At 67.2% G+C, this 56,311-nt stretch carries 50 protein-coding genes and 2 tRNA genes (2 of these 52 cut by a window edge); 32 read left to right on the top strand and 20 right to left on the bottom strand.

The features are described 5' to 3' along the window. On the bottom strand, window positions 1-2,036 hold the 5' portion of the coding sequence (locus LK542_RS07700) for an ATP-binding protein (protein WP_227811430.1). 25 nt of this gene lie to the left of the window's left edge; the window shows 2,036 of its 2,061 coding nt (coding positions 1-2,036); the start codon lies at window positions 2,034-2,036; its stop codon lies beyond the left edge, outside the window. A 207-nt stretch (window positions 2,037-2,243) separates the two neighbouring features. Here LK542_RS07700 and LK542_RS24880 point away from each other — a divergent pair, with 207 nt between their 5' ends. The 3 genes from LK542_RS24880 to LK542_RS07685 all read left to right on the top strand — a co-directional run bounded on the left by LK542_RS24880 (window position 2,244) and on the right by LK542_RS07685 (window position 4,674). Further along, window positions 2,244-2,543: a DNA-binding transcriptional regulator gene (locus tag LK542_RS24880; RefSeq protein ID WP_227811616.1), complete on the top strand. Its 300-nt coding sequence runs from the start codon at window positions 2,244-2,246 to the stop codon at window positions 2,541-2,543. A 197-nt stretch (window positions 2,544-2,740) separates the two neighbouring features. Then, window positions 2,741-3,610, top strand: coding sequence for a protease HtpX (gene htpX / locus LK542_RS07690; RefSeq protein WP_227803087.1), 870 nt, complete (start codon window positions 2,741-2,743; stop codon window positions 3,608-3,610). A gap of 38 nt (window positions 3,611-3,648) precedes the next feature. After that, on the top strand, window positions 3,649-4,674 hold the full coding sequence (locus LK542_RS07685) for an AI-2E family transporter (RefSeq protein WP_227811429.1): 1,026 nt from the start codon (window positions 3,649-3,651) through the stop codon (window positions 4,672-4,674). 60 nt (window positions 4,675-4,734) lie between these two features. Here the strand turns inward: LK542_RS07685 and LK542_RS07680 are convergent. Further along, window positions 4,735-4,809, bottom strand: a tRNA-Val gene (locus tag LK542_RS07680). A gap of 77 nt (window positions 4,810-4,886) precedes the next feature. Between LK542_RS07680 and LK542_RS07675 the strand changes: the two genes are divergently transcribed. Further along, window positions 4,887-5,495: a methyltransferase domain-containing protein gene (locus LK542_RS07675; RefSeq protein ID WP_227811428.1), complete on the top strand. Its 609-nt coding sequence runs from the start codon at window positions 4,887-4,889 to the stop codon at window positions 5,493-5,495. Between the two features lie 43 nt (window positions 5,496-5,538). Here LK542_RS07675 and LK542_RS07670 read toward each other — a convergent pair. From LK542_RS07670 to LK542_RS07655, 4 genes are all read right to left on the bottom strand, one after another. Further along, a tRNA-Val gene (locus LK542_RS07670) sits at window positions 5,539-5,613 on the bottom strand. A gap of 26 nt (window positions 5,614-5,639) precedes the next feature. Next, window positions 5,640-6,359 (bottom strand): DNA polymerase III subunit epsilon, encoded by a 720-nt coding sequence (gene dnaQ / locus LK542_RS07665; protein WP_227811427.1) that lies wholly within the window; start codon window positions 6,357-6,359, stop codon window positions 5,640-5,642. A gap of 88 nt (window positions 6,360-6,447) precedes the next feature. Then, a complete protein-coding gene (rnhA, locus tag LK542_RS07660; RefSeq protein ID WP_227811426.1) occupies window positions 6,448-6,906 on the bottom strand; it encodes a ribonuclease HI in 459 nt (152 codons plus the stop codon). Next, window positions 6,903-7,676, bottom strand: a complete 774-nt coding sequence (locus tag LK542_RS07655) for a class I SAM-dependent methyltransferase (protein ID WP_227803092.1) — start codon at window positions 7,674-7,676, stop codon at window positions 6,903-6,905. Before LK542_RS07655 ends, rnhA begins: the two co-directional genes overlap by 4 nt. 28 nt (window positions 7,677-7,704) lie before the next feature. On the opposite strand from LK542_RS07655, the gene gloB reads away from it, so the two are divergent. Continuing rightward, window positions 7,705-8,505, top strand: a complete 801-nt coding sequence (gene gloB, locus LK542_RS07650) for a hydroxyacylglutathione hydrolase (RefSeq protein WP_227811609.1) — start codon at window positions 7,705-7,707, stop codon at window positions 8,503-8,505. 40 nt (window positions 8,506-8,545) lie between these two features. Here the strand turns inward: gloB and aceB are convergent, their stop codons facing one another. Further along, window positions 8,546-10,138 carry a malate synthase A gene (aceB, locus tag LK542_RS07645; protein WP_227811425.1) on the bottom strand — a complete coding sequence of 531 codons (1,593 nt, stop codon included), beginning with the start codon at window positions 10,136-10,138 and terminating at the stop codon, window positions 8,546-8,548. A 155-nt stretch (window positions 10,139-10,293) separates the two neighbouring features. Here aceB and LK542_RS07640 point away from each other — a divergent pair, with 155 nt between their 5' ends. Continuing rightward, complete coding sequence (locus LK542_RS07640) at window positions 10,294-11,196, top strand: LysR family transcriptional regulator (RefSeq protein ID WP_227803094.1); 903 nt, start codon at window positions 10,294-10,296, stop codon at window positions 11,194-11,196. A 72-nt stretch (window positions 11,197-11,268) separates the two neighbouring features. Here LK542_RS07640 and LK542_RS07635 read toward each other — a convergent pair whose 3' ends face one another. From LK542_RS07635 to LK542_RS07620, 4 genes are all read right to left on the bottom strand, one after another. Further along, a complete protein-coding gene (locus LK542_RS07635) occupies window positions 11,269-11,472 on the bottom strand; it encodes a cold-shock protein (RefSeq protein WP_227803095.1) in 204 nt (67 codons plus the stop codon). Between the two features lie 333 nt (window positions 11,473-11,805). Next, window positions 11,806-12,171, bottom strand: a complete 366-nt coding sequence (locus LK542_RS07630) for an Hpt domain-containing protein (RefSeq protein WP_227811424.1) — start codon at window positions 12,169-12,171, stop codon at window positions 11,806-11,808. Between the two features lie 19 nt (window positions 12,172-12,190). Next, complete coding sequence (gene upp, locus LK542_RS07625) at window positions 12,191-12,841, bottom strand: uracil phosphoribosyltransferase (protein WP_227803097.1); 651 nt, start codon at window positions 12,839-12,841, stop codon at window positions 12,191-12,193. A gap of 127 nt (window positions 12,842-12,968) precedes the next feature. Further along, complete coding sequence (locus LK542_RS07620) at window positions 12,969-14,621, bottom strand: isovaleryl-CoA dehydrogenase (protein ID WP_227811423.1); 1,653 nt, start codon at window positions 14,619-14,621, stop codon at window positions 12,969-12,971. A gap of 320 nt (window positions 14,622-14,941) precedes the next feature. Here LK542_RS07620 and LK542_RS07615 point away from each other — a divergent pair, with 320 nt between their 5' ends. Next, complete coding sequence (locus tag LK542_RS07615; RefSeq protein WP_227803099.1) at window positions 14,942-16,675, top strand: bifunctional diguanylate cyclase/phosphodiesterase; 1,734 nt, start codon at window positions 14,942-14,944, stop codon at window positions 16,673-16,675. Continuing rightward, window positions 16,675-18,165, top strand: coding sequence for an HDOD domain-containing protein (locus tag LK542_RS07610; protein ID WP_373889585.1), 1,491 nt, complete (start codon window positions 16,675-16,677; stop codon window positions 18,163-18,165). The genes LK542_RS07615 and LK542_RS07610 overlap by 1 nt, the downstream gene beginning before the upstream one ends. A 217-nt stretch (window positions 18,166-18,382) precedes the next feature. On the opposite strand, the gene aroC is transcribed toward LK542_RS07610, so the two are convergent. Then, on the bottom strand, window positions 18,383-19,477 hold the full coding sequence (gene aroC / locus LK542_RS07605) for a chorismate synthase (RefSeq protein WP_227811422.1): 1,095 nt from the start codon (window positions 19,475-19,477) through the stop codon (window positions 18,383-18,385). 205 nt (window positions 19,478-19,682) lie between these two features. Between aroC and LK542_RS07600 the strand changes: the two genes are divergently transcribed. Then, the gene (locus LK542_RS07600; protein WP_227811421.1) at window positions 19,683-21,950 is read left to right on the top strand and encodes an EAL domain-containing protein; all 2,268 of its coding nucleotides are present in this window, start codon (window positions 19,683-19,685) and stop codon (window positions 21,948-21,950) included. 67 nt (window positions 21,951-22,017) lie between these two features. Here the strand turns inward: LK542_RS07600 and LK542_RS07595 are convergent, their stop codons facing one another. Next, window positions 22,018-22,470 (bottom strand): CBS domain-containing protein, encoded by a 453-nt coding sequence (locus tag LK542_RS07595; RefSeq protein WP_227803103.1) that lies wholly within the window; start codon window positions 22,468-22,470, stop codon window positions 22,018-22,020. A 182-nt stretch (window positions 22,471-22,652) separates the two neighbouring features. Here LK542_RS07595 and LK542_RS07590 point away from each other — a divergent pair, with 182 nt between their 5' ends. The 3 genes from LK542_RS07590 to LK542_RS07580 are packed head-to-tail and all read left to right on the top strand — an operon-like array spanning window position 22,653 to window position 25,100. Further along, window positions 22,653-23,963, top strand: a complete 1,311-nt coding sequence (locus LK542_RS07590; protein ID WP_227811420.1) for an O-acetylhomoserine aminocarboxypropyltransferase — start codon at window positions 22,653-22,655, stop codon at window positions 23,961-23,963. A gap of 1 nt (window position 23,964) precedes the next feature. After that, window positions 23,965-24,798, top strand: coding sequence for an alpha/beta fold hydrolase (locus LK542_RS07585; RefSeq protein ID WP_227811419.1), 834 nt, complete (start codon window positions 23,965-23,967; stop codon window positions 24,796-24,798). Next, window positions 24,795-25,100, top strand: a complete 306-nt coding sequence (locus LK542_RS07580) for a DUF962 domain-containing protein (RefSeq protein WP_227811418.1) — start codon at window positions 24,795-24,797, stop codon at window positions 25,098-25,100. The genes LK542_RS07585 and LK542_RS07580 overlap by 4 nt, the downstream gene beginning before the upstream one ends. A 7-nt stretch (window positions 25,101-25,107) precedes the next feature. Here LK542_RS07580 and LK542_RS07575 read toward each other — a convergent pair whose 3' ends face one another. Then, window positions 25,108-26,457 (bottom strand): YihY family inner membrane protein, encoded by a 1,350-nt coding sequence (locus LK542_RS07575; protein WP_374040125.1) that lies wholly within the window; start codon window positions 26,455-26,457, stop codon window positions 25,108-25,110. A 64-nt stretch (window positions 26,458-26,521) separates the two neighbouring features. On the opposite strand from LK542_RS07575, the gene wrbA reads away from it, so the two are divergent. The 10 genes from wrbA to LK542_RS07525 all read left to right on the top strand — a co-directional run bounded on the left by wrbA (window position 26,522) and on the right by LK542_RS07525 (window position 40,397). Further along, complete coding sequence (gene wrbA / locus LK542_RS07570) at window positions 26,522-27,130, top strand: NAD(P)H:quinone oxidoreductase (protein WP_227803107.1); 609 nt, start codon at window positions 26,522-26,524, stop codon at window positions 27,128-27,130. Further along, window positions 27,130-27,528: a DUF2069 domain-containing protein gene (locus LK542_RS07565; RefSeq protein WP_227803108.1), complete on the top strand. Its 399-nt coding sequence runs from the start codon at window positions 27,130-27,132 to the stop codon at window positions 27,526-27,528. Before wrbA ends, LK542_RS07565 begins: the two co-directional genes overlap by 1 nt. Next, the gene (locus LK542_RS07560; RefSeq protein WP_227811417.1) at window positions 27,521-28,945 is read left to right on the top strand and encodes an FAD-binding oxidoreductase; all 1,425 of its coding nucleotides are present in this window, start codon (window positions 27,521-27,523) and stop codon (window positions 28,943-28,945) included. The genes LK542_RS07565 and LK542_RS07560 overlap by 8 nt, the downstream gene beginning before the upstream one ends. 13 nt (window positions 28,946-28,958) lie before the next feature. Next, window positions 28,959-29,402, top strand: a complete 444-nt coding sequence (locus tag LK542_RS07555; RefSeq protein WP_227811416.1) for a DUF4124 domain-containing protein — start codon at window positions 28,959-28,961, stop codon at window positions 29,400-29,402. Beyond that, the gene (locus LK542_RS07550; RefSeq protein ID WP_227811415.1) at window positions 29,390-31,951 is read left to right on the top strand and encodes an FtsX-like permease family protein; all 2,562 of its coding nucleotides are present in this window, start codon (window positions 29,390-29,392) and stop codon (window positions 31,949-31,951) included. Before LK542_RS07555 ends, LK542_RS07550 begins: the two co-directional genes overlap by 13 nt. Beyond that, window positions 31,951-33,021 carry a carotenoid 1,2-hydratase gene (locus LK542_RS07545; RefSeq protein ID WP_227811414.1) on the top strand — a complete coding sequence of 357 codons (1,071 nt, stop codon included), beginning with the start codon at window positions 31,951-31,953 and terminating at the stop codon, window positions 33,019-33,021. The genes LK542_RS07550 and LK542_RS07545 overlap by 1 nt, the downstream gene beginning before the upstream one ends. Before the next feature lie 26 nt (window positions 33,022-33,047). Then, on the top strand, window positions 33,048-34,883 hold the full coding sequence (locus tag LK542_RS07540) for an ABC transporter transmembrane domain-containing protein (protein ID WP_227803113.1): 1,836 nt from the start codon (window positions 33,048-33,050) through the stop codon (window positions 34,881-34,883). A 148-nt stretch (window positions 34,884-35,031) separates the two neighbouring features. Further along, window positions 35,032-37,053 (top strand): Cache 3/Cache 2 fusion domain-containing protein, encoded by a 2,022-nt coding sequence (locus tag LK542_RS07535; RefSeq protein WP_227811413.1) that lies wholly within the window; start codon window positions 35,032-35,034, stop codon window positions 37,051-37,053. A 162-nt stretch (window positions 37,054-37,215) separates the two neighbouring features. After that, on the top strand, window positions 37,216-39,246 hold the full coding sequence (locus tag LK542_RS07530; RefSeq protein WP_227811412.1) for a Cache 3/Cache 2 fusion domain-containing protein: 2,031 nt from the start codon (window positions 37,216-37,218) through the stop codon (window positions 39,244-39,246). 62 nt (window positions 39,247-39,308) lie between these two features. After that, window positions 39,309-40,397, top strand: coding sequence for a low specificity L-threonine aldolase (locus LK542_RS07525; RefSeq protein ID WP_227811411.1), 1,089 nt, complete (start codon window positions 39,309-39,311; stop codon window positions 40,395-40,397). Here LK542_RS07525 and LK542_RS07520 read toward each other — a convergent pair. Then, window positions 40,394-40,735, bottom strand: a complete 342-nt coding sequence (locus LK542_RS07520) for a hypothetical protein (protein ID WP_227811410.1) — start codon at window positions 40,733-40,735, stop codon at window positions 40,394-40,396. The genes LK542_RS07525 and LK542_RS07520 overlap by 4 nt on opposite strands. Window positions 40,736-40,811: 76 nt before the next feature. Here LK542_RS07520 and LK542_RS07515 point away from each other — a divergent pair, with 76 nt between their 5' ends. The 7 genes from LK542_RS07515 (at window position 40,812) to LK542_RS07485 (ending at window position 48,610) form a co-directional block, all read left to right on the top strand. Beyond that, complete coding sequence (locus LK542_RS07515) at window positions 40,812-42,749, top strand: hypothetical protein (RefSeq protein ID WP_227811409.1); 1,938 nt, start codon at window positions 40,812-40,814, stop codon at window positions 42,747-42,749. Window positions 42,750-42,829: 80 nt separating this feature from the next. Beyond that, window positions 42,830-43,489 (top strand): glutathione S-transferase family protein, encoded by a 660-nt coding sequence (locus LK542_RS07510; protein WP_227811408.1) that lies wholly within the window; start codon window positions 42,830-42,832, stop codon window positions 43,487-43,489. 89 nt (window positions 43,490-43,578) lie between these two features. Next, on the top strand, window positions 43,579-44,022 hold the full coding sequence (locus tag LK542_RS07505) for an SRPBCC family protein (protein ID WP_227803120.1): 444 nt from the start codon (window positions 43,579-43,581) through the stop codon (window positions 44,020-44,022). Window positions 44,023-44,104: 82 nt separating this feature from the next. After that, a complete protein-coding gene (gene thyA / locus LK542_RS07500) occupies window positions 44,105-44,899 on the top strand; it encodes a thymidylate synthase (RefSeq protein WP_227811407.1) in 795 nt (264 codons plus the stop codon). Between the two features lie 133 nt (window positions 44,900-45,032). After that, window positions 45,033-45,536 (top strand): dihydrofolate reductase, encoded by a 504-nt coding sequence (locus LK542_RS07495; RefSeq protein ID WP_227811406.1) that lies wholly within the window; start codon window positions 45,033-45,035, stop codon window positions 45,534-45,536. Between the two features lie 2 nt (window positions 45,537-45,538). After that, window positions 45,539-46,177 (top strand): DUF4337 domain-containing protein, encoded by a 639-nt coding sequence (locus LK542_RS07490; protein WP_227803123.1) that lies wholly within the window; start codon window positions 45,539-45,541, stop codon window positions 46,175-46,177. Between the two features lie 174 nt (window positions 46,178-46,351). After that, entirely contained in the window at window positions 46,352-48,610 is a 2,259-nt protein-coding gene (locus LK542_RS07485) for an arginine/lysine/ornithine decarboxylase (protein ID WP_227803124.1), read from the top strand. A gap of 53 nt (window positions 48,611-48,663) precedes the next feature. Here LK542_RS07485 and LK542_RS07480 read toward each other — a convergent pair whose 3' ends face one another. Genes LK542_RS07480 through LK542_RS07470 form a run of 3 tightly spaced genes read right to left on the bottom strand, consistent with a single transcriptional unit; the run spans window position 48,664 to window position 50,802 of the window. Beyond that, entirely contained in the window at window positions 48,664-49,326 is a 663-nt protein-coding gene (locus LK542_RS07480; RefSeq protein ID WP_227811405.1) for a cation transporter, read from the bottom strand. Window positions 49,327-49,382: 56 nt separating this feature from the next. Beyond that, window positions 49,383-49,949, bottom strand: coding sequence for a dCTP deaminase (dcd, locus tag LK542_RS07475; protein ID WP_036247129.1), 567 nt, complete (start codon window positions 49,947-49,949; stop codon window positions 49,383-49,385). Between the two features lie 37 nt (window positions 49,950-49,986). After that, window positions 49,987-50,802, bottom strand: coding sequence for an alpha/beta fold hydrolase (locus LK542_RS07470; RefSeq protein ID WP_227811404.1), 816 nt, complete (start codon window positions 50,800-50,802; stop codon window positions 49,987-49,989). Window positions 50,803-50,995: 193 nt separating this feature from the next. On the opposite strand from LK542_RS07470, the gene LK542_RS07465 reads away from it, so the two are divergent. Further along, entirely contained in the window at window positions 50,996-53,191 is a 2,196-nt protein-coding gene (locus tag LK542_RS07465; RefSeq protein WP_227811403.1) for a DUF4214 domain-containing protein, read from the top strand. Between the two features lie 3 nt (window positions 53,192-53,194). Here the strand turns inward: LK542_RS07465 and LK542_RS07460 are convergent, their stop codons facing one another. After that, window positions 53,195-54,055, bottom strand: a complete 861-nt coding sequence (locus LK542_RS07460; protein ID WP_227811402.1) for an intradiol ring-cleavage dioxygenase — start codon at window positions 54,053-54,055, stop codon at window positions 53,195-53,197. A gap of 135 nt (window positions 54,056-54,190) precedes the next feature. Between LK542_RS07460 and LK542_RS07455 the strand changes: the two genes are divergently transcribed. Further along, the gene (locus LK542_RS07455; protein ID WP_227803128.1) at window positions 54,191-54,877 is read left to right on the top strand and encodes a response regulator transcription factor; all 687 of its coding nucleotides are present in this window, start codon (window positions 54,191-54,193) and stop codon (window positions 54,875-54,877) included. Window position 54,878: 1 nt separating this feature from the next. Next, window positions 54,879-56,234, top strand: a complete 1,356-nt coding sequence (locus LK542_RS07450) for an ATP-binding protein (RefSeq protein WP_227811401.1) — start codon at window positions 54,879-54,881, stop codon at window positions 56,232-56,234. A gap of 3 nt (window positions 56,235-56,237) precedes the next feature. Here the strand turns inward: LK542_RS07450 and LK542_RS07445 are convergent, their stop codons facing one another. Then, on the bottom strand, window positions 56,238-56,311 hold the end of the coding sequence (locus LK542_RS07445; RefSeq protein ID WP_227811400.1) for a DNA internalization-related competence protein ComEC/Rec2. The gene runs 2,284 nt beyond the window's last position; the window shows 74 of its 2,358 coding nt (coding positions 2,285-2,358); its start codon lies beyond the right edge, outside the window; the stop codon is at window positions 56,238-56,240.

Below are 56,311 nucleotides of genomic sequence, written 5' to 3'. Positions count from 1 at the left end.
ACTCCGATGTCTCCTTCCGCCCCCAGGATCGCTGCCAGCTGTTCCGGTGCAGCGGGCTTGAGCAGGTGATGGTCGAAGCCCGCCTCGCGCGAACGCGCGCGGTCTTCCTGCGCACCCCAGCCGGTCAGCGCCACCAGGCGCAGGTCCTTCAGTCCGGGCAATGCGCGCAGGGCGCGTGCGGTCTGGTAGCCATCCATGCCGGGCATGCCGATGTCGAGGAAGGCCAGGTCGGGCGCGAACGCCGGCGCCGCCTGCAGCGCCTGGGCGCCGTCGTAGACCGTGCGCACCGTATGCCCACCCGCCTGCAGCAGCGCAGCGAGCGAGTCGGCGGCATCGGTGTTGTCATCCGCGACCAGGATGCGCATGCTGGCCCCGGTGCGTGCGCCAGTGCCGTCGTGGGCCGCCGGTTCACCCTCGGCCCCTACCTGCGCCGCCGGCAGGCGCACGGTGAAGCTGCTGCCCTGGCCTGGTCCCCGGCTTTCGGCGGCGACGGTCCCGCCATGCAGCATCACCAGGTGGCGCACCAGCGAGAGCCCGATCCCGAGCCCGCCCTTGGAGCGGTCCAGGCTGCGCGCGACCTGGGTGAACATGTCGAAGATCGAGCCGAGCGCGTCCTGGGCGATGCCGATGCCGGTGTCCGATACCCGCAGCACCACGCCGCCCTCCTCCATGCCGCCCTCGATCCGCACCCGCCCGCCCGGCGGCGTGTACTTGGCGGCGTTCGACAGCAGGTTGCTCAGCACCTGGCTCAGGCGCACGTGGTCGGCGTCCAGCCACAGCGGCTGTTCCGGCACCGCCAGGTCCAGCGTGTGGCGCGCCGCCTCCAGCAGGGGCATGCTGGTCTCGACGGCGCTGGCGACCACCGCCTGCAGCGTGACGCGCTCGACCTTCAGCACCACCTTGCCGGTCGAGACGCGGGCGATGTCGAGCAGGTCGTTGATCAGGTGGACCATGTGTCCCACCTGGCGCTCCATCATGGCGCGCACCCGCGCCATCGCTTCCGGCTTGCCCTCGCTGACGCGCAGCACCTCCAGTCCGTTGCGGATCGGCGCCAGCGGATTGCGCAGTTCGTGCGCCAGCGTGGCCAGGAATTCCGACTTGTGGCGGTCGGCCTCGCGCAGGGCTTCGGTCGAGCGCACCCGCTCGATGTGGGCCCAGCAGCGCTCGACCACGGCGTCGACCAGCGCGATCTCGTCCGCCGTCCAGCGCCGCGGCGCGCGCTGGTGCACCGCCATCATCGCCACCAGCCTGCCCTGCTTGACCAGCGGGCAGCAGATGATGGCCTTGATGCCGATCCGGTTGAACATGTCGGCGCCGTCGTCGGGCGCGAGTTCCGCGTCGACGTCGTTGACCACCAGATCGAGGCCGACCCGCAGCCGGGACGTGGCGCGCGAGCCGAACAGGTCGAGCGAGTAGACGCCGACGGTGCTGAAGGCGCCCGGCTCGGTCCAGTCGTGGCGGATGGTGAAGCGGTCGTTGTCGGGCTCCAGGTCGGCGTAGGCGACGCGGGTCACGCCGAGGTGTTCGCCCAGCAGCCGCGTGGCGCCTTCCATGATGGCCTTGGGATCGGCGGCGATCCGGGTCGCCTCTCCGATGTCGTCCAGCAGACGCAGGCGCTCTTCGACCCGGCGCCGCTCAGTGCCGTCGGCGCCGGTGGCGGACAGGCACTCGACCCGGCCATCGTCGCCGAAGAGTGGCGCGATGACGACGTCGGCATGGCGCCGGCTCCCGTCCGCGCTGAAGTACGGCAGGCCGCAGCGAAACACCGTCCCGGAGGCTGCCTGGGCCACACCGGCGCGCACCTGCTGCACCAGCGCCGGGTCGCCGCGCCACCAGCCGCCTTCCCACAGCGGCCTTCCCACCACTTCTTCACGCAGGTAAGCCCAGGGCGCGAGCGCCTGGCGGTTGACCTCGACCACTGTGCCGCCTGGGGTCAGCAGGGCTGCGTACTCGGTGCTTTGCTCGAAAAAGGCGCGCAACATGGCGCCCTGGCGGACCTGGTCGCGCGCTTGGGTGGACGGGTCGGGTGGATTCATGCGGATCGGGCTTCCTGTCGCGGCGAGGTCATGGGCCGATACCTTACCACTTCAGACACCCCGCCGTGTCAAAACGCGTATTTGCAAAAAATGGACGCTCGTGATTTTTCGTGAGCCTTGGAGCATATCTTTCCGGATACGATCAAGGCTGGTGCGGTCGACTGACTGCAAATGAGAAGTGACATGGGCGAACGGAAGGAACAAGCAATGGCTGGCAAAATGATGGGTGAAGAATTCGGCATCGATATGGTCGTGACGGACGCGGTAGGCAGCGAGCTGGCCGCGGCCGCGCCATCCCTGAACGCCCCGTGGCCTGCCGCGCCGCATGAACTGCGCCGCCTGCGCATCCGCAAACGCGAAAGCCAGGAGAAATTCTGGAGCCGCTTCGGCGTGACCCAGTCCAGCGGCAGCCGCTTCGAAACCGGCGTCGTGATCCCGCCGCCCGTGGCAATCCTGCTGCGCCTGTACGTGAACGGCACGCTCAAGGACGAAGACCTGCACGGCTGAGCAGCCGGCGACGCCATCCGCTGCGCCCCGGCAGCGGACGGCGCCCGTAGTGCCTTACTCTGCACTACTTCTGTTTTTATGAAGTAATAGTTCTGTATTCTTCGCTTTTCCCGGGGTATCCGGGTGCTTTATCCTTATGCATGAGCAGCGCGGCTCAGGAAGCCGCCTGCCGCTATCGATCAACGCACACCGGAACCATGAAACGCATCGTCCTTCTCATCGCGACCAACTTCGCCATCATGCTGGTGCTGGGCATCTCGGCCAGCCTGCTCGGCGTCAACCGCTTCCTCACTGCCAATGGCCTGAACCTCGGCGCCCTGCTCGTCTTCGCAGGCCTGATGGGCTTCGGCGGCGCCTTCATCTCGCTCCTGATCTCCAAGCCGATGGCCAAGTGGTCGACGGGTGCGCGCGTGATCGCGCAGCCGGCCAACGCGACCGAAGCCTGGCTGCTGTCCACCGTGGCCGCCCAGGCCCAGCGCGCCGGCATCGCCATGCCGGAAGTCGCGGTGTATGAGGGCGAGCCGAATGCCTTCGCGACCGGCGCCTCGAAGAACGCTTCGCTGGTGGCGGTGTCCACGGGCCTCCTGGCCTCGATGACCCAGGAAGAAGTCGAAGCGGTGCTGGCGCACGAAGTCGCCCACATCGCCAACGGCGACATGGTGACCCTGACCCTGATCCAGGGCGTGGTGAACACCTTCGTGATCTTCCTGGCGCGCGTGGTCGCCTACGCGGTCGACAGTTTCCTGCGCAAGGACGAGGAAAACACCGGCCCCGGCATCGCTTACACCATCACGGCCATCGTTTGCGATATCCTGTTCGGCATCCTGGCCAGCATCATCGTGGCCTGGTTCTCGCGCCAGCGCGAATACCGCGCCGACCGCGGCGCCGCCAGCATCATGGGCAGCCCGCGTCCGATGATCGCGGCCCTGCAGCGCCTGGGCGGCCTCGCGCAGGGCGCGCTGCCGAAGAACATGGCGGCGTCGGGCATCGCCGGCGGCGGCGTGCTGTCGCTGTTCAGCAGCCACCCGTCGTGCGAGGATCGCGTCGCCGCGCTCCAGCGCGCTTGACCAGCAAGACAACAAGAATAAAGGAGACCCGGGCCAGGATGCGCTACTCGACACTCGTGCTGCCGACGCTGTTCGCGATCGGACTGGCGCTGCTGCTGCAGCACTTCCTCGGCTCGCTGGCCTGGGCCGGCCTGCTGGCGGTCATCACCTGGCCGCTGCACCAACGCCTGCAGGCGCGCGGCCTGCCGCGCATGGCCAGCGCCAGCATCCTGCTCGGACTGCTGATCCTCTGCTTCGTCGGTCCCTCGCTGCTGTTGATCAAGGCCCTCGGCAACGAGCTGGTCGGCATCCAGCGCCTGCTGTTCGAACTCAACAAGGTCGGCGTGCCGGCGCCCAGCTGGCTGCAGGGCATCCCGCTGGTGGCCGAGCGCATCCTCGCGTGGTGGAACGAGCACCTGGCGGTGCCGGGCGGCCTGAACGCGCTGATCCAGACCACGCTGGGCGACGTCATGCCGCACCTGACCGGCGCGGCGCGCTTCTGGGGTTCGGTGATCCTCGCCAACGCGCTGTACCTGTTCCTCACGCTGCTGACCCTGTTCATCCTCTACCTGCACGGGCCGGCCGTGGTGCGCTACGTCGACGGCGCGGGAGTGCGCCTGCTGCCCGATCATTACCCCAACCTGCGCCGCATCCTGCCGCTGTCGGTGCGCGGCACCGCGCTCGGCCTGTGCTCGATCGCGGTGCTCGAAGGGGTCGTGCTCGGCATCGCCTACTACGTCGCTGGCGCACCGGCCCCGGCCCTGCTCGGCGTGATCACCGGCTACCTGGCCCTGATCCCGGGCGGCGCGCCGCTGTCCTTCACCATGGTCTCGCTGCTGTTGCTCGGCCAGGGCAATGCGGGCGCGGCGCTCGGCCTGTTCACCTGGGGCGCCGTGGAGCTGTTCATGGTCGACAAGTTCATCCGCCCGAAACTGATCGGGCACCGCGTCAACCTGCCCTTCCTGGCAGTGCTGTTCGGCCTGCTCGGGGGCGTGTCGACGCTGGGCGTGATCGGCCTGTTCGTGGGCCCCTTCATGATGGCGGTGCTGTTCAGCTGGCTGCGCGCGAACCAGACTGCGTCCTAAGGCGCACGGCACAAAGCAAAAGGCCCGCAGCGTTTGTCGCTGCGGGCCTTTTTTGTATTCTGGTGGGAAGTGCAAGTTTCGAACTTGCGACCCCTGCAGTGTGAATGCAGTGCTCTACCCCTGAGCTAACCTCCCGAGTGCGCGTATTATGCACTATCCCTTGAGTTTCATCAATATGAAACCGCAATGACCAGCTAGCTTGGAGTGTTCCAGTGAATAACGCTGATATGACCGACGCTGCGATCCTCTTGCCAAAGCGGCGCACCCTGGCGCGCTGCGCAGCCTTTCTCGCCGGCGCCGCGCTACTCCTGCCCCGCCGCACCGGTGCGGTCCCGCTGCCGAAAGTGCCTTATGTACCCACCCCGCCAGACCTGGTGCGGCGCATGCTGGCGCTGGGCCGCATCAAGCGCGGCGACGTGGTGTACGACCTGGGCTGCGGCGATGGCCGCATCGTGATCGAAGCGGCGCGGCGCTACGGTGTACGGGGTGTCGGCATCGACCTCGATCCCGAGCGCATCCGCGAAGCACGCGAGAACGCGCGCCGCGCAGGCGTGGAAGAACTGGTGCAGTTTCGTCAGGCCGACCTGTTCGAAACCGACCTGAGTCCGGCCACGGTCGTCATGCTCTACCTGCTGTTCGAAGTGAACCTGAAACTGATGCCGCAGCTGTGGCGCCAGCTGCGCGCGGGCAGCCGGGTGGTGTCGCACGACTTTCACATGGGTGGACAGTGGCCACCCGAAGAGATCGTGCGGGTGGGCCGCAAGACCTTGTATGCGTGGACCATCACACCCGACCTCAAATGGTACGCGGCGCAGCAATAAAAAAACGCTGTCCACCTGCGCGGACAGCGTTCTTTTTTGAATCTGGTGGGAAGTGCAAGTTTCGAACTTGCGACCCCTGCAGTGTGAATGCAGTGCTCTACCCCTGAGCTAACCTCCCGAAGCGAGGCGTATTATGCCACAGGATCACTCAGCCGTCACCTGCAAAGGCGAATAATTCCGCCAGACGCAGCTGCCCTTCACATTCTTGTCCAGGCCCACCAGCACCTCGTTGTGCGCGGCGAGCTCGTCGCTGCTGGCCGCGAGCACGATGATCTCGCCCAGCGGACCGGCATCGCCCAGTTCGCCGCCGGCGCTGGCTTCGACCGCGACATCCATGGTCAGCGAGTTCTGGCCGCGCGTCATCGCCAGGTACACGTCCGCCAGCAGTTCCGAGTCGAGCAGCGCGCCGTGCAGCTTGCGGTGGGCGTTGGAGATCTCGTAGCGGTCGCACAGTGCGTCCAGCGAGTTGCGCTTGCCCGGATGGAGTTCCTTGGCCTGCACCAGGGTGTCGATCACGCCGCTGCAATACTGCGTGAAGGGCGGCAGGCCGAGGCGCTGGAATTCGTGGTTCAGGAAGCCCAGGTCGAAGGGCGCGTTGTGGATGATGACTTCGGCGCCCTGCACGAATTCGCGCAGCTCCTCGACGATCTCGTGGAACTTCGGTTTGTCGCTCAGGAATTCCGTCGTCAGGCCGTGCACCGCCAGCGCCGCTTCGTCCGAATCGCGTTCCGGGTTGATATAACGGTGGAAGTTATTCCCGGTCAGTTTGCGGTTGACGATCTCGACGCAGCCGACTTCGATGATGCGGTCGCCCGTGCGGGGATTCAGGCCGGTGGTTTCGGTATCGAGGACGATCTGGCGCATGGTATGTCTTACTGATGAGTTGGAGCGAGGCGAAGTATAGCGCAGCAGGATCGCGGCCGGGATGCCCGCCGGACGCGCTGTTGTCAAATTAACGCTTGACGGATGCCGCGCCGCGGTTGGCCAGCACGTCGGCCCGCTCGTTGCCCGGATGACCGTTGTGGCCGCGTACCCAGCGCCATTCGACCGCGTGCTGCTGCTGCGCGAGGTCGAGCGCCTTCCACAGGTCGTCGTTCTTCACGGGCTCCTTGGTCGAGGTCTTCCAGCCGCGCGCCTTCCAGCCGTGGATCCATTCCGAGATCCCCTTCTGCACGTACTGGCTGTCAGTGTGCAGGACCACTTGGCATGGCCGATTGAGTACGCCTAGCGCCTCGATCACGGCGCGCAGCTCCATGCGGTTGTTGGTGGTGTTCGGCTCGCCGCCGAAGATTTCCTTTTCGTGGCCACCCGAGACCAGGAGTGCGCCCCAGCCGCCCGTGCCCGGATTGCCCTTGCAGGCGCCGTCGGTGAAGATCTCGACCTTGGTCGCGTTGTTGTTGGTTTCGCTCATTCTCTGTTCGCCGCCGGCACTGCCTGCGGACGCTTGCTCGTTTTCTTGTTCCATGCAGGTCCGATGATGTGCATGCCCTTGACCCGCTTGATGGCGTGGACCACGTACACGGCGCCCAGGTAGGGCCACCAGCGCCGGCCGGCCGACTCCATCATCGAGAACCGGCTCAGCCAGTGGGCTGTCCGGCACGGCGGCGCATAGCAGCCGAAGTGGCTGCGGCTCACGCCGAGATTCAGCAATTTTAACCAGTCCTTGAGGCGCGGCATAGAGATGAACTCGCCGGAGGCCGGCAGGTAGCCGTTGCGCGTGACCTTGCCCACGCCCTGGCGCATGCCCCACAGGCTGGCCGGGTTGAAGCCGCAGATGATCACCTGCCCTTCCGGGATCAGCACGCGTTCGACTTCGCGCAAGACCTGGTGCGGCTCGGCGGCGAACTCGAGCACGTGCGGCAGCACCACCAGGTCGATGCTGTGCGAGGCGAAGGGCAGCTCTTCGAAATCGAGCGCCACCGCGATCTGCTGGCCGCCCGCGGCAAAGGCGAGTTCGTCGGCGGTCGAGCTGCGGATCGCGGCCTGCCACTTGTTGGGCATGCGGCTGGCCGCCAGCGCATCGAGTTGCGGCACGCCGATCTGCAGCGCATTGAAGCCGAAGATATCGACGGTGAGCTCGTCGAGGCAGGCCTGCTCGAAGGCGCGCACGTAGGCGCCCGCCGGCGATTGCAGCCAGCGGTCGAGCGCTATAATGGATTTTTCTGAAGCCGCGCTATCCATGCCACCCCTTGAGCCTTCCGTATTGACCATGACGAGCCAGCCACATCGCGACCTGTCGGTCCTGACTGTTCCTGCATTTAACGACAACTACCTGTGGGTGATCCATGACGGCGCGCATGCCGCGGTGGTGGACCCGGGTGATGCCGGTCCGATCCGCGACGCGCTGACCCAGCACGGGCTGTCCCTGACTGCCATTTTACTCACCCATCACCATGCTGACCATATCGGCGGTGTACCGTCCCTGCTGGCGCAAGCAAATGTGCCTGTGTTTGGGCCGCGCAATGACGGCATCGACGGCATCACGCACCCGCTGGGCGAAGGCGATCGCATCACGGTTCCCGGGCTCGACCTGGAACTCGACGTGCTTGACGTGCCGGGCCATACCCTGGGACACATTGCCTATGTACGGCGCAGCCCAGGTGCGCACTGGCTGTTCTGCGGCGATACCCTGTTCGCCGGCGGCTGCGGCCGCCTGTTCGAAGGCACACCAAGCCAGATGATGGACTCGCTCGCCAAGCTCGCGGCGCTGCCGGACGATACGCTGGTCTATTGCGCGCATGAATATACGGTGTCAAATCTGCGCTTTGCGCAGGCGGTCGAGCCGGATAACCAGGGACTGGCCTTGCGCATGAAGGACGCGAGCGAGAAGCGTGGAACGCGGCTGCCGACGGTGCCGTCGACGATCGGGCTGGAGCGTGGGACGAATCCCTTCCTGCGCGCTACCGAGCCGGGGATCGTGAAGAGTCTGATGGATGCGGGCCGTTTGAAGCCCGGGGCATCGCCGGTTGAAGCGTTCGCGGCGCTGCGCGAGTGGAAGAACGTGTTTTGATTTTGTAGGGTGGCCGGCTCTGCCGGCCACCCTACGGACATCAGATTTCTTCGTACAGCGGCAAGGTCAGGAACTCCGCAAACGTATCCGAGGTCGACATCTGTTCGAAGATCTCGGCCGCGCGCGTATAGCTCGGGCTGTCCTCGTTCGGCGCAACGACGGCTTTCACCTTGGCGAGTTCTTCCGGAATCATCGCGCGCACCATGTCGGCCGTGACCTTGCGGCCATCTTCCAGCACACCTTTCGGGGTACGGATCCACTGCCACACCTGCGAGCGGCTGATCTCGGCGGTCGCCGCGTCTTCCATCAGGTTGTGGATCGGCACGCAGCCATTACCGGCGAGCCAGGCGCCCAGGTAGTGGATGCCGACGTTGATGTTGTAGCGCAGGCCCTCTTCCGTGATCGGCGTTTCCGGCTTGAAGTCGAGCAGTTCGGCTGCCGTGACGTTCACGTCCGGACGCTGCTTGTCGATCTGGTTGGGGCGCTCGCCCAGCACCTTGACGAATTCCGTCATCGCCAGTTCCACCAGGCCCGGGTGCGCCACCCAGCCGCCGTCATAGCCGTCGGTCGCATCGCGCGCCTTGTCATTGCGTACGCCGCCCATCGCGACGTCGTTCTTGGCCGGATCGTTCTTGATCGGGATCAGCGCCGACATGCCGCCGATCGCGGGCGCACCGCGCTTGTGGCAGGTCTTGAGCAGCAGCAGCGCGTAGGCACGCATGAAGGGCGCCGTCATGGTCACCTTGGCGCGGTCGGCCAGGCAGAAGTCCTTGTCCAGCTTGAACTTCTTGATGCATGAGAAGATGTAGTCCCAGCGGCCCGCATTGAGGCCGGCGCTGTGCTCGCGCAGCTCGTACAGGATTTCGTCCATCTCGAAGGCGGCCAGGATGGTCTCGATCAGCACGGTGGCCTTGATGGTGCCGCGCGGGAGGCCGAGCTCTTCCTGGGTCATCACGAAGATGTCGTTCCACAGGCGCGCTTCGAGGTGCGATTCCATCTTCGGCAGGTAGAAATACGGACCGGCGCCGCGCGCCAGCTGTTCCTTTGCATTGTGGAACATGAACAGCGCAAAGTCGAAGATGCCGCCGGAGACGCGCTTGCCGTCGACCAGCACGTGTTTTTCATCCAGGTGCCAGCCGCGCGGACGCACGACCAGGGTCGCGACCTTGTCGTTCAGCTTGTAGGTCTTGCCCTTCTGTTCGAGCGAAATCGTGCCGCGCACGGCGTCGGACATGTTGACCTGGCCCGTGATCTGGTTGTCCCAGTTGGGCGTGTTCGAATCTTCGAAGTCGGTCATGTAGCTGTCCGCGCCCGAGTTCAGCGCGTTGATGACCATCTTGCGCTCGACCGGGCCGGTGATCTCGACGCGGCGGCATTCGAGCGCCTGCGGGATCGGCGCGACCTTCCAGTCGCCTTCGCGGATGTGAGCCGTCTCCGGCAGGAAGTCCGGGCGCTCGCCGGCGTCGAGGCGGCGCGCACGCTCGGCGCGGGCGCCAAGCAGCTGCTGGCGGCGCGGCTCGAAGGCGCGGCTCAGCTTCGCGACCAGCTCGAGTGCCTCAGGCGTGAGGATCCGTTCGTAACCGGGCTTGATGTCGGCCGTGATCTGCATGCCGGCGGGGATGGCGATGGTCATTGCGCTTGCTCCTGTAAATAGAAAACCGGTGCGCGCCAGGCCTGGACGGCAGCCTTGGCGTTTGTCATAGCATCAAGTATATTCACTTACAGATAGCTAAACGATACATTTTCTCACTACATCTGTGCGTTTTTGTATCAAATGGGGAAGCGCACATGGACAAGTTCAGGCAGATCTCGACCTTCGTGGAAGTGGTAGCGCGCGGCAGCCTGTCGGCGGCGGCGCGCGCCGAGGGCATCGCACCGGCCATGATCGGCCGCCGCCTCGACGCCCTGGAGGCACGGCTCGGGGTCAAGCTCCTGCAGCGGACCACGCGCCGCCTGGTGCTGACCGACGAGGGCGCCGCCTTCCTGGAGGATTGCCAGCGCATCCTCAGCGAACTGGAGGAAGCCGAAGCCGCCGCGAGCGAGCGCAGCGCCCATGCCAGCGGACACCTGTTCGTCTCGGCCCCGGCCGGCTTCGGACGCCAGCACGTCGCGCCCCTGCTGCCCTCTTTCCTCGCCGAGCATCGCGACGTGACGGTCAACCTGAACCTCACCGACCGCCTGGTCGACGTCGTCGGCGAAGGCGTGGACGTGGCGATTCGCATCGCCAGCCTGACCGATTCCAGCCTGGTCGGCACCAAGCTGGCGGACAACCACCGCGTGGTCGTGGGCACGCCCGCCTACCTCAAGCGCCACGGCAGGCCGCGCGTGCTGGCCGACCTAGCCAGGCACAACTGCCTGGCGATCAGCAGCGAAGGCAGCCAGCGCGGCTGGACCTTTCTCGATGCGGGCAAGCCGGTCACGCTGAAAGTGGGCGGCAACATGGAGTGCAACGACGGCGCCGTACTGCACGCCTGGGCGCTGGCCGGCAAGGGCTTGGCCTGGCGCTCGATGTGGGAAGTCGGAAGCCAGATCGCATCTGGCGAATTGTGCACGGTGCTCGACGAATTCGCGGCGCCGGGGAATGACATCTACGCGGTATTCGCCCAGCGCCAGCACCTGCCCTTGCGCATCCGCGCTTTCGTCGATTTCCTGCGCCGAAACTATTCTCAGCCGAATTACTGGCAGATTTGACGGTGTAGCGGATCCGACGGGCAAAAAAAATCCCCGGCGATCCGGGGATTTTTTACTATCGCTGGAGAGCGATTACAGCGGCTGGATGTTCGCGGCCTGCTTGCCCTTCGGGCCAGTGGTCACGTCGAACGACACGCGCTGGTTCTCTTGCAGCGATTTGAAGCCGTTGGTCTGGATAGCCGAGAAGTGAGCGAACAGATCTTCGCCGCCTTCATCAGGGGTGATGAAGCCGAAACCCTTCGAGTCATTGAACCATTTAACGATGCCAGTTGCCATTACAATTTCCTATTTCAGTTAAGTTGGGCTTACGCCCGTTTAAGATCGTTTGAAGAAGCAAGAAAGGAATGACAGACAGACTGCACTACTACCTACAACCCAACGATCCCGCATTATACCGAATAAAATCGGTGCGACACGCACTTCGCAAAATAAATAAGCGCGTAACCGCAACAATTCCCATAAAAATTCCTATGTTCAACTTTTATGGGGGCGTTTTTGAATCGGCACACGAAAAACTATAGGCCAACGAGTGGATGGAAATTTGCGCCGGATCAAACGATTCAGCAGTGACTTATTGCGCACGCGCATTATCCCCAGCGCAAAACGGGCTTAGGCGCCTTTGGGGATGTCGGCCAGGCCACGCGGATTGTGCTGCGCCGCCGCCACGAACTGCGCCAGTTCGCCGACCCAGGCTGACCAGTCGCTGGCAGCAACCTGTTCGAAGGCGGTCAGCACCCGCAGGCGCTGTTCGAGCGCGCGGGCGTGCTGGCCGAGGCCGCGGTAGCCGAAGGTGGCGGCGGAGCCGGCCAAGGTGTGCAGCATCGCCTGCAGCTCGGCCGCGCTTGCTGCCGGCGCCGCCGGGTCGAGCCCGGCGGCCAGCAGCCCGAGGCGCTCGAGCACGGCAGGCAGTTTATCGGCGAAGCTGGCGTTCGCCGACGCCAGGCGCGAGAAGAACTGCTGGTCCGCCCCGTGCATGGTCGCCGTCCCGTCGGGCTTATTTGGTGCCGAAGATGCGGTCGCCCGCATCGCCCAGGCCCGGCACGATGTAGGCGTCTTCGTTCAGGTGCGAGTCGAGGGAGGCGACATACACCTTCACGTCCGGATGGGCCTTGTGGAACACCTCGATGCCTTCCGGCGCAGCCACCAGCGCCAGGAACAGGATCTGGTCGCTGGAGACGCCGCGCTTCTTCAGCACGTCGACGGCATGCACCGCCGAATTGCCGGTCGCAACCATCGGATCGCACAGGATGAAGGTGCGCTCGTTGGTATCCGGCAGGCGCACCAGGTATTCGACCGGCTCGTGGGTGTCCGGGTCGCGGAACACGCCGATGTGGCCGACGCGCGCCGATGGCACCAGTTCCAGCAGGCCGTCGCTCATGCCGATGCCGGCACGCAGGATCGGCACGATGGCCAGCTTCTTGCCGGCGATGACCGGCGCCTCGATGGTCACCAGCGGGGTCTGCACGGTGCGGGTGGTGAGCGGCAGGTCGCGCGTGATCTCATACCCCATCAAGAGCGTGATTTCCCGCAGCAGCTCGCGGAAGGTGCGCGTCGAGGTGTCGTGCTCGCGCATGTGCGACAGCTTGTGCTGGATGAGCGGGTGGTTCAGGATGAAGAGGTTGGGAAAGCGCGGATCTTGTTTCATGGTGTATGTCAAACGGGATGGGTGTGAAGCGTCAACCGGCATTATCCCAGCCGCGCGCCCGTTTGTCCCTTCTTTTTATGCACATTTCGACAAGAATCGGCCCGCGGCCACGCTTTGTCCTTCGTACTCAGGTCACCAGGGTGCGCGCCAGGATCGCCGCGCAGTCGGTGCCGGCCGGCAGCCGGCCGAAGGCGCCGCCCGGTTCGCGCGCGACGCGCGAGGCGACGAAAGCGTCCGCCACGTAGCCCGGCGCATGGCGCAGCAGCAGCGCGCCCTGCACCGCCAGCACCAGGCGCTCGGCCAGGCGGCGCGCCCCGCCCTCGTCCTGCACCAGCGCCGGCAGCTCGTCCAGCAAGGCTTCGGCACAGGCGGCGAAGCGCGGGTCGAGTCCGGCCGCCGGCATCAGTTCCGCGGCCAGCGCCGCGCCTGCCTCCGGCAGCGACTTGCCAAGGGCGCGCAGCAGGTCCAGGCACATCACGTTGCCGGACCCCTCCCAGATCGAATTCACCGGCAGTTCGCGATAGATGCGCGCCAGCGGTCCGTCCTCGACATAGCCGTTGCCGCCCATGACTTCCATCGCCTCGGCACCGAAGGCCGGGCCGCGCTTGCAGATCCAGTACTTGCCGGCCGCGGTCAGGATGCGGCCGAGCAGGGCCTCGGCCGGATCGTCCGGCTGGTCGAAGCAGCGCGCCAGGCGCAGCGCAAACGCGGTGGCCGCCTCGGATTCGAGCGCGAGGTCGGCCAGCACGTTCTGCATCAGGGGCTGCTCGCTGAGCACGCGCCCGAACACATTGCGTCCGCGCGCGTGGTGCAGCGCATGGCACAGGGCCGCGCGCATGATGCCGGCGCTGCCCAGCACGCAGTCGAGCCGGGTGTAGCCCCCCATTTCGAGGATGGTCGGAATGCCGCGGCCCGGGGCGCCGATCATCCAGCCGTGGGCGCCGTGGAATTCGACTTCGGACGAGGCGTTCGAGCGGTTGCCCAGCTTGTCCTTCAGGCGCTGCACGCGGATCGCGTTGCGGCTGCCGTCGGGGAGGTAACGCGGCACGAAGAAGCAGGAAAGTCCGGCGCTGCCACCTGCGTCGGTCTGGGCCAGGATCAGGTGCGCATCGGCCTGCGGCACCGAGAAGAACCATTTGTGGCCGACGATGCGCCAGGCCCCGTCGCCGCCGAGTATCGGTTCGGCGCGCGTGGTATTGGCGCGCACGTCGCTGCCGCCCTGCTTTTCCGTCATGCCCATGCCGACCAGGGCGCCGCGCTTGTGCGACACCGGCAGCGAGCGCGGGTCGTACTCGTTCGAGAGGATCTTCGGCAGCCACTGCTCCGCCAGCGCGGGCGCGCGGCGCAGCGCCGGCACCGAAGCGAAGGTCATCGTCACCGGACACTGCACGCCGTTTTCCACCTGGCCGAACAACAGGTACTGGGCCGCACGCGCCACCTGCGCACCCGGCCGCGGCGCGCGCCAGGGCGCGGCGTGGGCGCCGGCGCCCACCAGCAGGGACATCAGCTGGTGCCAGGCCGGGTGGAATTCGATTTCATCCACGCGCCTGCCGCTGCGGTCGTAGCTCATCAGGCGCGGCCCGTTGGCATTGGCCACCCGCGCCAGCTCGAGGATCTCGGCGCGGCCCAGCTCAGCACCGAGCGCATCGAGTTCCGCACCGGCCCAGCCGGCGCCCTCGCGTTCGACCGCCTCCCGAAGTGCCGGGTCACACCGGAACAGGTTCACGTCTGCGAAGGGGGCGGCCTGGTTGAGCACTTCATGGGTGTCGAAGGAATTCATCGTGTGTCTCTCGCGGTTGGGTGTTGCAACCAAGCATCATTCCAGGAGCATTCCGGGGCCAATGTGAGGCCGAGAATTTGCTAACTATAAAGAATCGGCGACAATACCTGCATACGTCCTGCTTGTCGAGGCAACAAGACGCTAGCGCAAAGAAGGCAGCGGGGCAAGCCGCTGAGCCAGCGCAAAGATGATCGGCGCTTGTGATTTTTAATGCCTTTCAGAATCTTTCAGTGCTACATTGACCCTCGGTTTGGTAGACTTGCATGGTTTACACGTGGCCTGTCAGCGCGTCCCAGCAACAAGAAGGCAGACATTAAAGAATGCACACCAGTTCCACCGCCGCCAAGTTCGAGCCGCGCAAGCAGCCATCCGGGCTGCTCGACAGCCTGCTCGAAGCCGCCGGCGACATCGTGCTCCGCGTCACCCTGGGTGGCCAGGTGCGCGCCGCAAGCCGCCGCGCCTTGAGCCTGACCGGGGTGGAGATCGACGGCCGCCCGGTAGTCTCGCTGGTCCATGACGTCGACCAGCCGGCCCTGCGCAACGCCCTGGTGAGCACCGGCGCGAACGGCGGCGCGAACGTGGTCGAGGCGCGCTTCCGCTGCGGCGAGCGCGATATCTGGTTCGAGCTGCGCATCGGCCTGCTGGCATCCGGCGACGACGCCCCGCTCCTGATCATCGGCCGCGACATGTCGGCCCAGCACGCCACCGAAGAGCGCCTGCGCCACATGGCGACCCACGACGCGCTGACCGAGTTGCCCAACCGGGTCCTGCTGTCCGACCGCATCCGCATGGTGATCGCCAACGCGCGCCGTTCCGGCCAGGGTTTTGCGGTCGCCACCATCGGCCTGGACGGCTTCAAGAAGGTCAACGATGGCCTCGGCCACGCAATCGGCGATGCGGTGCTGCGCATGGCCGCCGGCCGCCTGCGCCGCACCCTGCGCGACAGCGACACCCTGGCGCGTGTCGGCGGCGACGAGTTCGTCGCGGTGCTGCCGGGATCGAGCAACGAGCCGCAGATCAAGCTGGTCACCGGCCGCCTGATGGCGGCGCTGCAGTCGCCGTTCGAGATCGACGGCCACACCATCTACCTGGCCGGCTCGATCGGCGTGGCGACCTATCCCGAGCATGCGGAAGACGAAGTGCGCCTGGTGACCCTGGCCGACACCGCGATGTCGCGCGCCAAGGAGACCGGCAAGGCGCGCGCCGTCACCTACAGCCCGCGCGACCAGGGCCCGCCCGAACACGACATCTCGCTCGAGGCCGCGATGTTCAACGCGGTGCGCGAAGGCGAATTCCAGCTCTACTACCAGCCGATCGTCGACGCGCGCAACCGCACCATCGAGGGCTTCGAGACCCTGATGCGCTGGAAGCACCCGACCCTCGGCATGGTGCCGCCGGTGCGCTTCATCCCGATCGCCGAAACCAATGGCCTGATCAACCTGCTGGGCGCCTGGGCCCTGAAAGCGGCCTGCATGCAGATCCGCCAGTTCGAGGAAGTGGCCGGCCGCGAGCTCTACATCTCGGTCAACATCAGCCCGCGCCAGTTCAGGAGCGACAAGTTCCTCACGGTGCTCGACGATGCGCTGGCCCTGTCCGGCACCCCGGGCAGCAAACTCGTGCTCGAGATCACCGAGGGCACGCTGATGGTCGACCCGGTGCATGCCGAGTCGGTGCTGGCCAAGATGGCCGAACGCGGCGCGCGCATCGCGATCGACGACTTCGGCACCGGCTATTCCAGCCTGGCTTACCTGAAGCGCTTCCCGATCTCGGTGCTGAAGGTCGACCGCGCTTTCGTCAAGGACCTGCCGGGCGCCGAGAAGGACGCCGCGATCTGCAACGCCGTGCTCGACCTGGCCAAGCACCTCGACCTGTCGGTGGTAGCCGAGGGCGTCGAGACCGAAGCGCAGCTGGCCTGGCTCGACAAGCTGGGCTGCCACTACGTGCAGGGCTACCTGACCGGCAAGCCGATGCCGGCCCACGTCGCCGTGGCCGCGCTCACCGAGAATCTTTATACCGAATTACTGCCGCACGACCTCCCGGCGGGCAAACCATGATGACTTCAAGCGACACCCCCCGCTCGCCACGCGCCGACGCCACCCTCTCCCTGCTGTGGGAACGCACCCGCAGGCAGGGCGACATGCCGGGCTTCACCAAGGCCATCAACGCGATCCTGGCCTCGATGCGCGGCGAGGACGAGCGCGAATTCTCGATGACCCAGACCGTGCTGTCGGACCCGGTCCTGACGCAGAAGGTACTCCGCCTGGCCAACAGCGGCATGTATTCCGCCTTCGGCCAGCGCATCAACACCGTGTCGAAAGCCGTGCTGGTGCTGGGCACCGAGGCGATCGGCCACCTGGCCCTGGGTCTGAAGCTGATCGAGGAACTGGCCAAGTCCACGCCCGACACCGAGACCGCCCACATCGAGATGGAAAAGGCGGTGCTGGCCGGGATGGTGGCCCAGCAGGTAGCCGCCAGCGCCGTCTCGCGCGATCCGGAAGAAGCCGTGGTCTGCTCGATCCTGCATTCGCTGGGCCGCATGATGGTCACCTTCTACATGCCGGAGCGCTGGAGCCAGCTGCGCGAGAGCGCGGGCGCCGGGCGCGAGGAAACGGCAGCCGAAGCCATCCTCGGCCTGTCGCTGGAAGCGGTCGGCCGCGCCACCGCCGAGCACTGGGGCCTGCCGCGCAACCTGATCGCCGGCATGCGCCGCATCGAGCCGCGCGAGCGCGAAGACGGCTTCGGCCACGACGACTGGCTGGCCGCCCTCGGCACCATGTCGACCCAGGCCGCCGACGCGCTGTGGCACGACGACGAGGCCGCGGGCGAGCGCGTGGCCGCGCTGGCAGAGAGCTTCGCGCCGATGCTGGGCGTGGAGGCAGCTAGCCTGGTCGGCGCGATCGGCAAGGCGCGCGAAAGCGCCGCCTCCGACCTGAGCATCGCCCCGCTGGCGAAACCCGCCGAGAAGCGCGCCAAGCTGGCGGCCGCCACGCGCAAGCGCATGGCCGGCAACAAGGTCTTGATGAGCGGCGTGGCCGACATGCGCGACGCCGGCGTGAGCGCGACCCCGGGCCAGATGATGTCGATGGCGCTCGAGACCATCCACAAGGGCCTGTCCTTCACCCGCTCGTTCGCCTTCCTGCGCAACCGCCGCGAAGGCAGGTACGCGGCGCGCCTGGGCCTGGGCGAAGGCAGCAAGGCGCTGCTTCCGAACCTGGTGTTCGACGACGGCTACGAACCCAATGTCTTCCATGCGGCGCTCGGCAGCGACCGCGTGATCTTCATCGAGAACGCCCGCGACGCCAAGTTCGCGGCCAAGCTGCCCGGCTGGTGGAAAGGCACCCTGAGCGACGCGCGCTGCTTCGTCGTGATCCCGCTGTGCGCGCACGGCCAGCCGGCCGGCTTCATCTACGGCGAATGGGACGACAGCTTCCCGCAGGTGGTGCTGAGCCAGACCGAGTTCTCGCTGCTGAACGACCTGCGCGGGCTGGTGGTGCGGACGGTGGAGAGGCGGCACCAGGTGGAGGCGGTGGCGACACGGGTGTGATTCTGCACAGCCGCAGCCCGTGCCTTAGTTAGTACCGCTAGCCTAAAGACCGTCATCCCGGCGCAGGCCGGGATCCAAGTTCGTTCCGCCCCCAGCAACACATCCGCGAAGCGCCGCCACTGAGCTACGGAATTGGATCCCGGCCTTCGCCGGGATGACGTTGGTTAAAGCTGATGGACGATAGAACCGAGCGGCTTCGGTTAGGCCGCACAAGACCTCACCCCAGCGTCGGCGTCCCCACCTTCACATCCCCGCACTGCGCCCGGTGCATCAGCGCGTGGTCGATCAGCACCAGCGCCAGCATCGCTTCCGCGATTGGGGTCGCCCGGATCCCCACGCAGGGATCGTGCCGGCCGAAGGTTTCGACCATGACCGGATTGCCTTCCTTGTCGATCGAACGGCGCGGCGTGCGGATCGAGGACGTGGGCTTGATCGCAATCGACACCGTGATGTCCTGCCCGGTCGAGATCCCGCCCAGCACCCCGCCCGCGTTGTTGCCGACGAAGCCTTCCGGCGTCAGTTCGTCGCCGTGCTCCGAGCCCTTCTGGGCGACCGAGCCGAAGCCCGCGCCGATCTCGACGCCCTTGACCGCATTGATGCCCATCATCGCGTAAGCGATGTCGGCATCGAGCTTGTCGTAGATCGGCTGGCCCCAGCCCACCGGTACGCCGCGTGCCACCACATCGATGCGGGCGCCGATCGAGTCGCCGGCGCGGCGCAGTTCGTCCATCGCCGCTTCCATGCGCGCCAGCAGGTCGGCGTCGGCGCTCGCCGCGAAGAAGGGATTGGCATGCACGTGTTCGAAGGACTGGAACGGCACCTCGATGTCGCCCAGCTGGCGCATGCAGCCGAAGAACTCGGTGCCGTACTGCTCGCGCAGCCACTTTTTCGCCACCGCGCCGGCGCCGACCACGGGCGCGGTCAGGCGCGCCGACGAGCGGCCGCCGCCGCGCGGGTCGCGCACGCCGTACTTGTGCCAGTAGGTGTAGTCGGCGTGGCCGGGACGGAAGGAATCGAGGATGTTGCCGTAGTCCTTGCTGCGCTGGTCTTCGTTCGGAATCAGGAGCGCGATCGGTGTGCCGGTCGTGACGCCCTGGTACACGCCCGACAGGATCTGCACCCGGTCCGCTTCCTGGCGCTGGGTCACGTGGCGCGAGGTGCCGGGCTTGCGACGGTCAAGCTCGGGCTGGATGTCGGCTTCGCTCAAGGCCATGCCCGGCGGGCAGCCATCGATGACGCAGCCGATGGCCGGGCCATGCGACTCGCCGAAGGTGGTGACGGAGAACAGCTTGCCGAAGGAGTTGCCGGACATGGTGGTCGATCTGTGGAAGTCGTGGGTTTGTCATTCTACCAGTCCCGCGCCGCCCCGGCCTTGTAGGCCCTTTTCTGTTACTTTAGTAGTAAATAGTTGCCGCATGGATACATATTTGTTGTTTCGGCCTCTTTGGGGCTTCCATTGTGGCAACAGGCGGATATACTGGATGCATCAAAAGCCAGCCAAACTGGAGAAGTAGCGCATGTCTGCCCCGATGCCGCCCACCGGCAAACCGACGGACGCCCCGGCCGACGGAGACGACCTGGTCTTCGTGGACGAGGCGGACGCGACCTCGTTCGCGGGCACCAGGGCAGTCTGGCGCATCCTGGTCGTCGACGATGACGCCGACGTGCACTCGACCACCACCTTCGCCCTGAAGAATGTCGAGATGCAGGGCCGGCCGCTGGCTTTCCTGCACGCCTACACGGCCGAGGAAGCCCGCGCCATCCTGCAGCAGCAGCCCGACATCGCCGTGATTCTGCTCGACGTGGTGATGGAGCGTCCCGACGCCGGCCTGCAGCTGGTGCGCAGGATTCGCGAAGAGCTGGGCATGATCGAGGTCCGCATCATCCTGCGTACCGGCCAGCCGGGCTATGCGCCGGAACTCGAGGCCATCCGCGGCTACGACATCAACGATTACCGCACCAAGTCCGAACTCACCCGCACCAAGCTGTACACCGCGGTCGCCGCGGCGGTGCGCTCCTACCAGCAGCTGCGCGCCCTCGACGCCAGCCGCGCGGGCCTCGAGCAGATCGTCTCGGCCGGCGCCCACCTGATGACCCTGCACGGGGTGCGCGACGTGGCCCAGGGCGTGCTGCGCCAGGCCGCCGCCCTGCTCGGCCAGGAGAGCGCAGGCGTGTTGTGCGTGCGCGAGAGCGGCCAGGGCCGCCCGGACGTGCTGCACGTGGTCGCCGCCACCGGCGAGCAGGCCGCACTCGAAGGACGCGAACTCAGTCCGCTGCGCCATGCGGCGCTGGCCAGCGTGGCCGGACGCACCCTGGCCACGCGCGCCGGCATCCACGCCGACGGCTGGCTGTCGCTGCACTTCCCGGGCAAGGCGGGACGCGACTTCGCCGCCTGCATCCCGTTCGCGCGCCCTGCTTCCGACATCGAACGGCGCCTGCTCGACGTCTTCGCCAGCGTGGTCGCGGTGGGCCTCGACAACGTGGAACTCGTGACCCACCTGAACCAGGCCGCGTTCCGCGACCAGCTTACCGGCCTGCCGAACCGCACCCGCCTGGTCGAACTGATCGACGCGATGCTGGCCAGCCCGCAGCGCGGCAATGCCACCCTGGCCCTGGTCGATCTCGACCACTTCGCCGAGACCAACGACGCGCTCGGCCACCACTTCGGCGACCTGCTGCTGGTGTCGGTCGGCAAGCGCCTCAAGTCGCGCCTCGATCCGCGCCTGCAGGTGGCGCGCATCGGCGGCGACATCTTCTGCGTGCTGGGCGACGCCGGCGCGGTGCAGCCGGCCTCGATCCAGGCGCTGTTCCGCGTGCCCTTCCACATCGACGGCCAGGACGTGCAGGTCTCCGCCACGCTCGGCCTGGTGCGCCTGGTGGAACACGACGGCAGCGGCGCCGATGCGCTGAAGGACGCCGACATCGCGCTCAAGCGCGCCAAGTCGCAGCAGCGCGCCGGCCACTTCTATTTCTCGCGCAGCATGGGAGTCGAGATCCGCGAGCGGGTGCGCATGATGCACGCGTTGCGCAGCGGCTTCCAGCGCGGCGAACTGTTCCTCGCCTACCAGCCCCAGGTCGACCTGGCGAATAACCGCGCCTTCGGTGCCGAGGCGCTGCTGCGCTGGCGCACCGAGGATGGACGCCTGGTGGGGCCGGACCGCTTCATCCCGATCGCCGAGTATTCCGGGCTGATCGTCGACATCGGCGAATGGGTGCTGCGCCAGGCCCTGATGGAGCTGGTGCGCCTGCGCGCGGCCGGGCATGAGCGCTTCACGATGTCGGTGAACGTCTCGCAGGTGCAGTTCCGCCATCCGCATTTCGTGGAGATGCTGCGCCGCGCGCTCGACGACACCGGCGCGCCGCCCGAATACGTGGAACTGGAGATCACCGAATCGATGGCGATGGAAGAGCCGGCCCTGCTGGTCGAGAAGCTGGCCCAGGTCAAGCGCACCGGCGTGTCGATCGCGATCGACGACTTCGGCACCGGCTTTTCCTCGCTCTCGCACCTGCAGCGGCTGCAGGTGGACCGGCTCAAGATCGACCGCACCTTCGTTACCGAGATCACGGGGTCGGCGCGCGGCAGCAGCATCGCGGAAATGGTGATCCAGCTGGGCCGCAACCTGGGCCTGTCGGTGATCGCGGAAGGGGTCGAGGACGAACGCCAGGCGCACATCCTGCGCTCGCTGGGCTGCCCGCTGGCGCAGGGCTTCCTGTTCTCGCGCCCGCTGTCGCCGCAGGCGCTGCTGGAGTGGCTGGGCAACCAGTCGCTGATCGAAGCGGCGTAGATCGCTGCGCGGGCGGCAAACCCGCCCACCCTACAAAACCGGGTACCCGGTTGCGGCGCCGGTTACGTCAGTCTTCGGCGCTTTGTTCGGCCGGCCAATCGCGGATATAGGCCTTGAGCATGCGGTTCTCGAAGCTCTGCGCTTCCAGCACCGCCCTGGCGACGTCGTAGAACGAGATCACGCCCAGCAGGGTGCGGGCATTCATCACGGGCAGGTAGCGCGCGTGCTTTTCCAGCATGATGCGGCGCACTTCGTTGACTTCGGTATCCGGGGTCACGGTGATCGGGCTGTCGTCCATCACCTTGCGCACGGTGCCCGAACCGAGGGCGCCGCCCTGGGCGTTCAGTTCCTTGATCACTTCACGGAAGGTCAGCATGCCGACCAGGTCGCCGTATTCCATGACGACCAGCGAGCCGATGTCCTTTTCCGCCATCGTGGCCGCCGCCTGTACCAGCGGCATGTCCGGCGTGACGGTATAGAGGATTTCGCCCTTCACCTGCAGGATCTCGGAGACTTTCATGGTGGCCACCCCGTCCGGTTGGTTGGTGATTTCAGCAATATTTGTATAACTCATAACTCCGACTGTAGCCGATGCCCGCCAAAAAATCCAGCATTGCACCAAAGCAGGGATGAGCCGGTGTTGCGGCGCCTTAAATAAGTGCTACGATGCGCCCCATCGCGTTTCATGGATGAGCAAAGACGATGAGCGGTTCCCCCTACCCCGGCTTCGACACGCTGGCCCTGCATGCCGGTAGTAGCCCCGACCCGGCCACCGGCGCGCGCGCCACGCCGATCCATTTCACCTCGTCCTTCGCCTTCCGCGATTCAAGCCATGCGGCCGCCCTGTTCAACATGGAGCGCGCCGGCCACGTGTACTCGCGCATCTCGAACCCGACCAATGCGGTGCTGGAAGAGCGCATCGCCGCCCTCGAAGGCGGCGTGGCCGGCATCGCCACCGCCAGCGGCCAGGCCGCGATGCACCTGGGCCTGGCGACCATCGCCGGGGCCGGCTCGCACATCGTCGCTTCCAGCAGCCTGTACGGCGGCGCCCACAACCTGCTGCACTACACTCTGCGCCGCTTCGGCATCGAGACCACTTTCGTGAACCCGCGCGACCTGGACGCCTGGCGCGCCGCGATCCGCCCGAACACAAAAGTGCTGTACGGCGAAACCCTGGGCAACCCGGGCCTGGACGTGTTCGACATCCCGGCAATCGCCGCCCTCGCCCACGAGCACCACCTGCCGCTGATGGTGGACGCGACCTTCACCACGCCATACCTGCAGCGCCCCTTCGAGCTGGGCGCCGACCTGCTGTTCCATTCCGCCACCAAGTTCCTGTGCGGGCACGGCACCGCGATCGGCGGCCTGCTGGTGGACGGCGGCACCTTCGACTGGGACGCGGCCCACGCCGCCAGCGGGCGTTTCCCGGAACTGTGCGAACCCTACGAGGGCTTCCACGGCATGGTGTTCGCGGAAGAGTCGACCGTCGCCCCGTTCGCGTTGCGCGCGCGGCGCGAAGGCCTGCGCGACTTCGGCGCGGCGATGAGCCCGCACAACGCCTTCGCCATCCTGCAGGGCATCGAGACCCTTGGCCTGCGCATGGAGCGCCACGTGGCCAATACGCGCCGCGTGGTCGAGTTCCTGGCCAGCCACCCGGCAGTGGAATCGGTGTCGTATCCCGAGCTGGACTCGCATCCGGATCACCTCCTCGCGCAAAAGCTGCTGCCGAAGGGCTGCGGCGCCGTGTTCACCTTCGACCTGAAGGGCGACCGCGCGGCGGGCCGGCGCTTTGCCGACAGCCTGCAGGTGTTCTCGCACCTGGCCAACGTCGGCGACGCAAAGTCGCTGGTGATCCACCCGGCTTCGACCACCCATTTCCGCGTCCCGCCGGAGCAGCTGGCCGCGACCGGCGTCCGGGAAGGCACGATGCGCCTGTCGGTCGGCCTGGAAGACGCGGACGACCTGATCGACGACCTGAAGCGCGGGCTCAAGATTGCCCAGAAGGGAGCCTGAGATGCAGTTCGACATGGATGGCGCGAGCGCCTATGCCTACACCGGCGGCAAGCCTTTCGACCCGGCCTTGCCGACGGTCGTCCTGATCCATGGCGCCCAGAACGACCATTCGGTCTGGGCCCTGCAGAGCCGCTACCTCGCGCACCATGGCCACTCGGTGCTGGCGGTCGACCTTCCGGGCCATGGCCGCAGCAGCGGCCCGGCCCTGACCAGCATCGGGGAGATGGCCGACTGGCTGCTGGTCGTGCTGGATGCGGCAGGCGTGCGCCGTGCCATCCTCGCGGGACACAGCATGGGCTCGCTCATCGCGCTGGAAGCGAGCCGCCGCGCGCCGGACGTGGTCGCGGCCCTGGCCCTGCTCGGCACCACCTATCCGATGAAGGTCTCGGACACGCTCCTGCAAACCGCGCGCGACGACGAGGAAGCGGCGATCGACATGGTCAACGCCTGGTCGCACTCCTCGATCGCGCACAAGCCCTCTTGCCCGGGCCCGGGCTTTTCGGTGATGGGCGGCGCGCGGCGCCTGATGCAGCGCATGTCGGCCCGCAACCCGGCGCAGCTGTTCTACACGGATTTCGCGGCCTGCAACAGCTACGCCGAGGGCGAAGCGGCGGCGAGCGCCGTGCGCTGCCCGGTCCTGTTCGTATTCGGCAAGAAGGATGTGATGACGCCGCCCCGCTCGACAAAACTGCTGACCGCAGCGATGGCCCATGGCACAATCGTCCACGTGGACGCCGGCCACCAGATGATGGCCGAGGCGCCCGACGCGGTGCTCGACGCCCTGGCCGGCTTCGCCGCGTCGATCAAACCAATGGAGACGCAGGAGACCCCATGACGGCCCGCTACGCCAGCTTTGCGGAGTTCTATCCCTACTACCTGACCCAGCACGCCGACCGGCGCTGCCGCCGCGCCCACTTCATCGGCACCTCGTCGGCGATCGCGGCGATCGCCCAGTACATCGACAGCCTGAACGCCTGGTGGCTGCTGTTCGCGGTCGTGAGCGGCTACGGCGGCGCCTGGATCGGCCACTTCTTCTACGAGAAGAACAGGCCGGCCTCGTTCTCCCAGCCCTGGTACTCGTTCCGCGCCGATTGGGTGATGTACTGGCAGATGCTGACCGGGAAGCTGAGCTGGTAAGAGCCCGTCAGCCTGGGGCCGCGAAGTGCTCGGCCAGGGTCTGCTCCAGTCCCTGCTCGACCGCGCTTTCCACCTGGCGCGCCAGCGCCGCCGTGTCGAGCGCCAGCGGCGTGGCCGGCACCGGCTCGTCCGTCGCTGCGGCGTCGAACACGAACAGCCGGTAGACCTCGGCCAGCCGCAGCCTGGCCGGGTCCACCAGCAGCACCCAGTTGTCGACGTTCTGGCGCAGGCCGCGGCCCCAGCCTGCCCGCAAGGGCAACTCCTCCTGCACCCGCCCGACCCAACCGGCCGCCACCATCTTCTCGAGCAGCATGCCCATCTCGTCGTAGCCGATGCGGGTATGCGCCCGGATCGCCGCCGAGGACACCAGGCTGGTGCCGGTCACGCGCGAATTGCCGTGCAAGACTTTCAGCACCGCCATCGCATCGACAAAGGCACTGCCCAGGCTCGGCTGGTGTTTCCAGCGCTCGTACTTCACCACCGGCAACGCCGCCGCCAGCACCGCGCCCACCAGGGTGATCAGCCAGGACAGGTACATCCACACCAGGAACAGCGGCAGCGCCGCCAGCGCGCCGTAGATGATGGCGTAGGTCGGAAACTGGCGGATGAACAGGGCGAACAGGCGCTTGGCGATCTCGAACGCGATCGCCGCCGCCAGCCCGCCCCAGACCGCGTCGCGCCAGTACACGCGGCGATTCGGCACCGCCATGTAGAGCAGCGTATAGGCGCCCGTGCTCAATACCACCGACACCACCGTGTAGAACAGCGTGCCGAGGAAAGGCAGACTCCGGGTCAGGCCGCCGGTCGCCGTGAACAGCTGGGAGGTTGCGCTCAGGGACAGGCCGAACAGGATCGGCCCCAGCGAGATCAATGCCCAGTAGACCAGCACCCGCTGCGACCACGGGCGCGGGCGGCGCACACCCCAGATCTGGTTGAAGGCGCGCTCGATCATGCCCATCATGGTCGTGGTGGTCAGCAGCAGGAGCACCGCACCCAGCAGCGACAGGCCCTTGGCCTTGCTGGCGAACTGGGTCAGGTTGGCGCTGATCGTATTGGCGATCGCCTTCGGCATCAGGGTCTGGACGAACCAGGTGTCGAGCGCCGTGCGCAGCTGGCCGAACACCGGGAAAGTGGTCAGGATCGCCAGCACGATGGTCAAGAGCGGCACCAGGGCCAGGGTCGTGGTGAAGGTCAGGCTCCCTGCTACCTGGGGCAATTTTTCTTCGCGCAGGCGGCGCCGGGCGAAGCGCAGCAGGTCGCGCGTCTCGCCCAGGGTCAGGCCGCGGGCGCGGTCGACGCCGAGGGCCAGCATGTCCGAGGTGGTGCGCGACAGGGAGTGTACGGTTTTGGAAATCATCCGGCGTTACGATTCGCCCCGCGAAGGGCATGTCAATTGAGCAAAGCGCCCTATAATACCAACGATGAATGACACCTTGACCATCCTCGTGCTGTACTACTCGCGCCACGGCGCCACCCGCAAACTGGCAGAACTGGTCGCCCAGGGCATCGAAAGCGTGCCCGGGGCCGAGGCGCGCCTGCGTACCGTGCCCGCCGTGTCGGCAGTCAGCGAGGCCACCGCGCCCGCCATTCCGCTCGAGGGGGCGCCCTATGTCGAGCTGGAAGACCTGCGCGAGTGCGCCGGCCTCGCGCTCGGCTCGCCGACCCGTTTCGGCAATATGGCCTCAAGCGTCAAGTACTTCCTCGATGGCACCGCGGCCGACTGGGTCAACGGCACCCTGTCCGGCAAGCCGGCGGTCGTGTTTACGTCCACCGGCAGCCTGCACGGCGGCCAGGAATCGACGCTGCTGTCGATGATGATACCGTTGTTGCACCATGGCATGCTAGTGATGGGCCTGCCTTATTCGCATCCTGAACTCATGAACACCGCCAGCGGCGGCAGCCCCTACGGCGCCTCGCACTGGGCCGGCGCCGACGGCAAGCGCGCCCTCACCGAGGACGAGCGGGTGCTCGCCATCGCCCTGGGCAAACGTCTGGCCCTGGCCGCGGTCAAACTGCAGGGAATGCACTGATGGATACCGCAAAAGTCTTTCATGCAGGCGCGATCGCGAGCCTGATCTGGCTGATCGGCTGGCTGGTCGCCTGGGAAGTGTTCGTGGCGCCCCTGCATCCGGGCGGGTCGCTGCTTGCGCTCAAGGCTCTGCCCCTGCTGCTGCCGCTGCGCGGCGTGATCAAGCGCGACCTGTACACGCTGCAATGGTCGTCGATGGTCATCCTGATCTATTTCGCCGAAGGCGTGGTACGCGCCTGGGCCGACACCTCGCCCGCCTCGCGCGTCATGGCGGCCGGCGAGATCGCGCTGGTGTTCGTCTACTACGCCTGCGCCCTGCTGTTCCTGCACCCCTACAAGAAAGAAGCCAAGCGCCTGGCCAAGGAACTGCTCGACAAGGTCAAAGTCCCGCATGACTGATTCGCTGCTGGGCCACGAATTGTTGCCCACATTGCGCGCGCTGGTGGGCGAGGCGCACCTGGTCACGGACCCGCCCGCCATGGCGCCCTACCTGGCCGACTGGCGCGGCCGCTTCACCGGGCGCGCCCGCGCCGTCGTGCTCCCTGCCGATACCCATGAGGTGGCGAAGGTGGTCGCGGCCTGCGCCGCCGCGCGCGTGCCCATCGTGCCCCAGGGCGGACGCACCGGCCTGGTGCTGGGCAGCGTGCCCGACGCCAGCGGCACGGCCATCGTCCTGTCGCTGCGGCGCCTGAACCGGATCCGCGACATCGACGCCGCCAACCGCACCATGACGGTCGAGGCCGGCTGCATCCTGGCCGACATCCAGGAGGCGGCGTCAGGCGCCGGCATGCTGTTTCCGCTCTCGCTGGCGGCCGAAGGCAGCTGCACCATTGGCGGCAACCTCTCGACCAATGCCGGCGGCACCGCGGTGCTGCGCTACGGGAACACGCGCGAGCTGTGCCTGGGCCTGGAAGTGGTCACGGCCCAGGGCCAGCTCTGGGACGGCCTGCGCGCCCTGCGCAAGGACAATACCGGCTATGCGCTGCGCGAGCTCTTCATCGGCGCCGAGGGCACGCTGGGCGTGATCACCGCCGCCGTGCTCAAGCTCTACCCGCAGCCGCGCGCGGCGCTCACCGCCCTGGTCGCACTCGACTCCCCCGCCGGCGCGCTGGCCCTGCTGTCGCTGCTGCAGCAGCGCTGCGGCGCCGCGCTGACCGGCTTCGAATTGATGTCGGACTTCTGCCTGCGCCTGGTGGCGCGCCAGTTCCCCGACCTGCCGCGGCCCTTCGCCACGCATTACCCGCACTATGCGCTGGTCGAGCTGTCGAGCAACGACTCGGAAGACGGCGCCGCCGAGCTGGTCGAAACGAGCGTCGGGGCCGCGCTCGACGCCGGCGTGGCCCTTGACGCCGTGCTCGCGACCTCGGTGGCGCAGTCGCTCGGCCTGTGGAAGCTGCGCGAGCACATCCCGCTGGCCCAGGCCGCGGCCGGCAAGAACATCAAGCACGACATCTCGCTGCCCGTCTCCAGTATCCCGGCCTTTCTCGAGCGCACCGATGCGGCCCTGCAAGCGGCCTTTCCGGGATGCCAGGTCGTGTGCTTCGGTCACTTGGGCGACGGCAACCTGCATTACAACGTCGCGCCGCCCGAAGGGATTGGCCACGACAGCTTCCTGGCCCACCAGGACGCCGTCAACCGCATCGTGCACGACAGCGTCGCCGCCATGCGGGGTTCGATCTCGGCCGAACACGGCGTGGGGGCGCTCAAGCGCGACGAGCTGCCGCGCTATAAGCCGGCAGTCGAGCTGGACATGATGCGTGCCATCAAGGCCGCCCTGGACCCGCTCGGCATTATGAACCCTGGCAAAATTCTGTGACCGGGGGATATCCATGTTGAAGCATGTTCTTGCGGCGGCGCTCTGGCTCCCCGCCGGGGCCGCGACGGCCGACACCATCTACAAATGCAATGAAGGCGGCCGGATCAGCTACCACGACCGGCCTTGCGGCCAGAACGCCGTCGCCCTCAAGGTGCAGACGCCCGCGCCGGCGCCGGAAGCGCTCGATCGCCTCGCGCGCGAACGCGCCATGCTGCAGGAAATCGAAGACGCCAGGCTGGCGCGCGACGAACAGGAAGCGCGCGCCGGCGCCCGCGCCGAGCGCCTGCGCCAGGCCGCTTCAAGCCAGAAGCGCCGCTGCGACAAGCTGCGCCTGCAGCAGAAGTGGCTCGAGGAAGAGGAGGCGCGCACACGGCGCGACGCCGACCAGGGCAGCGAGCGTGCCCGATCGAAAGCGAGGCGCCAGGCGGAGCTGCTGGCGGTGGAATGTCCGGCCTGAGTCCCCATCCCACGCTGCTGGCGCGCTGGCTGCTGTTCGGCGAGTGGCGCGCCCATCCCGTGCGCGCCCTGCTGGCGATCGCCGCCATCGCGGTCGGCGTCGCGATGGGCTTTGCCATCCACCTGATCAACGCCGCCGCCTTCAACGAATTCTCGGCCGCCGTGAAAAGCCTGTCCGGCCAGGCCGACGTCCAGGTCGCCGGGCGCGAACCTCTGTTCGACGAAGCCGTCTATGCGCGCCTCGCCGCCCACCCCGAAGTCGCCGTGGCTTCGCCCGTGCTGGAACTGTCGGCCGGCCTCACCCATGCCCAGGGCGCACTGCGCATCGTCGGCATCGATGCCTTCCGCGCCGGTTTCATCGCGCCCGACCTGACCGGCGTGCCGCAGGAAGGCCGCATGCTGGATGTGCTGGCCGACGACGCGGTCTTCCTGTCGCCCGCCGCCCTGGCCTGGCTCGGCAAGCGCCCGGGCGACAGCATCGTGCTGCGCGCCGGGACGGCAGACGTCAGGCTACGCGTGGCCGGCCAGGTGGCGCGCGCCCGCGCCGGCCAGCGTATCGCGGTGATGGACATCGGCGCCATGCAGTGGCGCTTCCGGCAGCTGGGCCGCCTGTCGCGCATCGACCTGAAGCTGCGCGACGGCGTCGACCGCACGCGCTTCCAGCGTACCCTGGCGGCGGACCTGGCGGCTGCCTACCCGGGCCGCTTCACGGTGCGCCAGCCGAACGATGGCGACCAGGAACAACGCAACGCCAACCTGAGCCGCGCCTACCGCGTCAACCTCACCGTGCTGGCGCTGGTCGCCCTGTTCACCGGGGCCTTCCTGGTGTTCTCGACCCAGGCCTTGTCCGTGATGCGGCGGCGCAGCCAGTTCGCGCTGCTGCGCGTACTGGGACTCGAACGCGGCCAGCTGCTGCGCCAGGTGCTGCTCGAAGGCGCCAGCCTGGGTATAGTCGGCGCCCTGCTCGGCGTGGCCGGCGGCTATGCGCTGGCGGCGCTGGCTTTGCATTTCTTCGGCGGTGACCTCGGCGCCGGCTACTTCCCCGGCATCCGGCCGCGGGTCGCCTTCACGCCGCTCGCGGCCGCGGTGTTCTTCGGACTCGGCCTTGGCGTGGCCCTGCTCGGCTGCCTGGCGCCGGCCATGGAAGCGGCGCGCGCACGCCCGGCGGTGGCGATCAAGTCGGGCGCCGACGAAGCCGCACTAATGCGCCTCTCGCGCGTGTGGCCGTCGCTGGTGTGCCTCGCACTCGCCGGCGTGCTGGCCTTTGCGCCGCCGGTGTTCGAACTGCCCCTGTTCGGCTACCTGGCGATCGCCCTGCTGCTGGTCGGCGGTATCGGCCTGATGCCGCGCCTGGCCGCGCTCTCCTTCCGACGCATGGAAAGCCTGGCCCTGCGCAGCCGGCGCATGCCGCCGGTGCTGGTGCTGGCGCTGTCGCGGCTGGCCAACGCCCCGGGCCAGGCCTCGATCGCGCTGGGCGGGGTGCTGGCCAGCTTCAGCCTGATGGTGGCGATGGGCATCATGGTGGCCAGCTTCCGGGTTTCGGTGGACGACTGGATGGGCCACATCCTGCCGGCCGACCTGTATGTCCGCACTGCGGCCGGCGGCAATACCGGCTTTCTCAGCCCTCAGCAGCAGGCGGCGCTGGCCTCGACGCCTGGGGTGGCGCGCGCCCAGTTCCTCCGCACCCGCCCGGTCTCGCTGTCGCCGGACCGGCCCAACGTGGTGCTGATCGCGCGCGACATCGACGCGCGGGATCCCGGGAGCCTGCTGTTCCTGGTGGGTGAGACTGCCCCCGTGCCGGCGAGCGCGCGTCCGGCCTGGGTGTCGGAAGCCCTGCTCGACCTGTACGGCGCGCGCGTGGGCCAAGCCTTGACGCTGCCCCTGGGCGGGGGCCAGGCCGAGTTTTTTGTCGCCGGCGTCTGGCGCGACTACGCCAACCAGGCCGGTTCCGTGGTGATCCGCCTGCAGGACTACCGAGCGCTCACCGGCGAGGCCGAAGTCACGGATGCGGCCCTGTTCGCGGCGCGCGGCAGCAGCGCCGAGGCGCTGGAGGGAGCGGTGCGCGCCCTGCCCTTCGGACCCGCGCTGCAGATGATGTCGGCGGGCGACATCCGCGCCGCCAGCCTGAAGATCTTCGACCGCAGCTTTGCCGTCACCTACCTGCTGGAGGCGATCGCCATTGCGATCGGACTATCCGGGGTGGCCGCCAGCTTCTCGGCCCAGACCCTGGCGCGCTCAAAGGAATTCGGCATGCTGCGCCACGTCGGCGTCACCCGCCGCCAGGTGCTGGGCATCCTTGCCTTCGAAGGCGGTTTTCTCACGCTGCTGGGCGTGGCCTGCGGCTTCGCACTGGGACTGGTCATCAGCCTGATCCTGGTTTATGTTGTGAATCCCCAGTCCTTCCACTGGACGATGGGGCTCTACCCGCCGTGGCCCCTGCTGGGGAGCGTCGCGGCGGTGCTGGTGGCGGCGTCGATCGCCACCGCGCTGGTGTCGGGACGCTATGCGCTGTCGGGTGGTCCGGTACGCGCGGTCAGGGAGGATTGGTGATGCGGGGTGTGCTGTTCGGCTTGATGATGCTGCTGTGCGGGTGGGTCCACGCGGATCCGCCGACGTTCGCGCCGGTCACGCCCGGCGTGGCCTTGAGCTTCCCGCGCGACTTCGGCGCCCATCCGGAATTCCGTACCGAGTGGTGGTATGCCACCGGCTGGGTGGACACGCCCGAGGGCAAGCCGCTCGGCTTCCAGGTCACCTTTTTCCGCAGCCGCACCGAACACGATCCGAACAACCCGAGCGCCTTCGCCCCGCGCCAGCTGGTGATCGGCCACGCGGCCCTGTCCGACCCGGAGCTGGGCCGGCTGGTGCACGACCAGAAGAGCGCGCGCGAAGGCTTCGGCCTGGCCTGGGCGCGCACCGGCAACACCGACCTCAAGCTCGACGACTGGCGCATGGTGAGGGAAAGTTCGGGCGCCTACCGCGTCACCATCCGCTCCAGCGAACTGACGCTGGAGCTGCGCCTGCAGCCCACCCAGCCGGTGCTGGTGCAGGGCGAAGGCGGCTACTCGCGCAAGGGCGCCAGCCCGCAGCACGCCAGCCATTACTACAGCGAGCCGCAGCTGAAGGTCAGCGGCAGGATCGGCCGTGCCGGCAGCCAGCCGGTGGCGGTCACGGGCAGCGCCTGGCTGGATCACGAATGGTCGAGCGAAGCGCTGCAGCCCGAGGCCACCGGCTGGGACTGGATCGGGGTGAACCTCGACGATGGCGGGGCCCTGATGGCATTCCAGATCCGGGCCCGGCAAGGTGGTAAACTATGGGCGCACGCTACGGTGCGCGATGCCGCGGGCAAGGTGACCCGCTACGCGCCCGACCAGGTGAGTTTCACCCCCACCGCGCGCTGGAAGTCGCCGCGCACCAATGCCGAGTATCCGGTGGCCCAGGAGGTGGCGACCGGCAGCTTGCGCTGGCAGCTCACTCCCCTGCAGCAAGACCAGGAACTCGACTCGCGCCGCTCGACCGGCGCGGTGTACTGGGAAGGCGCGGTGACCGTGAGCCGCGCCGGCAAGCGCGTGGGGCGCGGCTACCTGGAAATGACGGGCTACGTGCGCCCGATGAAGCTTTGAACAAAGAAGAAACAAGAACAGAGACGATGACTTCCCGCTCCACCAGCAAGACCGACACACAAGACCTGGATGCTTCGCGCAAGGGCAGCCTGGCCACCCTCAAGGGCCTGCTTCCTTTCTTGCGCCCCTACCGCCGCCAGTTCGTCCTCGCCGGCATCGCGCTGCTGTTCGCGGCCGGCGCCACGCTCGCCATTCCGGCCGCCTTCAAGCAGATGATCGACCACGGCTTCGGCGCCAGCGCCGGTTCCCAGAGCATCGAACACGTGGACGCGACCTTTTTGGCCCTGTTCGGCGTGGCCGCCGTGCTGGGCGTGGCCACCGCGGCGCGCTTCTTCATGGTCTCGTGGCTGGGCGAGCGCGTCACGGCCGACATCCGCGCCGCCGTCTACCGCCACGTGGTGCACCAGAGTCCCGAGTTTTTCGAGACCACCCGCACCGGCGAAGTGCTGTCGCGCCTGACCACCGACACCACCCTGATCCAGAGCGTGGTCGGCACCAGCATTTCGCTGGCCCTGCGCAACACGCTGCTGTTCGTGGGCGGCCTGGTGATGCTGTTCGTGACCAGCCCGAAGCTCACCGCGATCATCCTGGGCCTCCTGGTGCTGGTGGTGCTGCCGATCGTGCTGTTCGGCCGCCGCGTGCGCAAGCTCTCGCGCGATTCGCAGGACCGCATCGCCGACGCCTCGGCGCTGGCCGGCGAAATCCTGAACGCCATGCCCACCGTGCAGTCGTTCACCCAGGAAGGCGTCGAGGCGGGCCGCTTCCAGCGCTCGGTGGACAGCGCCTTCCAGACCGCGATCCGCCGCATCCGCGCGCGCGCCGTGCTCACCATGCTGGCCATCGTGCTGGTGTTCGGCGCGATCGTGTTCGTGCTCTGGCTGGGCGCCCACGCGGTGCTGGCCGGCACCATGACCGGCGGCGACCTTGGCCAGTTCATCCTGTACGCCTCGATCGTCGCCGGCTCGATCGGCGCGCTGTCGGAAGTGATGGGCGAAGCCCAGCGCGCCGCCGGCGCCACCGAGCGCCTGCTCGAGCTGCTGGCGGCGCGTTCCGACATCCAGGATCCGGCCCGCCCGCAAGCGCTGCCGGCGCGTACCGCCAACGGTGCCCGCGTGACGCTGGACCAGGTCAGCTTCAGCTACCCCTCGCGCCTGGACAGCGCCGCGATCTCGCACCTGAGCCTGGACGTCGCAGCCGGCGAGACCGTCGCCCTGGTCGGACCTTCGGGCGCCGGCAAGACCACCCTGTTCCAGCTGCTGCTGCGCTTCTACGACCCGCAGGCCGGTTCGATCCGCCTGGACGGCGTCGACATCCGCGACCTGGCGCTGCATACCCTGCGCGGCGCGATCGGCATCGTTCCCCAGGACACCATCATCTTCTCGGCCAATGCGCTGGAAAACATTCGCTACGGCCGGCCCGATGCCAGCGACGAGGAAGTGTTCCAGGCGGCGAAGGCTGCCGCCGCCCACGAATTCATCGAGCGCCTGCCGCAGGGCTACGGCTCCTTCCTGGGCGAGCGCGGGGTGCGCCTGTCGGGCGGCCAGCGCCAGCGCATCGCGATCGCGCGCGCCCTGCTCAAGAACCCGCCCCTGCTGCTGCTCGACGAAGCCACCAGCGCACTCGACGCCGAATCGGAACGCCTGGTGCAGCGCGCGCTGGAAGCGGCGATGGTCGGCCGCACCACGATCATCATCGCGCACCGCCTGGCGACCGTGCAGCGCGCCGACCGCATCATCGTGCTCGACGAAGGCCGGGTGGTGGAATCGGGCACGCACGCCTCGCTAGTGGCCCAGGGCGGCGTGTACGCCAAGCTGGCGGCGCTGCAGTTCCAGGCGCCGCTGCCGCTCGAGCAGCTTTCCTGAGCAGGGCCGGAACGGGTTCATGTACCGGGCATGACCCGTTCATATTGTTGCAACAACGCAGCAAATTCATCAAATTTTTGGCAACGCTTGTTGTCAAATGGAAACGTTGGGCTGTATCATGCCGGGCTGTCCTGCACCTCGCCCTCTCATGACCAACAATCAGCTTCACCCAGCCAGCTGGACCCTCGGCACCCGCATCAGTGCCATCACCTTCGCCCTGATGGGCACCACCATTGCAGCGCTGCTGGTGGTGATCACCTTCTCCATTTCATCGATGCTGGAAGAGCGTGCCGCGCACAGCGTGCAGAACGAGCTGCGCAGCGTCGCCAACACGGTCGACATGTTCAACCGCGGGGCCAGCGGCCAGATCCGCAGTTTCGGTGAAATCCTCAGATCCTCGCTGCCCGGCAGCCTCGAGCTCGACCCGGCCAGCCCGGTCGACGTCAGGGGCAAGGCCACGCCAAGCCTGAAACTGGACGGCAAGGTCCTGAACCTCGACTTCAGCGTGCCCGACGCATTCAGCACGCAAACCGGCGGTACGGCGACCATCTTCGTCCACGATGGCGAGCAGTTCATCAGCGTGAGCAGCTCGGTGAAGCTGGAAAACGGCGAGCGCGCCGTCGGCGGCAGCCTGGATCGCGACAGCCCGGCCCATGCCGCGCTGCGCGAGGGCCGCAGCTACCTGGGCCTGGCCACCCTGTTCGGCAAGCAGTACATCACCCATTACGAGCCGGTGCGCGACGGCGCCGGCAAGGTGGTGGCGGCGCTGTACGTGGGCGTCGACGTCAGCGCCGACCTGGCGCTGCTGAAGGACCGCATCCGCGCCATGAAGGTCGGCGACACCGGCTACTTCTACGTGCTGGACGCCGCGCCGGGCAAGGACTGGGGCAAGCTGATCGTCCACCCGGCCAAGGAAGGCAGCAACATCGCCGAAAGCAAGGATGCCGGTGGCCGCTTCTTCGTCAAGGAAATCCTCGAGAAGAAGGAAGGCAGCATCCACTATCCGTGGCAGAACCCGGGCGAAGCCGAGGCACGCGAGAAGTTCGTGGTTTACACCCATGTCAAGGACTGGAACTGGGTGGTCGCGGGCGGTACCTACCTCGACGAGATCACCGCGGCCGCCACCCGCCTGCGCAACCGCTTCATCGGCTTCGGCCTGCTGGCCCTGGCCGTGCTGGCCGGCGTGCTGTACACCACCATGCGCGCCAAGGTCTCGCGTCCGCTGGCCGAAGTGCGTGACGTCGCCAGGCGCATCGCCGACGGCGACCTGACTGCGCGGGTTGACGGCGAGCGCGGCGACGAGATCGGTCTCCTGAACGACGCCATCAACACCATCGGCGCCGGCCTGTCTACCGTGGTCGGCAAGGTGCGCGAAGGCGCCGAGCAGATCGCCACCGCCTCGGCCGAAATCTCGAGCGGCAACCTCGACCTGTGCCAGCGCACCGAGGAGCAGGCGGCCAGCCTGGCCACCACCGCCTCGTCGATGGACCAGCTGACCGCCACCGTGCGCCAGAACGCCGACAATGCGCGCCAGGCCAACCAGCTGGCCGTCAGCGCTTCCAGCATCGCCCAGAAGGGCGGCGCCACCGTCGCCCAGGTGGTCGAGCGCATGAATGCCATCCACCAGTCTTCGCGCAAGATTTCCGACATCACGGGCGTGATCGACAGCATCGCCTTCCAGACCAATATCCTGGCGCTGAACGCGGCGGTGGAAGCGGCGCGCGCCGGCGAGCAGGGCCGCGGCTTTGCCGTGGTCGCCAGCGAAGTGCGCAACCTGGCGCAGCGCAGCGCTGCCGCGGCCAAGGAAATCAAGGCGCTGATCGACGCCTCCAATGGCGAAGTCGAGGCCGGTGGCAAGCTGGTGGCCGAAGCCGGCGTGACGATGAACGAAGTGCTCTCCAGCGTGGCGCGGGTCACCGACATCATGGCCGAGATCACGGCCGCCAGCCAGGAGCAGAGCAGCGGCATCGAGCACGTCAACCGTTCGGTCGGTGCGATGGACGAAGCGACCCAGCAGAACGCCGCCCTGGTCGAGGAAGCCAGTGCCGCCGCCCAGGCCATGCAGGATCAGGCTGCGGAACTGGCGCGCGCAGTGCGCGTATTCCGCATCGGTGGCGAACAGCCGGCGCTGGCCGCGCCGGCGTCGCGCCCTGCTCTACCGCTGCATTGATACAGCAGTCTGGCCTTTCATGACGAAGCGACAATAAGTGCTTGACGTTAGGGCAATTCTGTTGCTGCACTGCCGCATCCGGAGCGAGTCCGCGTCACATTTATTGCTATACGGAAAATTAAGGAGGTAAGATGCGGAGGCGTTCAGCTTCCGGATCTTCCCATGCTTCTCCATCAATACCGTCCTGCCAACTGGAACGTCGGCACCAGGATCAGCGTCATTTCCTTTTTCCTGATGGGCTCAGTCATCGCCGCACTGGTGGCGCTGCTGACCATCACCACCTCGGACATGCTCGAGGAACGCGCCACCAAGGGCGTTGCCAACGAACTGCGCAGCGTGGCCAATACGGTCGAGATGTTCAACAAGAGCGTCAGCAGCTCGGCCAGGAGCTTCGGCCATATCTTCCGCAACACCCTGCCCGGCGCATTCGAACTCGACACCTCGGCCACGGTCGACATCGCCGGCAAGGCGACGCCTTCGCTCAAGCTGGACGGCAAGGTACTCAACCTCGACTTCAGCGCCCCGGACGCCTTCACCGCCCAGACCCGCGGCAACGCCACCATCTTCGCCGTCGACGGCGACGATTTCGTGCGGGTGACGACCTCGGTGAAGAAGGAAAACGGCGAGCGCGCGGTCGGCACCAGCCTGGACCGCAACAGCCCGGCCTATGCCGTGCTGCGCGCCGGCGGCACCTACATCGGCCTCGTGACCCTGTTCGGCAAGCAGTACATCACCCAGTACGAACCGGTGCGCGACGCGGGCGGCAAGGTGGTCGCGGTCCTGTACGTGGGGGTCGACATCACGGAAGACATGAAGCTGCTGAAGGACCGCATCCGCGCCATCAAGGTCGGCGACACCGGCTACTTCTTCGTCCTGAACGCCGCACCCGGCAAGCATTACGGCGACCTGCTGGTGCACCCGGCCAAGGAGGGCAGCAATATCCTCGACAGCCGCGCTGCCGACGGCCGCCTCTTCGTCAAGGAAATGCTGGAAAAGAAGGAAGGCGTGATCAGCTACGACTGGGCCAATCCGGGCGAAGCCACGGCGCGCGAGAAGTTCGCTGCCTATACCCACATCAAGGACTGGAACTGGGTCATCGCCGGCGGCACCTACCGCGACGAGATCACCGCCGCCGCCACCACGCTGCGCAACCGCTTCATCCTGATCGGCCTGGCCGCGCTGGCGGTGCTGGCCACCATCCTGTACGCCTTCGTGCGCGCCGGCGTCACCCGCCCGCTTGATGAGGTGCGCGAGGTTGCACGGCGCATCGCCGAAGGCGACCTGAGCGCCCGCATGGACCACAGCCGCCGCGACGAGATCGGCATGCTTACCGACGCCATCAACACGGTCGGCGCCAGCCTGTCGACCGTGGTCGGCAAGGTGCGCGAAGGCGCCGAGCAGATCGCCACCGCCTCCGCTGAAATCTCGAGCGGCAACCTCGACCTGTGCCAGCGCACCGAGGAGCAGGCGGCCAGCCTGGCCACGACCGCCTCGTCGATGGACCAGCTGACCGCCACCGTGCGCCAGAACGCCGACAATGCGCGCCAGGCCAACCAGCTGGCCGTCAGCGCCTCCAGCATCGCCCAGAAGGGCGGCGCCACCGTCGCCCAGGTGGTCGAGCGCATGGACGCCATCCACCAGTCTTCGCGCAAGATTTCCGACATCACCGGCGTAATCGACAGCATCGCCTTCCAGACCAATATCCTGGCGCTGAACGCGGCGGTGGAAGCGGCGCGCGCCGGCGAACAGGGCCGCGGCTTTGCCGTGGTCGCCAGCGAAGTGCGCAACCTGGCGCAGCGCAGCGCTGCCGCGGCCAAGGAAATCAAGGCGCTGATCGATGCCTCGAACGGCGAAGTCGAGGCTGGCGGCAAGCTGGTGGCCGAAGCCGGCGTGACGATGAACGAAGTGCTCTCCAGCGTGGCGCGGGTCACCGACATCATGGCCGAGATCACCGCCGCCAGCCAGGAACAGAGCAGCGGCATCGAGCACGTCAACCGTTCGGTCGGTGCGATGGACGAAGCGACCCAGCAGAACGCCGCCCTGGTCGAGGAAGCCAGTGCCGCCGCCCAGGCCATGCAGGACCAGGCCGCCGAGCTGGCGCGCGCGGTGCGCCTGTTCCGCCTGGCGGACGAGCACGATGCCTTGCCCGCCCCCGGCGCCGGCAAGCGTCCCCTCGCACTCGCCCAGCGCTGACGCGGGCTTCACCACAAGGCGCAGTTCGGTGTAGAGTGGCAGCCCTGCTACAGGAGCCTGCCTTGAACGACACCGAACTGCTGCGCCGCTGCCACACCATCTTCCCGGGCCACCGCGCCCGCCGTCCCGCTGAATTGTTCGCCGCCATGGCCGCCTGGTGCGAGGAGAACGGCGTCGACCACGACGTCTACGGCCAGGGCGCCCTGCTGCAGGAATTCGAAGCAAAAGTCGCGCGCCTGCTCGGCATGGAAGCGGCGGTGTTCTGCATCAGCGGCACCATGGCCCAGGTGACGGCGCTGCGCCTGGCCTGCCAGGACCGCGCGCGCGACCTGGTCGCACTGCATCCAACCTCGCACATCTTCGTACACGAACGCTCCAACTACCAGCTGCTCGGTCACTTCAAGGCCTTGCAGGCGGGTGACCGCTACCGCCCCTGGCAGGCGGCCGACCTGGCGGCGATCCCGGACCGCCTGGGCGCGGTCGGCATCGAACTGCCGCTGCGCGAGATCGGCGGCCAGCTATCGCCCTGGGAAGAACTGGAAGCGATCAAGGCCCACTGCCGCGAACGCGGCGCCCACCTGCACATGGACGGCGCGCGCCTGTGGGAAGCGGCGGCCGGATACGGCAAGCAGGTAGACGAGATCGCGGCCGGCTTCGATTCGGTCTACGTGTCGCTGTACAAGGGCATCGGCGGACTGGGCGGCGCCATGCTGGCCGGCCGGCGCGAATTCGTCGAACGCGCGGCGGAGTGGTTCCGGCGCGAAGGCGGCAATGTGATCCACCGCTCGCCCTACGTGGTCGCTGCGGCGATGCAGTTCGACGCGCGCCTGGCGGCCATGCCCGACTACTTCCGCCGCACCCGCTTCTTGTACGAGGCCCTGGCGGCCCACCCGATCATCCGCGTGAATCCGGCTGCGCCGCAGGCCAACATGCTGCACCTGCATATCCCGGTGCCGCCGGAGCGCGCCCTCGCCATCCGGCGCGAGCTGGCCGAGGAGCAGGGCATCTGGATGTTCAACCGCATCGCCAGCGGCGCCCTGCCGGGGACCAGTTCCTTCGAGCTGTACGTCGGCGACAACCTCCTGGCCGCGCCGGACGACCGGGTGCATGCGGCGCTGGCGCTGTTCGCCCGGGCGCTGGCGCAGGGCTAGGGGCGCGGGCTGTCGGGCAGCGCCGCGTACCAGGCGGCATACGGCGTGTTCTTCACCATGCGCCGGTTGTAGTCCGGAGCGCCGTCGGTCCACCACATCGGCCCGCGTTCGCCCAGGGCCTGTTTGGCCGCATCGACCGCCGCCCGTGCATCGCGTTCGGCCGTGGCGTCGCCGGCTCGCTTCGCACGGCCCACCTGGCGGCGCGCGTCCATCAATTGCTGGACCAGTTCCTGGCGCCGTGCGGGAGCGAGCGCAGGATTACTGGTGCGCCAGAGGCGTCCGTCGACGACGAAATAGCGTCCATCGGGCGTAGGCGGGTACTTGTGGGTCTCGACCATCCCTGCATGATATCTGCGCGAGGGCATCGGCGGCGCCGGGCTTGCTAGAATCACAGCTTTTCAGCCGAACAGCACCATGCCAAGAATCGCTCTTGCCACGTCGACCGCCATCATGCGCAAAGCCGCTTCCATCGGCGCCGCCTTCCTGTTCGCCGTGTTCGCCGTGCTGTGCCTGTCGAAGGCGCGCCTGATCGGCGACGGCATGGAATACCTGACGATGGCGCAGGGCTTCGTGGCGCACGCCTCGCCCGAGCTGCGGCAAAGCGACGTGGATGCGATCAGGGCCATGCCGCCGGGAGCGCTGGCGCGCGGGGGATTGCCGCCGCAACTCCTGGCGGATACCTACCGGCGCGTCGCGCACGACACGCCCATCGACGGCGGCTACGCGCGCGCCCGCGACGGCAGCGTGCATGCGATCCACTTCTGGCTGTACTCGCTGCTGGCGGCGCCCTTCTATGCGGTGGTGACGCTGCTCGGCAAGAATCCCTTCATGGCGCTGGTCGCGCTGAACCTCGCCATCCTCGCCGCCGGCGCCTGCTGCCTGCGCGCCTGGCTGCCCGGCACCCGGCTGCCGGAACTGGGCCTGGCCGCGCTGCTCGGCCCCCTGTACTACACGGTCTGGATCGGCCCCGAAGTCATGGCCGGCGTATGCGTGCTGCTGGCGACCCTGGCGGCGCTGCGGCGCGACCCGGCACTGGCAGTGCTGCTGGCGGGGCTGGGGGCAAGCCAGAACCCCTCGATCGCCGGCCTGATCCCCGCCAGCGCCGCATACGTACTGCTGCTGCGCCGCTTTCCCGCGACCGCCCTGTTCCCGCCGCGCGAGCGAGGCGCGCAGCGCTGGCGCGCCATCCTGCTCGTCACCGCGGGCGTGGTCCTGGCGGCCCTGCCCTTCGTCCACAACCAGGCGCTGTTCGGCATGCCGAGCATTATCAGCCGCTATTACTTCGACCTGGCGCTGGTCACGCCGGATCGCCTGTTTTCCTTCCTGTTCGACCTGAACCAGGGCCTCGTCATCGGCCTGCCCGGCCTGCTGTCCTGCGCCGCGATCGTCGCGCTCAGGCTCGATCCGGTCCGGCGGCGCGCGTGGCTGCTGCATCTCGGGCTGGCCATCCTCCTGATGCTGGGCATGGCGCTGCCGACGCTGGCCGCGACCAACTGGAACAGCGGCGCCCTCTACCTGTCGCGCTACGCCTACTGGACCTCGATGCCGATCCTGGCCGTGTGCCTGGCGGGGCTGGTGCGGCTCGACGCACGGACCCGCGTCCTGGCGCTGGTGCTGGCCATCGTGCTGCAGGGACTGGCCGGTTGGCAGGCCTACCGCGGCCGCACGCCCGCCTTCATCGCCCAGGGACGGCTTGCGAGCTGGGTGCTCGACCATGCGCCGCAGCTGTACAACCCGGACCCGGAGATCTTCCTGGAGCGCGAACGGCGCAGCGACGGCATCATGGATTACGACGACGTCGTGATCCACAGCGGACCGGATGGCCCGACCAAGTTGATGCGCTTCTGGTCGAATCCGCGCGATGGCGATCTGTGCGAACCGGGAATGCAGCTGGCCGCGGACGGGGTGGTGACGCTCGCTTCCGGCTGGCGCTACTACAACGCGCCGCTGCGCTGCGAGCCGGCGACGCCTGGCCTGCGCATCGTGGTCGGACCATCCATGCCGCCCATCCTCGAGCGCGGCTGGTCCAGCATCGAAGGCGGCGCGGTCTGGACCGATGGCCCGCGCTCGACCCTGCGCATCGCGATTCCCCAGGGACGGCGGGTGCGCTACCTCGGCCTGGACGGGCGCTATGTCGAGGGTGTGCGCGCAAGCCGGCTGCGCGTCAACGGCATCGACCTCGGCGAACAGGTGCTGGGCCGCGGTCCGCTCGCGCTGCCCGCTGCCGCCGCCGGCGCCGCGCTGCTGGAGATCACGCTCGAACACCGCCTGCCGGCAAGGCCGGCCAACGCGCCCGACCAGCGCGCCCTCGGCTTCTTCCTGCGCGGGGTGCTGGTCGAGTTCGAACCCTGAGGAATTGCCGCCGGGACGCGCGAGAACTCTGCTAGAGTCATGCGGCACGTCCCATGCCACCTGCTTGAAAGGAAGCCGATATGCCGCTGGTTCTCTATGGCCACCCGTTCTCGTCCTATACCCAGAAGGCGCTGATCGCGCTGTACGAGAACGCTGTCGCGCACGAATTCCGTTCGCTCGATCCTGAAACGCCCCAGCATGCGCCGGAGTGGATGCGGCGCTGGCCGCTGCGCAAGTTCCCGCTGCTGGTCGACGGCGAACGCAACGTGGTCGAGACCAGCATCATCATCGAGTACCTGCAGCTGACCCATCCCGGCCCGGTGCGCCTGCTGCCGGAAGATCCGATGGCCGCGCTGGGCGTGCGCTTCCTCGACCGTTTCTTCGACCTGCACGTGATGGACGCGGTGCAGCAGGCCGTCGCCGGCGCGCTCACGGGCGACCCGGCCAAGCGCGAAGACGCCGTGCTCCTTGCGCGCGAGCGCCTCGAGCGCGCCTACGCCTGGCTGGAAGGCGAGCTGGCAGACCGGACCTGGGCCGCGGGCGAGTCCTTTTCGCTGGCCGACTGCGCCGCCGCGCCCTCGCTGTTCTATGCCGACTGGACCCACCCGATCGGCGCCGACTACCCCATCGTCACGGCCTATCGCGCGCGCCTGCTGGCGCGGCCTTCGTTTGCCCGGGCGGTGGACGAGGCGCGCCGCTTCCGCCATTACTTCCCGCTCGGTGCGCCGCCGGGCGACTGAAACATCGCGGCGCCGATGTCGAATCCCTGCCGGCCCGTTCGTCGTGCCGGCAGAGGGATGTCCTCTGACCATCCGACAAGGGAAGCATCATGTCCGCCAATACCGTCCAGCTGCATCGCATTTTCAAGTCGTCCGCCGAGCGCGTGTACCGCGCCTTTACCACGCCCGCCGCCTTTGCCAAGTGGCTGCCGCCGCATGGCTTCACCGCGACCGTCCACGAGATGGACAGTCGGGTCGGCGGCGGCTACCGCATGTCCTTCACCAACCTGACGACCGGCGCCAGCCATTCCTTCGGCGGCGAATACCTCGAGCTCGCACCGGGCAAGCGGGTGCGCTACACCGCCGCCTTCGAAGATCCGCAGCTGCCGGGCCGGATGCAGACCACCGTCGACCTGCGCGAGCTAAGCTGCGGCGTCGAGGTGCGCATTGTGCAGGAAGGGATTCCCGAGATGATCCCGCTCGAGTCCTGCTACCTCGGCTGGCAGGAGTCGCTCGAACTGCTCGGCAAGCTGGTGGAACCCGAGATCAAATAAGAGGACAAAGAGCGGGCCGTATTGACATTCCTGCAGGCGCAGTCGGTTACAATATCGGGCTGTCACCCATCGATCGTTTCGAATGCGCCAATATCTCGAATTCATGCGCCATGTGAAAGAACATGGCGCGGTCAAGACCGACCGCACCGGCACCGGCACGCTGTCGGTCTTCGGTTACCAGATGCGTTTCGACCTGCAGCAGGGCTTCCCCCTGCTGACGACCAAGAAGGTCCACCTGAAGTCGATCATCCATGAACTGATCTGGTTCCTGCAGGGCTCGACCAACATCGCCTACCTGAAGGAAAACGGGGTCAGCATCTGGGACGAGTGGGCCGACGAGAACGGCAACCTGGGCCCGATCTACGGCTACCAGTGGCGCAGCTGGCCGACGCCGGATGGCGGCCACATCGACCAGATCTCACAGGTGCTGGAGCAGATCCGCCAGACTCCGGACTCGCGCCGGATGATCGTCTCCGCATGGAACGTGGGCGACATCCCGAACATGAAGCTGCCGCCCTGCCACGCCTTCTTCCAGTTCTACGTCGCCGACGGCAAGCTGTCCTGCCAGCTGTACCAGCGCAGCGCCGATATCTTCCTGGGCGTGCCCTTCAACATCGCGTCCTACGCGATCCTGACCCACATGATGGCCCAGCAGGCCGGCCTGGAGGTCGGCGAGTTCATCTGGACGGGCGGCGACTGCCACCTGTACAGCAACCACATGGAGCAGGTCGAGCTGCAGCTGTCGCGCACGCCCAAGGAACTGCCGCGCCTGCTCATTCGCCGCAAGCCCGAATCGCTGTTCGATTACCGCTTCGAGGATTTCGAGGTGACGGGCTACGATCCAGACCCGGCGATCAAGGCGCCGGTGGCTGTCTGAAAGCCGCAACGGGCCGTGCATAGTGCTTGACAGCGTGCTTCCAAAGCGACAACATTTTAGACTGGAAATTACTTGGAAATGGTGACAGACATGGTCGACACGGCTCCGTATCCCGGTGCTTGCGGGAGGCAGCGTGAAGCCTGAGGCCGATCCACGCCTGACCCTGGTGGTGGCGATCGACGCCCAGCGCGGCATCGGCGTCGACAACCAGCTGCCCTGGCACCTGCCGGAAGACCTGGCCCATTTCAAGCGCGTCACGCTGGGCAAGCCGATCATCATGGGCCGCAAGACCTTCGACTCCATCGGCCGCCCGCTGCCCAAGCGCCGCAACATCGTCGTCACCCGCAATCCCGACTGGCGCGCCGAGGGCGTCGAGGTCGCCGCTTCGCTGCAGGACGCGATCGCGCAGCTGGATGGCGAAGCGGCCAGCATCATCGGCGGCGCCCAGATCTTCAGCGAATCCATGAACCTGGCTGACTGCATGATCGTCACCGAGATCGACCACGTGTTCCGCTGCGACACCTTCTTCCCGCCGATCGACCCGGCCCTGTGGCAGGAGACCGCGCGCGAAACACATCATTCCGAGGCGAGCGGCTACGGCTACGCCTTCGTCACCTATACCCGCAAGGAACGCTGACCATGACGGACCACGCCATTCGCACCCCGGGCTCGCGGGGCGGAGACAACTTTGCCGGCAAGGTAGCCGTCCTGATCGCCATCCTGGCCACCATGGGCACCATGTTCGGCTTCATCGGCAGCGCGTCGCACAACAACGCGGCCCTGTACAAGAGCAATGCCGCCATCGAGAAGACCAGCGCAGCCAATGCCTGGGGCCATTACCAGGCCAAGACCAGCCGCCAGAACCTGGCCGAACTGGCCGCCGGCCTGCCCGGCGTCGACCAGGGGCACTACCGCGAAGAAATGCGGCGCTACGGGGCCGAGAAGGAAGCGATCCGCAAGGAAGCGGAGCGCTTCGAGGCCGTCTCGAACGAGTGGAACGCCCTGTCCGAGAAAGAACTGCACCGCCACCGCCAGTGGGCCGCCGCCTCGGTGGCCCAGCAGATCGCGATCTCGCTGGCCGCGATCACCCTGCTCTCGCGCCGCACCTGGCTGCTGACCCTGACCAGCGCGGTGGCCGCCTTCGGCGTCACGCTGGCCTTCTTTGCCGCGATCCAGGCCGATCCGATGCCGTTCTCGGCCGGTCCGCTGATGGCGGCGGTCGGCGCGGCCGGCCTGACCGAGGCCTTCCGGCGGGTCGGGCGCCGGCTTGCCAGCTAGAGTGCGCCAAGGATTGCGCGCACTGGTTAGGCTTCGTGGCTAGAGTCGCAAAAAAATTGCACCGGCGCGCTTAATTTCTGCGAAAATCCGTTTCCTCTTTTTTCCGGTGCCGTGGCCGGCGCACAAGCCCATCCGGGTTTGGCGCTTCCACGGCGCTTCGCTTTGGAGCTGTCCATGAAATTTCGTTTCCCCATCATCATCATTGACGAGGACTTCCGTTCCGAGAACACCTCCGGTCTCGGCATTCGCGCACTCGCGGCCGCGATGGAGCAGGAAGGCATGGAAGTGGTCGGCCTGACCAGCTACGGTGACCTGTCCCAGTTCGCCCAGCAGCAGTCGCGCGCCTCCGCCTTCGTGCTGTCGATCGACGACGAGGAATTCGGCGGCGGCTCGGCCGAGGAAATCGATTTCGCCTTGACCCGCCTGCGCGCCTTCGTCAAGGAAATCCGCCACAAGAACGCGAACATCCCGATCTATATCTACGGCGAGACCCGTACCAGCCGCCACATCCCGAACGACATCCTGAAGGAGCTGCACGGCTTCATCCACATGTTCGAGGACACCCCGGAATTCGTGGCGCGCCACATCATCCGCGAAGCCAAGGCCTATCTCGATTCGCTGGCGCCGCCCTTCTTCCGCGCGCTGGTCAACTACGCCTACGACGGTTCCTATTCGTGGCACTGCCCGGGCCACTCGGGCGGTGTCGCCTTCCTGAAGTCGCCGGTCGGCCAGATGTTCCACCAGTTCTTCGGCGAGAACATGCTGCGCGCCGACGTCTGCAACGCGGTCGAGGAACTCGGCCAGTTATTGGACCATACCGGCCCGGTGGCCAAGTCCGAGCGCAATGCCGCCCGCATCTACAACGCCGACCACTGCTACTTCGTCACCAACGGCACCTCGACCTCGAACAAGATGGTCTGGCACAGCACAGTGGCGCCGGGCGACATCGTGGTGGTGGACCGCAACTGCCACAAGTCGATCCTGCACTCGATCATCATGTGCGGCGCCATCCCCGTGTTCCTGATGCCGACCCGTAACCACCTCGGCATCATCGGACCGATCCCGCTGGAAGAGTTCACCCCGGAGTCGATCGCCCGCAAGATCGAGGCCAACCCGTTCGCGCGCGAAGCCGCCAACAAGAAGCCGCGCATCCTCACCATCACCCAGTCGACCTACGACGGCGTGGTGTACAACGTCGAGACCCTGCGCGAAATGTTGGACGGGAAGATCGACACCCTGCACTTCGACGAAGCCTGGCTGCCGCATGCGGCCTTCCACGACTTCTACAAGAACATGCACGCGATCGGCGAAGGCCGTCCGCGCGCCAAACAGTCGATGATCTTCTCGACCCAGTCGACGCACAAGCTTCTCGCAGGTTTGTCGCAGGCCTCGCAGGTGCTGGTGCGCGAATCGGAAACCGTCAAGCTGGACCAGGACGCCTTCAACGAGGCCTACCTGATGCACACCTCGACTTCGCCCCAGTACTCGATCATCGCCTCCTGCGACGTCGCCGCCGCCATGATGGAAGCGCCGGGCGGCACCGCCCTGGTCGAGGAATCGATCCTGGAAGCGCTCGACTTCCGCCGCGCCATGAAGAAGGTCGACGCCGAGTTCGGCGAAGACTGGTGGTTCAAGGTCTGGGGCCCGGACGTCGAAGGCGAGGAAGGCATCGGCGAACAGAAGGACTGGATGATCCGCGCCGAAGACGACTGGCACGGCTTCGGCAAGCTGGCGCCGGGCTTCAACATGCTCGACCCGATCAAGTCGACCATCGTGACCCCGGGCCTGTCCCTGGACGGCAAGTTCGGCGAGACCGGCATCCCGGCCTCGATCGTGACCAAGTACCTGGCCGAACACGGCGTGATCATCGAGAAGTGCGGCCTGTACTCGTTCTTCATCATGTTCACCATCGGTATCACCAAGGGCCGCTGGAACACCCTGGTGACCGCGCTGCAGCAATTCAAGGACGACTACGACCGCAACAAGCAGGTGTGGCAGGTGATGCCGGACTTCGCCGCGGCCAACCCGCGCTATGAAAACCGCGGCCTGCGCGACCTGTGCACCGACATCCACAACTTCTACAAGCAGTACGACGTGGCGCGCCTGACCACCGAGATGTACCTGTCGGACATGGTGCCTGCGATGAAGCCGTCGGATGCGTTTGCCAAGATGGCGCACCGCCAGATCGAACGCGTCGCGATCGACGAACTCGAAGGCCGCATCACCGCGATCCTGCTGACGCCTTACCCGCCGGGCATTCCGCTGCTGATCCCGGGCGAGCGCTTCAACAAGACCATCGTGGATTACCTGCGCTTCGCGCGCGACTTCAACGAGCGCTTCCCGGGCTTCGAGACCGACGTGCACGGCCTGGTCAAGCGCGAGGTGGATGGCAAGCGGGGCTACTTCGTGGATTGCGTGAAGCAGGACGCGTAAGCAAAAAAAGGGGCGCAAGCCCCTTTTTTTACGCCTGCATATCGGGCAAGGCGCTAGCGGCGTTTGAGTTCGACCGCCGCGGTCTGTGGCGCCGCCGCCGCATCCTCGCGCATCTCGCGACGCGCGTGCGTGATCACGGAGTACGCTGCCGACAGGCCGAGCAGGCCCATGATGCTGGCCACCAGCAGGTCGGGCAGACCGGACCCTAGCCCGAACACGCCCAGCGCCGCCAGCATCACGGCCAGGTTCGAGATCGCATCGTTGCGGGTGCACAGCCACACCGAACGCATGTTGGCATCGCCATGGCGGTAGGCCCATAACAGCACACCCACCGAGCAGTTGGCGATGAGCGCCAGGCACCCGACCGCGCCCATGGTTTCCGCCTTCGGCACGGTGCCGAGTCGAAGGTGCCAGATGGCGGTGCCGAGCACGAAGACGCCGTAGCCGCCCATGGTCGCGCCCTTCACCAGCGCGGTGCGCGAGCGCCAGATCGGCGCCAGGCCAAGGACGAACAGCGAGATGCCGTAGTTGGCGGCGTCGCCCAGGAAGTCGACGGCATCGGCCAGCAGCGCGACCGAACCCGCGGCCCAGCCGGCGACGAGTTCGACGCCGAACATCAGCGCATTGACCCAGAGCGCGATCCAGAGGATGCGCCGGTAGCGGGGATCGACCGGCGGTTTGCTCGCAGAGCAGCCGCCGCTGCAGCAGTCAGCCATGGGACTTGGACCCATCAATATGATTCATATTTGACAGGCTAGCACGAAAAAATGAATCAGGTTTTCGGCAGCGTGACGCCGTGCTGGCCCTGGTACTTGCCGCCGCGGTCCTTGTACGAAGTCTCGCAGACTTCGTCGGATTCGAAGAACAGCACCTGGGCGCAGCCTTCGCCGGCGTAGATCTTGGCCGGCAGCGGCGTGGTGTTCGAGAATTCCAGCGTCACATAGCCTTCCCACTCGGGCTCGAAGGGCGTGACGTTGACGATGATGCCGCAGCGCGCGTAGGTCGATTTGCCCAGGCAGACGGTCAGCACGTTGCGCGGGATGCGGAAGTATTCGATGGTGCGGGCCAGCGCGAAGGAATTCGGCGGGATGATGCAGACATCGCTCTTCACGTCCACAAAAGAATTCGAATCGAAATTCTTGGGGTCGACGATGGTGCTGTTGATGTTGGTGAAGACCTTGAACTCGTCCGCGCAGCGGATATCGTAGCCGTACGAGGAGGTGCCCCACGAAATGACGCGACGGCCGTCCGACTCGCGCACCTGGCGCGGCTCGAAAGGTTCGATCATCCCGGTCTCTTCCGCCATGCGGCGGATCCATTTATCGCTTTTGATAGCCATTGTCGACATTCCAAAAAATCAATCCCGCGATTTTACGCTAAATGACCGCCTCCGGCACCTTTGCCGGCAACAGCCGCTCGATCATCTCATGCGTGAGGCGCGCCGTCTCCTGCGGTTTCTCGAGCGGATACAGGTGCCCGCCCTCGATCATCACCAGGTTTTTGCCGACCAGTTTGCGGGTGGCGTCCAGCCCGGCCTGGCGCAGCTCTTCGGAGCTGGTGCCGGCGATGAAGCCGATCGGCAGCGGGAAAGGCTCGCGCAGGATCTTCCCCATGTGGTGCGGCAGCGTGTTGTAGATCAGGGTCTCGACCTCGCGGTCGAAGCGCAGCTGGACGCCTTCCGGATGCTGGCTCAAGCCGTGCTCGAGGTAGTCGTCGAGCGCACCCGGGGCCCAGGCCTGGAACATCGGCTTCGCGATGAAGTGCTGGTAGGCCGCCGCACGGTCCGGCCAGACATTGCGCCGCCGCTCGGAAAAGCGCGCGGGCGAAAAGCGCGAACCGAGGCCGCGCCGCTTGACCAGCTTCCACAGGAAGGCGCGCCAGCCGGCGACGACCGGCGAATCGAGCATCACCACGCAGCGCGCCAGCTCCGGGCGCTGCTTGGCCGCCATCATGCTGAGCATGCCCCCGAGCGAATGGCCGACCAGGATCGGCGGCTGCTCGTACTTTTCCAGGTGATGGATCAGCTCTTCCACCAGGCCATGCCAGCCGTCCCCGACCGGAAAGCGCGGGTCGTGGCCGTACATGTCGTGGGCGCGCACCTCGTAGTGCTCGCCGAGGGCCTGGAACAGGCGGCTGTAGGTGCCGGCGGGATAGCTGTTCCCGTGGGAGAAATGCAGCAGGGGTTTGCTCATGAAAGGCGGGTAGCTTGAATGACAAGGGCCATTGTAATGAAAGAGGCGCGGCCGCGAACCCCGTTTAGAGGGAAACGCCTACTGGCGCAAGCACCATGCGCCCTGCGTAATCTCTTCCTTTAGCACGAAAAAATATTTCCTTACAGAAATTCCAATGCTAGCATTTGCAACATTGAACTTTCAGGGAAGCAATATGGCGTTGGCGGGAATCGAGCGTTCGGGCAGCGCGGGCAACGATGACATGGTCGGCACAAGCGGTGACGACAAGCTCTACGGAGCGGGCGGCAGCGACATCCTGATGGGCCTGGACGGCGACGACAAGCTCTACAGCAGCCTGCTCCGCGATCCCGCGACCGGCGCCTGGCGCCCCGACGACAAGGGCGACATCCTCGACGGCGGCAAGGGCAACGACCTGCTGCAGGGCGGCGTCGCCAACGACATGCTGCTCGGCGGGGACGGCAACGACACGCTGTATGGCGCCGGCGGCCGCGATTCCCTGCAGGGGGGCGCGGGCGACGATATCCTGCAAAGCGGCCGCCCATGGGACCCGGCCACCGAGGAGTTCAGCCCCGACCTGCTGGGCGATACCCTCGACGGCGGCGACGGCAACGACACCATCTACGGCGATGACGGGGCCGACGTCCTGATGGGCGGCGCCGGCAACGACGGCATGTCGGGTGGCGGCGGCAACGACCTCCTGCTGGGCGGCAGCGGCAACGACACCCTGGTCGGTGGCGCCGGCAACGACACCCTCGACGGCGGCGCCGGCATCAGCCGCCTGGCCGGCGGCCTGGGTGACGACGTGTATTCCGTGCGCAGCGCCCTGGACCAGGTCTGGGACGAAGGCGGCAACGACCGCGGCACCATCTACGCCGACTGGGTCCTGCCGGTGGGCAGCGTCGAGAACTGGACCTGGGCCGCGGGCGTGCAAAAGCTCCCGAACTGGATCGCCGCGCTGGCGGTGCAGGTGCCTGCGGCCCGCCTGCTCGGCGCGGCCCGGATCATCGACTACCATTTCGCCGAGCAGCCGGCCGCCTTCTTCGAAGAGCACGACAAGAAGGGTTTCGAGACCTTCAACGAGGCCCAGCGCGCCCTCACCCGCAAGGCTTTCGAGTACATCAGCAGCGTGGCGAACGTGCAGTTCCGCGAAACCGACTCCCTCGACGGCGAAGGCGTGCTGGTACTGGCCAACAACCAGCAGGAAAATTCATCGGGCTACGCCAGCAACCGCCTGGTGATGCTCAATGCCGACCTGCGCGAGGTGATGGCGCCGACCAGCGGCAATTTCGGCGCCGCGGTCCTGATGCACGAGATCGGGCACGCGCTCGGGCTCAAACACCCCTTCGCGCATGAAGACTCGGTCGGCAACAGCGGCGACGGTCCCTTCCTGAGCAGCGTGGAGGATGCGGCCCACCACACCCTGATGTCGTACAACGTGACGCCGAGCGACTACCAACTGTCGTACAACGCGCTCGACCTGGCCGCCCTCCACTACATCTACGGCCCCACGGGTCAAGTGGCGGCCGGCGACACCACCTGGACCCTGGACGCGGGCCAGGCCAACTTCATCGCCGACGGCGCAGGCAGCGACACCCTCGACGGCAGCGCCTTCGGCGGCGGCATGACGGTCGACCTGCGCCCCGGCTACTGGAGCTTCCTGGGCGCCAAGGGCGACTCGATCGTGAGGGCGAGCCAGGTCACGGTCAACTTCGGCAGTCTGATCGAGAACCTGCGCGGCGGCGCCGGCAACGATCGCCTGACCGGCAACGAGGTCGGCAACCGGATCGAGGGCGGCGCCGGGCACGACATCCTCGTCGGCGGCGCCGGCAGCGACCGGCTCGACGGCGGAGCCGGGATCGACGTCGCAGCCTACGCCGGCAAGCGGGCCGAGTACAAGCTCACCATCGGCAAGGACGCCGTCACGGTGGCCGACTCGCTGCTGCCGGACGTGGATGTCCTGGTCGGCATCGAACGCCTGGCCTTCGACGATGTCATGGTCGCCCTCGACACCGATGGCATCGCCGCCCAGACCTATCGCCTGTACCAGGCCGCCTTCAACCGCGAGCCTGACCTGGCCGGCCTGGGCTACTGGATCGGCCGCATGGAAAGCGGCAGCAGCCTGAAGGACGTGGCGGCGAACTTCATCGCATCCAGCGAGTTTACCGGCATGTATGGCCTCAAACCCAGCCACGCCGACTTCCTCACCCGGATCTACCAGAACATCCTGCACCGCGCGCCCGACCCGGCCGGCTTCGACTACTGGCTGCAGGTGATGGAACGCGGCGCCAGCGCCACCGAGATCCTGGCCCAGTTCAGCCAGAGCCCGGAAAACGTCGCCGCGCTGGCTGGCGTGCTGGAAGGCGGCATCGCCTACCTGCCCTTCGGCTGAGCTTCAGTAGGAGACGCCGACGGTAAGCGTGGCCACATAGCCCTGGTTGGGATTGCCGGTCACGCTGGCCATCTGCAGCGCCGTGCCGTCGCTGAACACGTTGTCGGTGGCATAGCTGATGCGCGCCAGGTTGGCGACGCTGGTGGCGTAGCCTGCCGTCGCATAGGCTTCGTTCAGGGTCGCCAGCGGAAACGCGAACTGCGAGGTCTTGATGCGGTTCGCCGCATTGCTGGCCTTGGACATGCTGGGATAGACCTCGAAGTGCACGTGCGGCATCCGGCCGTCGTAGCAGCCGGGGAAGATGGTCTGAAAAGTGAGCACGCCCTGGCTGTCCGCTTCCTGGACCCCGCGCAGGAAGTTTTCGTTCACGATCCCGTTCGAATACATCGAATAGCCGCCGTCGCGGGTACAGTGCCACAGGTAGACCGCGGCGCCGCTCGCGGCTGCGCAGTTGGCCGCGACGTTCACCAGCTGCAGGCGGATGGTGAGCGGGATGCCCTGCGCGACGCCGCTGGCGCCGGCCACGCTGGCGCGGATGTCGCTGCGCACGATGCCGGACAGGGTCAAGGCATTGGCAACGCCGTTGGCATTGCGGTTGGTGCCGTCGCCCGGATACGGGCCGCCCGTTTCTTCAGGAATGATGGAACAGGCGCTCCCGGCGGAAGCGCTCCCGCCGGTGCCGGCAGATGACGAAGCGGCGAGGCTGGCATCGGCGCCGCCGCCGCAGCCGGCCAGCGGGATCGCGGCGGCGCCGGCGAACAGCCAGCGCAGCGACTGGCGCCGGCTGGCCGCAGTGGCCAGCATGCGTTCGAGGTCGTCGGACAGGGTGGTGTGGTCGGGGGCGCTGGGGGGCGTCGGGGTCATGCTGGTATCCTCCTGTGTTTCGGTAGCCGCATTCTCGTTGCCGCCCATGTAAAACGGGGTAAACCGTATGTAAATCCGCGTAAATGGGGCCTCTTTGCCACAGCGCTGGCGCCCCTGATTTGCTATGCTCCTGACATGAACCATGTATTGCTGATCGACGACGACGTCGAACTGGTCGGGATGTTTTCCGAATACCTTGAACAGGAAGGTTTTCGCACCACCTGCGTCCACGACGGCGCGACCGGGGCGCGCGAAGCCCTGCGCGGCGACTATGCGATCGCGGTGCTCGACGTGATGATGCCCGGGACGAACGGCATCGACGCCCTGCGCCGCATCCGCGCCGCCAGCCGCATCCCGATCCTGATGCTGACCGCGCGCGGCGACGATGCCGACCGCATACTGGGGCTCGAGCTGGGCGCCGACGACTACGTCGCCAAGCCCTGCACCCCGCGCGAACTGACCGCGCGGGTGCGCGCCATCCTGCGCCGCACCCAGCCTGCCGCCGGCGAAGGTCCCGGCGCCGTGCTCGCGGTGGGCAAACTGAACATGTATCCCGAACAGCGCCGCGCCACCTGGGACGGCGCCACGCTGGAGCTGACCAGCACTGAATTCAACCTGCTGGAAGTGCTGGCGCGCCACGCCGGCCGCGCCGTCAGCAAGAACGAGCTGTCCGAACAGGGCCTGGGGCGGCCGCTGGCGCGCTTCGACCGCAACATCGACGTCCACCTGAGCAGCCTGCGCCAGAAACTGGGCCTGCTCGCCGACGGCCGCTCGCCCCTGCAGACGATCTACCGCCAGGGCTACCAGCTGATCCGGGACTAGCATGGGCCGCCTGTTCTGGAAGTTCTTCCTCTGTATCCTGCTGGCCCAGGTGACCGCCGCAGTCGGCATCGGCAGCGCCTTCTGGCTGCGCGAGCGGGCCCGCAGCCAGGCCGCCGAACTCGATACCGGCCCGCCGGCCTGGATCGCGCTCGACGCGGCTGCGGCAACGCTGCGTCACGGCGGCCTGCCGGCGCTGCGCGGGATGCTGGGCGAACTCCAGCGTCCCCAGGTGCTGGTACTCGACCACCTGGGCCAGGAACTGCTGGGCCGTGCGGTGCCGCCGGGACTGGCCGCGGAGGCGCGGCGCCAGCTGGCCTCGGGCGAGGCGACACGGGGCGTGCGCCGGCTGGCGGGACCGGACGGCGCCGACTACATCGCCTTCGTGCGGCGCCAGTTCCGCGGACCACCGCCCGGCGTCATCCAGGCCGGCGGCTCGCCGCGCGGGCCCGGTCCCGGCTTCGGCTATCGCGTCAGCCAGGGCGCCGGCATCGTCGCCGCCACCCTGGCCAGCCTGCTGTTCGCCGCCCTCCTCGCCTGGTATTTCTCGCGCCCGATCCGGGCCCTGCGCAGCGCCTTCGAGGCCGCCGCCGCCGGCGACCTGGCGCCGCGTTTCACGACTGGCGGCCGCGCGGGCGACGAGCTGAGCGACCTGGGACGCGACTTCGACCGCATGAGCGCACGGCTAGCCGCCCTGATGGATGGCCAGCGCCGCCTGCTGCACGACGTCTCGCACGAGCTGCGCTCGCCGCTGGCGCGGCTACAGGCGGCGGTCGGCCTGGCGCACCAGCAGCCGGACAAGATCGGCTCGTCGCTCGACCGCATCGAGCGCGAGAGCATGCGCATGGATAAGCTGGTCGGCGAGCTGCTGACGCTGTCGCGCCTCGAAGCCTCCCCTGGACTGGCCAGGACGGAACAGCTCGACCTGAGCGAACTGGCCGACGAAATCGCGGCCGATGCGCGCTTCGAGGCCGGTCCGGTGGTCCCCACGATCCGGGTGCAGGCGCCGGGCCCGATCATCGTGCAGGGCGACCCCGACCTGCTGTGGAGCGCGCTGGAGAATGTGGTGCGTAACGCGATCCGGCATGGCGGCAGCGGCGGCAGCGTCGAGATCGTGCTGCACGCGGCGGGCGGCCAGGCGCATATCGACGTCCTCGATCGCGGTCCGGGCATTGCCGAGGCGGACCTGGAAGCGGTGTTCCAGCCCTTCTTCCGCGCGCACCCGAACAAGGTCGACGGCCATGGGCTGGGCCTGGCCATCGCGCAGCGGGTGCTGGCGGCGCACGGCGGCAGCATCGGCGCCGCCAGGCGCGAAGGCGGCGGGCTGCGAATGCGACTGAGCCTGCCCTTGCAGGCGTGAGCGCTATTGCCCGTGCCAGTAGCGCCGGCGGCCGGCGCGGTATTCGCTGACCTCGATCTGCCGGCCGAAGGCAAGCA

The sequence above is a fragment of the Massilia sp. IC2-477 genome, from assembly GCF_020707265.1.
GTDB lineage: Bacteria > Pseudomonadota > Gammaproteobacteria > Burkholderiales > Burkholderiaceae_D > Telluria.
The sequence above is the reverse complement of the archived record's forward strand: the minus strand, read 5'-3'. Positions and strand labels throughout refer to the sequence as shown.

What these genes read in the sequence shown, in the direction of transcription:
- LK542_RS24880 (WP_227811616.1), top strand. Translation starts at nt 2,244, where the DNA reads ATGGCTGGCAAAATGATGGGTGAAGAATTCGGCATCGATATGGTCGTG.
- htpX (WP_227803087.1), top strand. Translation starts at nt 2,741, where the DNA reads ATGAAACGCATCGTCCTTCTCATCGCGACCAACTTCGCCATCATGCTG.
- LK542_RS07685 (WP_227811429.1), top strand. Translation starts at nt 3,649, where the DNA reads ATGCGCTACTCGACACTCGTGCTGCCGACGCTGTTCGCGATCGGACTG.
- dnaQ (WP_227811427.1), bottom strand. Translation starts at nt 6,359, where the DNA reads ATGCGCCAGATCGTCCTCGATACCGAAACCACCGGCCTGAATCCCCGC.
- rnhA (WP_227811426.1), bottom strand. Translation starts at nt 6,906, where the DNA reads ATGAGCGAAACCAACAACAACGCGACCAAGGTCGAGATCTTCACCGAC.
- LK542_RS07655 (WP_227803092.1), bottom strand. Translation starts at nt 7,676, where the DNA reads ATGGATAGCGCGGCTTCAGAAAAATCCATTATAGCGCTCGACCGCTGG.
- gloB (WP_227811609.1), top strand. Translation starts at nt 7,705, where the DNA reads ATGACGAGCCAGCCACATCGCGACCTGTCGGTCCTGACTGTTCCTGCA.
- aceB (WP_227811425.1), bottom strand. Translation starts at nt 10,138, where the DNA reads ATGACCATCGCCATCCCCGCCGGCATGCAGATCACGGCCGACATCAAG.
- LK542_RS07640 (WP_227803094.1), top strand. Translation starts at nt 10,294, where the DNA reads ATGGACAAGTTCAGGCAGATCTCGACCTTCGTGGAAGTGGTAGCGCGC.
- LK542_RS07635 (WP_227803095.1), bottom strand. Translation starts at nt 11,472, where the DNA reads ATGGCAACTGGCATCGTTAAATGGTTCAATGACTCGAAGGGTTTCGGC.
- LK542_RS07630 (WP_227811424.1), bottom strand. Translation starts at nt 12,171, where the DNA reads ATGCACGGGGCGGACCAGCAGTTCTTCTCGCGCCTGGCGTCGGCGAAC.
- upp (WP_227803097.1), bottom strand. Translation starts at nt 12,841, where the DNA reads ATGAAACAAGATCCGCGCTTTCCCAACCTCTTCATCCTGAACCACCCG.
- LK542_RS07620 (WP_227811423.1), bottom strand. Translation starts at nt 14,621, where the DNA reads ATGAATTCCTTCGACACCCATGAAGTGCTCAACCAGGCCGCCCCCTTC.
- LK542_RS07615 (WP_227803099.1), top strand. Translation starts at nt 14,942, where the DNA reads ATGCACACCAGTTCCACCGCCGCCAAGTTCGAGCCGCGCAAGCAGCCA.
- LK542_RS07610 (WP_373889585.1), top strand. Translation starts at nt 16,675, where the DNA reads ATGACTTCAAGCGACACCCCCCGCTCGCCACGCGCCGACGCCACCCTC.
- aroC (WP_227811422.1), bottom strand. Translation starts at nt 19,477, where the DNA reads ATGTCCGGCAACTCCTTCGGCAAGCTGTTCTCCGTCACCACCTTCGGC.
- LK542_RS07600 (WP_227811421.1), top strand. Translation starts at nt 19,683, where the DNA reads ATGTCTGCCCCGATGCCGCCCACCGGCAAACCGACGGACGCCCCGGCC.
- LK542_RS07595 (WP_227803103.1), bottom strand. Translation starts at nt 22,470, where the DNA reads ATGAAAGTCTCCGAGATCCTGCAGGTGAAGGGCGAAATCCTCTATACC.
- LK542_RS07590 (WP_227811420.1), top strand. Translation starts at nt 22,653, where the DNA reads ATGAGCGGTTCCCCCTACCCCGGCTTCGACACGCTGGCCCTGCATGCC.
- LK542_RS07585 (WP_227811419.1), top strand. Translation starts at nt 23,965, where the DNA reads ATGCAGTTCGACATGGATGGCGCGAGCGCCTATGCCTACACCGGCGGC.
- LK542_RS07580 (WP_227811418.1), top strand. Translation starts at nt 24,795, where the DNA reads ATGACGGCCCGCTACGCCAGCTTTGCGGAGTTCTATCCCTACTACCTG.
- LK542_RS07575 (WP_374040125.1), bottom strand. Translation starts at nt 26,457, where the DNA reads ATGATTTCCAAAACCGTACACTCCCTGTCGCGCACCACCTCGGACATG.
- wrbA (WP_227803107.1), top strand. Translation starts at nt 26,522, where the DNA reads ATGAATGACACCTTGACCATCCTCGTGCTGTACTACTCGCGCCACGGC.
- LK542_RS07565 (WP_227803108.1), top strand. Translation starts at nt 27,130, where the DNA reads ATGGATACCGCAAAAGTCTTTCATGCAGGCGCGATCGCGAGCCTGATC.
- LK542_RS07560 (WP_227811417.1), top strand. Translation starts at nt 27,521, where the DNA reads ATGACTGATTCGCTGCTGGGCCACGAATTGTTGCCCACATTGCGCGCG.
- LK542_RS07555 (WP_227811416.1), top strand. Translation starts at nt 28,959, where the DNA reads ATGTTGAAGCATGTTCTTGCGGCGGCGCTCTGGCTCCCCGCCGGGGCC.
- LK542_RS07550 (WP_227811415.1), top strand. Translation starts at nt 29,390, where the DNA reads ATGTCCGGCCTGAGTCCCCATCCCACGCTGCTGGCGCGCTGGCTGCTG.
- LK542_RS07545 (WP_227811414.1), top strand. Translation starts at nt 31,951, where the DNA reads ATGCGGGGTGTGCTGTTCGGCTTGATGATGCTGCTGTGCGGGTGGGTC.
- LK542_RS07540 (WP_227803113.1), top strand. Translation starts at nt 33,048, where the DNA reads ATGACTTCCCGCTCCACCAGCAAGACCGACACACAAGACCTGGATGCT.
- LK542_RS07535 (WP_227811413.1), top strand. Translation starts at nt 35,032, where the DNA reads ATGACCAACAATCAGCTTCACCCAGCCAGCTGGACCCTCGGCACCCGC.
- LK542_RS07530 (WP_227811412.1), top strand. Translation starts at nt 37,216, where the DNA reads ATGCTTCTCCATCAATACCGTCCTGCCAACTGGAACGTCGGCACCAGG.
- LK542_RS07520 (WP_227811410.1), bottom strand. Translation starts at nt 40,735, where the DNA reads ATGGTCGAGACCCACAAGTACCCGCCTACGCCCGATGGACGCTATTTC.
- LK542_RS07515 (WP_227811409.1), top strand. Translation starts at nt 40,812, where the DNA reads ATGCCAAGAATCGCTCTTGCCACGTCGACCGCCATCATGCGCAAAGCC.
- LK542_RS07510 (WP_227811408.1), top strand. Translation starts at nt 42,830, where the DNA reads ATGCCGCTGGTTCTCTATGGCCACCCGTTCTCGTCCTATACCCAGAAG.
- LK542_RS07505 (WP_227803120.1), top strand. Translation starts at nt 43,579, where the DNA reads ATGTCCGCCAATACCGTCCAGCTGCATCGCATTTTCAAGTCGTCCGCC.
- thyA (WP_227811407.1), top strand. Translation starts at nt 44,105, where the DNA reads ATGCGCCAATATCTCGAATTCATGCGCCATGTGAAAGAACATGGCGCG.
- LK542_RS07490 (WP_227803123.1), top strand. Translation starts at nt 45,539, where the DNA reads ATGACGGACCACGCCATTCGCACCCCGGGCTCGCGGGGCGGAGACAAC.
- LK542_RS07485 (WP_227803124.1), top strand. Translation starts at nt 46,352, where the DNA reads ATGAAATTTCGTTTCCCCATCATCATCATTGACGAGGACTTCCGTTCC.
- LK542_RS07480 (WP_227811405.1), bottom strand. Translation starts at nt 49,326, where the DNA reads ATGGCTGACTGCTGCAGCGGCGGCTGCTCTGCGAGCAAACCGCCGGTC.
- dcd (WP_036247129.1), bottom strand. Translation starts at nt 49,949, where the DNA reads ATGGCTATCAAAAGCGATAAATGGATCCGCCGCATGGCGGAAGAGACC.
- LK542_RS07470 (WP_227811404.1), bottom strand. Translation starts at nt 50,802, where the DNA reads ATGAGCAAACCCCTGCTGCATTTCTCCCACGGGAACAGCTATCCCGCC.
- LK542_RS07465 (WP_227811403.1), top strand. Translation starts at nt 50,996, where the DNA reads ATGGCGTTGGCGGGAATCGAGCGTTCGGGCAGCGCGGGCAACGATGAC.
- LK542_RS07460 (WP_227811402.1), bottom strand. Translation starts at nt 54,055, where the DNA reads ATGACCCCGACGCCCCCCAGCGCCCCCGACCACACCACCCTGTCCGAC.
- LK542_RS07455 (WP_227803128.1), top strand. Translation starts at nt 54,191, where the DNA reads ATGAACCATGTATTGCTGATCGACGACGACGTCGAACTGGTCGGGATG.
- LK542_RS07450 (WP_227811401.1), top strand. Translation starts at nt 54,879, where the DNA reads ATGGGCCGCCTGTTCTGGAAGTTCTTCCTCTGTATCCTGCTGGCCCAG.